We start from the raw sequence: 50,887 nt of genomic DNA on the forward strand, positions 1-50,887 counted from the left end.
AGGCAAAATTAAAAATGAGTCCGGTGCAATACCGAACCCATTTTTACCAAGTTGCTTAATGAAATAACCGTGTCTAACTTTTAGGGGTCACTTCAGGAGTAGAAGATCTTTTTCACATGAATTTCATTGTATATTTGGCATCTTTATATTTTCCCGTTTTGATTAGGTTTGCGTTATTTAGAATTCTGTATGCTTCGTGCGCATTATTAAGATTTAAAAAATGTCGACATTCTTTATTGGAAATGGTGTCTTTATATACAAGAAAGTAATCCTTTATGGTTCTGGTATGTGCATTATCACTGATACTTTTACATCGCGGACAAATCCAGTGGCGAGGAATTTTTTTCATCCCTACAAAGTTACAGGCAGGACATTCTACTCCGTTGATAATGTCATTAGGATGAATTGCAAAGTGACGTGTAAGTGGAAGTGGTTTGTAATTGGTAATTTTGTTTAGGATAAGGTTTTTGAGGTTGTTAAGTCCTTCTATAGAAAGTGGTGGATTTTCGGTCTTTATGTTTCTCAAATAGGATCTTATTTCATTTCTGAAAAGTAGGGTTGTTTCGTTTGGAGGGATTTTGATATAGCTGGTAGTGAAAGGAAAAACAACGGCACCGTATATCGGAATTGAAAATCCAGCACTCTTAAATACTCTATTCAACTGGTATATATATTCTTGTAATTGAATTTCTGGACTGTCGAAGGAGTTTCTTTCTCCTGTTGTTAATGTGCGACTCAACTGAAATGGGTGTGATTTAAATTCTATTTCCCCTTTAATATTCTTAACCTCTAATATTACTGCGTAGTACTGTGATATTAAGAGGATATCCATTTGAAAAAGAGATTCGCCGTATAGTGAAACGTTGTGAAATGCAAAGAATTTGTATGGAAGATGAACTTTTTTCAGGAAATTCATAACTGCTTCTTCCCCTATATCTCCAGCAATATTACGATTCAACTCATCTTGAAGTGAGTTATATTTGGGGTGATTCTTCTTTAGCCGTTTGGTTAACGAGATAAGTGCGTCCATATATAGTGTTTGTGTGTATGGTTTTACAATCATTTGATCACCTCCAGGATAGATTAACATAATCCGTCGGGGCTTGGAAGAGGACTCACAGAAATCGCATTTTGAAGGATATTTTAGGTTGAGAATTGGTTTTTACTTAAGAAAGGTGATCAAGAATTAAATTGTTGCTCCTATTACACAATAATATTCGGAGGTTTTTGTAGAATTATAGTATTCTTTTGATGCTAATTTTAGTTGAGTTAATACAAACGTTAATTATGGAACGATTTTATTTGAAGTTTCAAGGCAGTTGGCTTTTCGTACGAGCGAAAAGCTTCCTTTTTGGATTTTACTCGCGGACGTAGGCTGATTACTGACGGACATGGTGGATTTACTGGTGGAGCCATATGGAATACTCGCTCTCGAGCCAAGTTTACCGACGTAGCAAGGTTCTTTACTGGGGGAACAGGATTTATTGGAACCTTAATGCAATTTGCTTTTTGCCTGAGCGAAAGCCTCCTTTTTGGATGTTACTCGCGGAGGGAGCGTGGTTACTGGCGGACGTGGTGGTTTTACAGGCGGAGCCGTAGGGAATACTCGCTCTCGAGCCAATTTTACCGGCGGAGCAGGTTCGTTTACTGGCGGAACGGGATTTATTGGAAGTTCTCATCGGTGGCAACAGTAAAGGACCTGCCGAATAGGCAGGTCCTTGGTTGTGAATAGCGGTTCTCTGAGCGCTTTAATTCAAGTTTTTATTAAGATAGGATGGTTTTAAGAATGTCGACGGCTTGGTCAATTTCTTCGTTTGTTACAGTTAGTGGCGGTAGGAGACGGATGACGTTTGGTCCTGCCGAAACTAATAGAAGACCTGCTTCGTCGGCTGCTGTTATGTAGGACGCTACTTCTTCTTCGCAGACGATTCCGAGTAATAAGCCAGAGCCGACAACTTTATGACTTGGCAGTGTTTCACTTAATTTTTCTATAAAGTAAGCAGATTTTCTATTCACTTCTCCTATAAAATCAGATACAAATACGTTATCTAATACGGTTTGTGCGACGGCTACTGCTAGAGGGTTTCCTCCAAAGGTAGTGCCGTGTGTGCCCGGACCTAATGAGTCGTGCAGGTCTGCTGTTCCTAGCATTGCCCCGATTGGGAAGCCTCCACCAAGACCTTTTGCCAACGTCATTATGTCAGGTTTTAGGACAGTTTGCTCGTATGCGTAGCGGGTTCCCGTGCGGCTAATGCCTGTTTGGACCTCGTCTATAATGAGTAGAATTCCGTTCGCTAAACATATGTCCGAGATTGCCTGAGCGAATTCGGGCGTTACTTGGTTGACGCCGCCTTCTCCTTGGATAACTTCGAGCATGATTGCGCCTACTTCATCGTCGATTACTGCTTCTAATGCAGATACATCGTTAAATGGGACGGTTTTGAATGTTTCAAGCAATGGACCAAAGCCGTTGCGTATTTTGTCTTGGCCAGTTGCAGACATGGCACCGAATGTGCGTCCGTGAAATGACTTTTCAAAGGTGATGATTGTGTGTTTCCCTGTATGCTTGCGCGCTAGTTTGATCGCTGCTTCGTTCGCCTCTGCTCCACTGTTGCAGAAAAAGGCGTGAGCGAAGTGCGTATCGTTTACAAGGGTTTCGGCTAGTTTCTCTTGTTCTGGGTTTTCGAACAGGTTCGATATATGCCAGAGCTTTTCGCTTTGTTCTTGAATCGCTTGAACTATCGCAGGATGCGTATGCCCTAGACTTAGCACGGCAATACCGCTTGTGAAATCGAGGTAGTCTTTTCCGTTAGCATCTGTCACGATGGTCCCCCTCCCTTTCACAAGATGAATGGGACGGCGCGTATAGTTTTGGAATAATGAGCTCATGCGTATACCTCCTGTTGCAAAATTGTTGTGCCGGAAAGTTGATCTCCGACGATTTCGACGGATGGAATACCCGCTGTTAAGCAGTCAAGAGCCGCGGTAACTTTTGGAATCATTCCTCCGTATATATCTCCTGAACTGATCCAGTGACTAATTTTTTCGGAGGTAACTATTTCTTGTACTTCTCCGCCAATTTTAATGCCTGGTGTATCCGTTACGAGCTGCAGACTTTCAGCTTTAATTGCCAAAGCGACTTTGCTAGCTACAGTGTCCGCATTGATATTCAGCGGATTTCCTTCTATCGTGCAGCCAATACTTGAAATTACGGGAGTGATTCCATGCTGCAGTAATGTTTCAAGCAGGGGCGTATTCACTTGTTGGATTTCTCCTACAAAACCATATGTTGCTTCATCTAATATGGTGCACTCTAATAACTGACTATCGTAGCCACTCAAACCGATTGCTTGGATTCCATTTTTATTTAGCTGATGCACTAGGGCTGGGTTTACTTGACCTATTAAAGTGGACTGGACAATGCCGATTGCTTCAGCAGATGTCACACGTATTCCATTAATAGCAGTGGTCGTAACTCCATTAGCAGCAAGGGCTGCATTGATCGCTGGTCCTCCACCGTGTACAATGACGATTTCGTGGCCAGATGCTTGCAGTTTTTTGAAGTTAGAGAAGAAGTTTTCATTTAAACCCTCGAGCATACTGCCACCAAGCTTGATGACGATGCGTTTAAGAGCGGTAGGTTGCGTTGATTTGGACGTAGTCATATGTCAAATCGCACCCCCATGCAGTTCCTTGACCATTGCCTTGATGAATATCGACGAAGATTTTAACTTCTGGCTGTTTCAAATAAATGATTAAATCATCTTCTGAGAAAGGAACTGGCTCGCCGTTTTCTACTACTTTTGTGGTACCAAGTAGAATCGTAATGGCGTTTGGATCGATTGTTGCACCACTATAGCCGACTGCCGCAATAATTCTTCCCCAGTTTGCATCATTTCCGAAAATCGCTGTTTTAACAAGCGGAGAGCCTACTACTGTTTTAGCGATTTTGCGTGCTTCTATATCCGTAATGGCACCTTTTACTTCCACTTCAATGAGCTTCGTTGCGCCTTCCCCGTCTTTGGCAATCATTTTAGCTAAATCTTGTGACACGGTGTGTAAGGTTTGAAGGAAGTTTTCCCAGTCTGGATGTTCTGGAGTTAACGTATTATTTTGCGCCATTCCGTTCGCCATCACAATTACCATATCATTTGTCGATGTGTCGCCGTCCACTGTAATTGCATTAAAAGTCACATCTGTGATAGCTTTTAGTGCATCTTGAAGATGGTTGGATTCGATATTGGCATCAGTCGTTATAAAACCAAGCATTGTCGCCATATTTGGTTCAATCATGCCAGATCCTTTTGCAGTACCTGCAATGATAACCTCTTTACCATTAATAGTCGTTGAATAAGTTGTGTTTTTCGTTACAGTATCCGTTGTCATAATCGCTAATGAAAAGTCGATCGCACCTTCCAGTTCATCTACTGGTTCTAGGTTTTGAATACCTGTAGTTACTGGCTCCATTTTCATGAGTTCCCCGATTACTCCAGTAGAAGCAACACCGATAAGTGACGGATCAATTCCTAGTTTGTCTGCTGTAAGTTGCTGCATCGTATATGCATCTGCCATCCCTTGTTTACCCGTGCAGGCATTGGCGTTTCCCGCGTTTACAATGATTGCTTGCATTTTACCTGTTTCATATACGACATCTTTTGTGATCAGTAGTGGTGCTGCTTTGATCGCATTCGTTGTAAAAACTCCCGCTACGCTTGCAGGTACGTCGCTAACAAGAAGTGCTAAGTCCTTTTTTTTATGCTTTAAACCGCAATGGATTCCGGTTGCTTGGAAACCTTTTGGCGAGGCAATGTTTTTATAAGAGATGCTTTTCATCGCAATGGTTTTTGTCGTCATCGGTTATTCCTCCTCTGTCTAGATAAATAGTGGGACTTGCTGAAGACCAGTCGTTTGGTCGATATTAAATTGTACATTCATATTTTGAATTGCCTGGCCTGCTGCTCCTTTTACGAGGTTGTCGATAACCGAAACGATAGTGGCACGGTTCGTACGTGGATCGACTTTTACGTGAATATCACAGAAATTAGAGCCGTATACTTGATTGGTTCCAAATTTGTTCGTTTCTTCGATAATGCGGACGAAGGGATCATATGCATAGCGTTCTTTCAACGCGTTTGTCAATTGTCGCTCGGTCACATTCGACTGAAGTGCGGCATAGCTTGTCGCAAGAATTCCTCTAGTCATTGGAACTAAATGCGTCGTAAATGTGATCGGTGATGTCTGACCTGCAAACATATTAATAGCCTGTTCGATTTCCGGTATATGTTGATGCTGATGTATTTTATAAATTGCCGTGTTTTCATTTGTTTCACTGAAGTGCGTCATTTGAGATGGCTTGTTACCCGCTCCTGACACGCCACTCTTTGCATCTATAACTATATTCGTTGAGTCGATTAAGTTTTCCTTTAATAGCGGCAATAAAGATAACAATACCGCTGTCGGATAACATCCTGGGTTTGCGATTAGATCCGCTTGTTGAATGGCAGCTTCATTCCACTCCGTTAAACCATACACACTTTTTTCTAATGCCGTTGGTGGTGCGGGTGCTTTTTGGTACCACTGCTCATAATCTAAAGGATTTTTCAATCGGAAGTCACCAGACAAGTCAATAAGCTTCGGACCGCTTCCTATTAAAGAAGGTAATATCCCAGTAGATACCCCTGAGGGAGTACTCGTAAAAATGACGTCATATTCTGTTAGTCTATTATGTTCGATCGCTAGAAGTTTTTGATCGTAAATATTCATTAAATGTGTATATTTATTCGAAAACTGCATTCCTTCTTCTGAAGAAGTGAATAAATCAATACGCTCGGCTTCGGGATGATTATGCAATAGCCTTATTAACTCCAGTCCACCATAACCCGTAGCACCTATAATTCCTATTTTCATCCTTATCACTCCAAACGTAAGATAATGATTAGTATAATACTGCATAATTATAAAGTCAATTGTATTTTTAATATATTTAGTGAATTTATCAGGTACATCGAAAAACCCTTTGTTTAGTACAAAGGGTTTGTTTGGTTAGTTATTAGCATTTTTATTGTTTCCATTATTCTTATTGGCATTGTTTCCGTTATTTGATTTGTCCTCGTTCTTTTTCTTTTCTTGACCTGGGACTTTGTTGGAATTATTTGTTGGTTTGTTTTCTTTAGGTTGTGCTTTATTTTCATTTGATTTGTCTTTTGTTTCGTTGTTCTTAACTGGTTTTTCAATAGGTGAGTTCTTTGGTTCCGTTTTTGTTGCTGGTATATTTGGGTTTGGTAACTTTTCTTCTTTTTTAATTTGACCTGGAGGCTTTGCGTTTACTTCTTTAGGTTTCGTGTTTTTTGGTTCTGGTTCGATAAAATTCTTTTGTGGCAAAGGTTTTTTATTCACTTCTTGGACTGCTTTTTCAATTTGTTTTTTTAGTTTCGGTTTATCTTCTTTTTCATAAACGGTTGTTACTGCAAGTTCATTCTTATCCGTACTTATTTGTTCTACCGCTTTTGCTAACACCAAGTCCATTGGTTGTCCTTCCCAATCACCCATTGTTTCTGTGGAGGATTGAAGGGAAATAACTTTGCCGTCCTCATCTATGCCAATTTCAATAGTCGAATCACCTTCTACCTGGATATAAGCGTATGCAGGAGTAGCTTTGGGAAACCAGGATGCTACTAAAAATAGAAGGAGTATTGCTGCTATTAAGGCCGGCGCTATGAAAATAGGTTTCATCCGTCTTTTGGATATGGTTGAAGCAATTAAATGAAACGCTGCTTCTTCACCTATTTGAACGTCTGCAATAAGTGGAACTCCACGAAGAAACTCGCCATTTTCTGTAAGAAAAACAGTGTAGCTTGCCTTCTTTTCACAAACAATGCCCCTATATTTTCGCATCATATGATTTCTCCTTTCACGTAGTCTTTTATATAAACGAAGTCACTGTTTAATAGAAGTACGACTGCAATAATGTACTTTCGTTGCCGTTCGAGTGTTTTTCTCGACACTTCTACTAGTGCTTCCATTTCTTTCAAAGGTAGTTTTTTAGTTTTCATTAAAAGTGTGTACAGTTCCTCTGATTCTGCGATAATTTGAGCAATTTGAAAGGCTGTTTTTCTAGCGTCTTTATGTTTCGGGGCTGCTTTTGTTAACTCGTCAAAGGATAGTTTAAAGTTTGATAATAGATCGCTGTATTTCAACAGTTCATCTTGCCTTGATAGTGTAAATTGTTCTTCTGAGTATGTAGTTACTGCATGCTGTTTTAATAAAAAATGGGTATCCTCTGATGCATTGTTATCAGTATCAAACAGTAATTCTTTTTTATTGCGAATTGTTTCTTTCCGGATAAAATCAATAATGCGTCTTTTTATAATTAAATGGGCAAAGGTTTGGAAGGAAGTATTTTCAGAAGGATTGTATGCATTAATCGCTTCGTGACATCCATTTAACGCAATGCTGAATTCTTCATCTTGCTCCTCAATAGGTCGTTTACAAATGAAACTGGCGGTTTTTTTCGCAAATTGGGTATGGGCAAAAAGGAGGTCATTTAGAACCTCCTTGTCCCCTGCTTGCGCTTTTTTAATAAGCTCTTGCATATTCTGTTTTGGTTTTGTTTTGAATAGACCTTGCATTATTGACAAGAGCATACATACCCTCCGTTCCCACATTTCCCTTAGGCAATAAGTATACTTTAGCTAAAGGGAGAATGAAAATCGGTATTAATTTTAGATTACTAGACGAAATTAAAAGTATCTACACGATTTATTTCATCTCTAATAATAGTGTTTTAGTCAAAATGGATTTATTTTTGGTTTTTGTTCTCTTTGTGTTCTTGCTTTTCAGCTTTACGCTCTTCTTTTAACGCGTTCTTTTCTTCTTTATGCTCAGCGTGTAATGCTTTTCGTTCTTCTTTTTGTTCTTGTTGTAGAGCTTTTCTTTCTTCTTTTTCTGCTTGTTTTATTTCTTTTTTAGGTTGTTTTACAGTCTCTTTCACTACTGGTTCCTTTTCAACAGGTTTTACTACAGGTGTTTCCGTTACAGGTATTTCTGTTTTCGGCTGCTCCATCACAGGAGGTTGTACAATAGGATCTTCTTTTTTAGGTTCTGTTTGTTTTGGTTCTTCTTGTTTAATTGGCTCTGGAGTTTCTGCTTGTTTAGCTTCAAATTTTGCAATAGCGCGTTCTGCATTGCGTTTAATCGCAGCTTTAGCAGTTTCATTACCAGCATTTTCATAGGCTTTAGAAAGGGCTACTAAGTTTCCAGCGTTGTATCCTTCTGGAATCTCAATATCCATACCTACTGTATCGCCTGTTGTCACAACCGGTGTCACAGTGTCTGGTGTCGAAGTTTTCGGCACTTCAACTGTTTCCGTTTCTTTTTGATCAAGCACTTTGTTCAAGTCTACCGTATCGAATAAATTTTCGTTTGCCCAAGCATAACTCGCTCCTGTTACCGTCATTGTAGCTACTAATAATGCTGCTCCAGTTTTTTTAAATTTCATCTGCAAAGTTACATCACCTCGTATTAGATTTTGTCTTTTTGTTTCGACACTTAGTTATTCGGTGAGGTTGTCCTTTTTATGGGGGTCGGGTGGAAAGATTTTTTTACTGGCGGTTTGATATAGAATACTGGCGGACGCTGAGTGAATACCCACTCTCGTAAGGCGGTTACTCGCGCTCAACTCACATTTACTGGCGGAGCTACGCCTTTTACTCGCGTAACGGAATATTTATCCAGTTTAAGGCATCAAAAAAACGAACGCAGAGATTGCGTTCGTTTCTTGATGGGTTATGTTTCGTTTTTGTGGAGTACATGCATGCCTTGGAGTAGTGTTTTGGCATCTTCGTTTAGGTATTGTTTAATATCTTCATTGATGAAGAGTTCTGCGTTGTTATTCACTATTAGTTTGAGGCCAGTGAGATCAAATTTTGTAGCGTATTTATTTATAGAATAGATTACGGTCATCTCATGACGGCTTAGTGGTTTTTCACCTGTATCTTTTTTCTGTTTGATGATATCAAACATTGCTCTGGTATTGCCACGTAACAGCTGTCTATTTTTTGTTAGTAAGTCTATGTTTTCTTCAATATACTTTCTGGCTGATACTAAGTCTAGACTATCAATACTTTTGTTTAGTTGTTTTAATAGTTCTGGAAAGTCCATAATATCCCCCATCTCTTTTGTGAAATAGCCTTTATATAAGTATAGGCTAAAGGATACTTGCTGTATATGGACACAATGCACCTAGAAGAATGCCATTTGTAATATTTTCACCAGAGATCGGGGATCTGTTGAGATACTTTTGAATTATGTTGAATTTCTCTAATAGTGTCAAAGAACTATTCTTTTGCAGCTAATTTTCTTTTTTTCCATAAATCTTCTGCAGCCCCTGAGCCTAGCATAACGCCTGCCACGATTAAGATTAGTCCAAGGAAATGGTTGAGGTGCAGCACTTCCCCTAAGAACAGTGCAGAAATTATTAATGCAAATATAGGATTTAAGTTCATGAATATTGCCGCTTTCGTTGCACCCGCTTGACCTATCGCATAGTTGTATATAAGGTGACCAATTGCGGTACTGACAACTGCTGAAGCAAAGAAAACTGCCCAAAAGGTTGGCGTTGTGTTAGCAAATTGTTTAATAGCTCCAGGTTCTTGAATAAAACTAATGACAAATAGGAATGCCGCACCGATTAGAAGCATATAGACTGTCAATAATCGTGGGTCCAATGTTCGTGCAGCCTTACTAACGACCATGAAGCTTAATACTTGCACAAATATTGCTAAAAATACGTAGAAATCTCCTAGGTTTGCTCCCATTGTTTCACTACCAATGAGAATGGAAACCGCAATCCCAGCTAAACCAAGCACTAACCCCAGCCATTGAAATTTTGATGGGTAGTACTTTAAAATGATTGCTGCTGATATCGCTGTAAGCATAGGTCCAGTTCCTAAGATTAAGCCTCCATGAGTTGCACTAGTGATGGATAAGCCCATATTAAGAAAATAATGATGCGCCACCACATTAGTAAGCGTTCCGAGTAAAATGTACTTCCACTCACTGCGCGATGGTTTACGTAGTAATTTCATTTTCCATAAAATCACGACAACGACTAACCCTGCTACTAGTATTCGAAATGCAGTAAGTGTTACGGGTGGGACTGCTTCCACCATGTATTTGAGTAGTGAAACGTTAGCTCCCCAAGCGAACATGACAAATACGAGCATTGCATATATTTTCCATTGTTTCATCTGAGGATCTCCTTACTAATATATATATTTTGTTTTATTGATCAATAAACTGAATGTCACGTAAGCAATGAGTGATAAGACAACCGGGATTACTACTGTATGTAAATCAAATAAGTTTCCATATGCCAGATTGTAAAAATGGAGCGCTATATAGGAGACAATTCCAGTAATCATCGATGCAATAGCCCCATATTTATTGCCATATGACCAGTATAATCCTAGCACAATCGGCCAAATAAAGGCTGCCTCAAGTCCTCCAAAAGCAAATAAGTTTAAGAATATTAATAGTTCTGGTGGATTCAATGCCAATAAAAAGACAATGCTGCCTAAAATTGCGGTTACACCAAAACTTAAAGTTTTAACCTTCTTCTCAGTTGCATTTGGATTGATATAGTTAATATAAACGTCTTTCACAATAGAAGAACTTACAAGAATAAGCAAGGAATCTACTGTTGACATAATTGCAGCAAGTGGCGCAGCTAGCACGATACCAGCGAGCCAAGCAGGAAGAATTTTCAATGCGACAAGCGGAATCACCGTATCTGCTACTTCGATTCCTGGCATTACCGGTCGAGCAAAAATACCGATGAGATGCATATTCAGCATGATGAAACCAGTGACAAGCGTTCCAATTACTAATGCACGGTGCATAGAGCGCGTATTTTTGTACGACATTGCTCGTACTGCCATTTGTGGGAGACCTACGACCCCTACTCCTACAAGGATCCAAAAGGATGACACATAGGCGGCAGATAAATTCCCTTCGTTGCCGTATGGAGTCACTAAATTTGGATTTTCGTTCAAAAGGTCCTGCATGATATTCGGTACTCCGCCACCCGCAATAATGACTGCGATTAGTAGGATGAGCGTTCCAATTACCATAACCCCGCCTTGCACAGCATCTGTCACTGCCACTGCTCGGAAACCACCAATGACTACATAAACTAAAACTGATACAGCAAAAATAAATAATGCCGTCGTATACTTCAGACCAGTTAGCGATTCGATTAAACGACCGCCACCAACCCATTGGGCTGTCATAGCGGAAAACAAAAAGATAATGATACTAGCAGCAGCCAGTAAAACAACTGCTTTACTATCGTTATAGCGTACTTTTAGAAAATCTATTAATGTAATTGCGTTATATTTTCGAGCTAAAATAGCAAATTTTTTCCCGAGAATAAGGAGCACAAAATAGCTCGTCACTACTTGAGTCATCGCAAGTAACACCCAGCCAAATCCCATCGTATAGGCGGTTCCTGGTCCACCTAGGAAACTGGAGGCACTACCATATGTAGCAACCATCGTCATTGCCAATACAAATCCGCCTAGCTCACGACCACCTAAAAAGTACTCCTGTAAAAATCCACCTGTCGATGCTTCTAATTTCTTACTAGACCAAAAGCCAATGAAAAAAATAATGGCAAGAAAAATAACCATCGGGATGATTACTTGTATATTCACTGTTCATCCCCCTCTTCCTCTAACGAAACATCCTTCAACACGAATTTCACCAGTATAATAACTGTAATTGCCACAAGTATAAAACCAACAATACAACTATAAAAAAACCAATCTGGAAATCCTAGAATATATGAATATTCCTCTACTGGTTTCGAGCCAAGCCCATATGCAAAACCAAACCACCATATAAAATGTACAATTGCCAGTGCAACACCAATCAGTGCTTCTCTATGCGCAATCTTAAATCTAGGATCCATTGTCATCCACTCCCGCCGTTCGTAATGTGTCACTCTAGTATAACGAAGTTAAATTCAGTTGTTAATAGGGGTTTTTAAAGAGATTGGAAGTTTGGAGTTTAGCATGTCTCTGATATACGGCCTTCTCTCTCTCGGATGAAGACAAGTCTCTCTCGTATATACTGATTTTGCCCTCTTATTGGCGACACTCTCTCGTATACGCCTACCTCGCTCTCATATAGAAGCTATCCCTCTCGCATGAAGACAAATCTCTCTCGTATATACTAATTTTGCCCTTGTATAGTCGACATTCTCTCGTATAGCTAGAAACCTCTCTCATACAGCCACTTCTCAAAAAAACAACCGAACAGCGCAATGCTTTTCGGTTGTTATCAATGATATTTATTTGTAAGTTAAGTATTTCACGTAGTCTTTCCAACTGACTGATTTGATGCTATTCCAGGTTGGAAGGTCTACTGGGAATGGTAGAAATACTTCGGCATTGTCTGTTTTTTGGTCATCATTGAGGAAGATGCTCCCATTACTTAGTCCTCCTGAAATAATGGCATGTTGTTTCAAGTCGAACGGTACGGTTACAGGTGTACGAATGATTCTGCCCTCACTTGAAAGTGTGTAAACTTCTGCTGCATTTTCGGAGCGGTTGAGTAACCATTTCGAGTTTACCTGCACAGCATTCTCTGCTTGGTTCGTAGTGATTACTGAATTTAGATTTGCGGCAAATGGCAAGACTTCCAATGGTTCTGCTAACTGAATCTGCACTTCGTACAACGGTTCGTCCGTTTTACTTGCAAATTGTTCGTATGCTGTTAGCCATTTAGATGCATTAGCAGGTACTTGCACTTTACTTAAAATACTTCCTTCTACTACTCCATCTCGGTGAGTTGAGTAGTTTTTCACGCTTTGCCCTTCTTCAATATCATGCCATTCGGATTCTTTTACGTAAGTAATGACTGATTTTTCATTTGCAAATAAGTGAATAAAGTATTTCCCATTTCGTTCTTCAATAGTTGAAACAGTGCCACTTATTGGGCTTAATAAAGAAAGTTCCCCTGAATCCTGTGCAAGCTGAGCATCGACAATTTGAAGTTTACGATCTACTTCTGCTAGTTTTTGTTTCGCTTCCGCTATCCCTTGAGCAAAATTACCATCTTGCGATACATTAACGTCCACTTGGACATTTACATCGACAATCTCGTCTGCCGTGCCCCCAGTTGCCTGTCCATTACTCGATGAACTCGGATCGGCTCCATAACGATCGGATTCCAGGTCGCTTATGATTTCATTAAGCTCTGATTGCTCTTGCATATAGGCCTGCTGCTCTGTTTCCCATAGCATGCGTTGGTCTTCAGCAGAATTTGTTTTGAGTGTAGCAAGATCACTACCTTCCTCTACTGAATCTCCTTCTGCTACAATGACATCATTCACAGCTTCTACATCAATCGCTACGGACATCTCATTAGCAGGAATTACAATGGATTCTTTTTCGATTTCCGTAGCATATGTATTTTCATTTGCCCGTTCATAATCACTCACATAAAATGTTCTACTGATTTGACTTTTATCTGAATAGATGAGAACCGCATTAGCTCCTATAAAGGTAGCGACGACTATGGAAATCCCTATAGTTAACCATTTATTCATTTGGTTTGCCCCCCTTCGACCCATGACTCAATTGGGAGTATTTCAAAGCCAGCTGTAATAAAAGCTAAAACTATTTGAATTGCTATTAACAAAAAGAATAATTTACGTGCAGATAGCGTAGTAAAAGCTCGTAAAAAATGATATTGAATAGCAATTATTAATGCAGTAATCAAGGATAATTCATTGAAGAAATGATTGAAATAGGTATGTTCTAGAAACGTAGCTGCTAGTGGTCCAAATGAAAGGACTGAGTAATCGGTTGTGTAGCCAACTACAGCATATAAGAAATAGTTAAGTGCTTTTTCCATTAAAAGAATTGCAACAACGAATAGTTGTAGAATTGCTACTTTGGATAATTCTACTTTAGTAAACTTATGTAAAATATACGAGATTAAAAAGAAATGAAGGGCCATGTATATTAAGGACCAAATAATAGTTCCTATTAAAGATATGATTCTAGCAATCGTAAATGTATCTTCATAGCCATTGACAAATAGAGCTGTTAGTTCTTCTGTGTGTAGTCCCCAAATATCTCTTAGTGCAAATAATAGGACTCCAAAGATTGCGACGAACCATACGCGACTTTGAAAGTCTCTCATCGTGGCTTCTTCCTTTAAAGAGACAATGAGATCATTTCTGTTAAACAGGTATTTCCAAAAACGAAATTCAAAAAACATTCCAGTGTTCCCCCTCTTATGGTTGAACAGTTACTTCCACATAAGCACCATTTCTCATCATAATTCCTGCATTTGTTTGAAATGTCGGATGAATGAGAAGTAGATAGGCTGCTCCTTTTTCTAGTGGTGCTGTTGGTGTGACAACGAACTGTTTTGATGATTTTGCTTTAATAGTAACCGGGACCGTGTTGGTAGATCCTAATTTCACTAGTTCCACTTTTTGCTTTGTATTTTCTACTACAGTGCCGGAAAAAGTAATAGTGAATTGTTTCGTTGTCGGTACATTAAGTAATGCGGACATCTTTTTATAGTTTTTATATGATTCTACTAATGCGTCTTGATGCGCTTGTAATAATTCGTATCCAACTTCTGTTTCGTAGTTGGGCTTCACACCCTTTTTGTGAATAAGCGTTCCCTTAGGGCCAGTAAAGTTTGCAACTGTCAATTTTATAATTGATTCATCTGAAAGACTAAAGAATGATTGCATGGAACCTTTTCCATATGTAGTTTGACCATAGAGAGTTGCCGATTTTTGATCTAGTAATGCGGCTGCAGTCATTTCTGAAGCACTTGCACTATACCCATTCACTAGCACTTTCGTATTGGCAGGAAACAAGGAGGGTTGCTTCATCGATTTAGTTAATGTAGTCTCTTTTGTGGTAATAATTTTAAACGCATCAGGACTGTTTGGAAATAGACCAATAAGTTCTTCTGCTGTATGTACATATCCTCCGCCATTATTACGCAAGTCCAGTATAAATGAAGTTGCACCCTTCTTTTCTAGATCAACTTTTGCTTTTTGTACAAGAACTGCTCCATCATCAGAAAATGAATTCATACTTATATATCCAACACTACCAGCTAAGAGTTCTTTTGTTACTACAGGAATCGTAAACTTCTTTCGCGTTATGTTAAATACTTGTTTGGAATTGTTACTGGTCAATATCTGTAATTGGACGGCGGTTCCTTCTTTACCCGTAATCATCGAAGATGCTTGTTGTATTGACATACCATTAGTTGCTATACCATCAACGGAAAGAATAATATCACCGGGTGATATACCAGCTTGAGCAGCTGCTCCTCCTTCAAACGTGCCGACAATTTGAATTCCCTTCGGATGTTCTTCAATTGTCACCCCAATGCCAGTGGTCGTATTATTGATGGAATTCGTGTATGCCTCAAATTCTTCCCTCGTAAAATAAGTAGAGTAGGGATCTAACTGTTTCATTATCTCATCAATAGAATCTATGTCTACTATATTAGAAGGTATTTCACCTTTGTAGTGCTCACTAACTAAGTTTTTCACTTCATCCAGCGGTGCTGCCAATGAAGAAAACGGTGTTGAGATTAAACCGATAAAGATTACTGCAAGGACAGTAAACCTCTTCATCCCATTTCCCCCTTTTTGTTTTCTATAAACCTATCTTAACTGAAATATTGTTACTTTAGTAGCTGTAGTACACTTTGCGCTTGTTGCATATGCAAGCTTAGGACATATTGGTTGGCTTGCATTAATATACTTGCTTTAGTGAGCGCCATCATTTCCTTTGCAATATCTACATCTCTAATTCTCGATTCGGCCGCAGTCAGGTTTTCTTCCATATTAAGTGCATTATTATATGCATGCTCCATACGATTTGTATATGCCCCCATTTTGGACCGTTCACTTGATACCTTTTGAATAGCTTTATCGAGCTCTTCCATTGCTTTTTCTGCACCGTCTCTAGTAGAAATAGATAGATTCTGTATTCCAATATTAGTAGCACCCATATTGCCAAAAGACAATTCAATAAATTGTCCTGCATTGGCACCTGCCTGAATTTTAATAGAATTTTGGGAGCCATCTAATAAAGGCTTTGTATTAAATTCCGTATCTTTAGAAATTCTAGAGACTTCTTTTTTTAGTTCTTCAAACTCTATCGCCATTTGATCTCGATCTGAATTGGTCAGCGTATCATTAGCTGATTGAACACTAAGTTCTCTCATCCTTTGCAAAATAGAATGAGTTTCATTCAGCGCACCTTCTGCAGTTTGGACAAGGGAAATTCCATCTTGGATATTCCTCGAAGCCTGACCAAGCCCCCGAATTTGGGCACGCATTTTTTCAGATATAGCTAGACCAGCTGGATCATCCCCCGCTCGATTGATACGATATCCAGAAGAAATACGTTCCATGGACTTATTTATCATTGCATATTGAGAGTTCATATTCCTTAAAATAGATAGTCCAGTAGAATTCCATTTCCCAAGCATCCTATCAACTCCCTTTATCGTTATATCGTCATATTTATATTATACTTCACCTTTCTACTCTATGCTTTTCTAACTGTATGTGAATACGAAGAATTAATTCGTTAAAAAGTGACTAACTCCTTCCTTTATTGGACAGGATAAGTGAAACTTTTGAACTTATTTTACGACAAATTAAATAATCGAGTTATTTCCCGGGAAATTGACAGGAAAGGAGCTTATATAAATGAAAATCGACAAGTTTGGATTTAATTGGGGGGATATTTTGTTTGGAGTACTCGGATTCAGTGGTTTTGTGTTGTTCCTCCACTTTTTTACCTCTTACTAAATTAGATAGCACATAAAAACACCTACCGAAATATCTCTACTCGTTAGGTGTTTTCTATTTAATAAAGTTATACAATGTAACAGCCTCCGTTAATTTTCATTATACTGTTGTAGTTTGTTAAATAACTCCTCATCTCTCATCGTCAATGCAAAGTCAAACATGCGCTCTAAATTTTGTTCTTCTAGTAGTTTGATGACTTCTTCTGTTCCTTCAATTGATCCTTCTTGTGTATCAATTTGATTTGCTTCTTCTAAAATGGTTTGTAGATGTGTATGAATATCCGACACAAGCAATAATTGATAAAGTGGAAGTCGAATAAATCTATTCCCTTTTTGAAAAACAAATACTTCCGATAAATTTTCTACCTGTAATGTCTGCGCATTTAAAATAATCTCCTTGCCCTCTACCGGTATAAAATGAAAAAGCTCATCATCTTTCCTTATGGAAAAGTATTGATAGGCAAACACCATCTTTATACTATTGCCTTCATACTTTGTATAAAATGGTTTCATTAACTGTACAAGTATCATATGCTCCTCTCCTTTCGTTAATAGAATTTTCTGATTACTATTAGTTTATCACATTTTCTTTTTTTCGTGTAGTTAATGGCTTAAAATATTTGTCTGTTGAAAATAGGTTACTTTCGCTGATACATTGGCTACTTTCCCTCGAGTATAATATACTCCCAAAACCGGACAATCCTCCGATTACGTATATGCCAAAAAGCGAATGTGGTATCCATTCGCTTTTTATGTTTGTCTTTATTTTCCCGTAGTTTTTGGTTTATTTCTTCCTTTTGCTATCGTAAAAAAACCAAACAATTTTGGATTATATTCAACAATAAACGTGTTAAAGACCTTTTCTATAACTTTTGTTTGGTTAAGTTCTCCTTCATGTTCTAAGTAAAAAGATAATAAGTCGGCTTCATAATCTAATTTTAAATCATAAACCATGAAATCCTCTGCAACTATTTGTTCAATCTGAGTCATCTCGCTTTCACTATATCCACTAAAATACTCTATATACTTTTTCTTCACGCCAATAACTTTTACTTCTCCTTCATTTCTTCTTGCATGATTTCGCAGTAATGTTAAAAAAGACGGTATGTATAATTGTATTTTTTCGACTGCTATCTTCCCCTTTCGCACGGAACTTATCCCTATATTTTCTATTTATGTTACTCGTTGTATATTCCTTATACTATAGATATTCATTCCTTTCATGGTTATCTCCAATTTGGCGATTTTTATTCATCTTCTCTTTAATTTCGCTATTCTTGCATTGTATATGGGAGGGATGAATTTGGCATTTTGGGAGCATTTGCGGGCTTATCGTGAAAAACTAGATATTACACAAACGGAAGCTGCTAAAGTATTAGGAATTGACCATTCCGCATTATCAAAATATGAAAAAGGCAGTCTTGGTATATCAATAGAGTTACTGACTAAAATAAAAGAAAAATATAAAATTCCAGACGAGCAATTTTTATATATGCTTCAAGATAAGCGCTACAAAAGCGAAAACCCTATTTTAGAAGCGAGAGAAAGTAAAGCTAGATACATAGAAACTTTTCAAGATGAGTATGTAGATAAAGTTATTCACATAAAAGAGTATCGTGATCTTACTATGGATATCGTCAATTTTGCGGACAATGACAAAGATCGAAGAAACTACATTTTAAATCGTTGGAAAAAAGATTAGAGCTTTTACTTATATCACTATAAGTAAAGGCTTTTTTGTTTTTACTAAGCCATTTATTCGAATTATTTTAGGTTCGGCTTTTAATAAGTAGGTTTTAAACGTATAATGGAAGGAAAGCCTTTTTTCTTAGGAGAGATCCGTTTGAACCTTACTACTTATCAAAAACTTGCATCCCATTATAATAAGCAAATCCATAAGTCTATGGATACGATTGCGAACAAGTTACATCCTTCTATGTTAGAGGATGAAGAGCTTGTTCGTCGTGCCGCTTTTTTTGTTCGTAATGGTGCGGTTTCTATATCGAATTATTTACCTCAAGAGCATCGAGTCGATTTTACGGTACGCGATGTAACGAATATTGAGGTGAACTATCATATTACAAAAGATAGTTTTCACTGTCCTTGTCCTATACACAAGCCGTGTAGACATATTGTGGCAGCGGTTTTCTACCTTTATCAACAAAATGATTCTTTGTCTACATGGATTTCTGATTGGCGTTCTAAAGCTGATCAAGTCCAATTGACTTTGCTAAAAGATGAACGTAGTCCTAGAAGTTGGGATATTATAGTCGAAAACTTTTTCCGTAAATTTATTTCGAATTACCCACCAACTAGTTTTTATTTACTTGAGTTTGCTATTCATGATTTAAAATCGCAAATTCGAAAGTCACGCCCATTTGAACGTGAATGGCAGCCTATTTTCGACGTATATGTAGAGCTTTCTATCCTCATAAAATCTTGGCCTTATATTGAACCTCTTGCACAGTCAAATATGCAAAATCGAGTTCTTCACTTTTTAAATGAGTATCTAGAAGAGCTTAATGATCATTTAAACCAATTATCTTCGAAGCCGCGAATGTTTGCAGCAGATCCTTTTTATGAAGAAATAATGGTGAGAGTTCAGCATTTTTACTTTGATATGGAAAACCTTGTACATTACCGAAAGCAAGTGTATCTATCCTTTTGGGAGGCACTCGTAACAGACAAAAATAAACGTCTGAAAGAAGTAAAATATTTAGAAGCCTTAGAAACTATAGAAGATGGTGTTCCTTTAAATATGGTACTTCCATACTTTTACTTAACTTTATCCATGACTGATGAACTATTATTAGCTGCGGAGAAAATGGAAGGAAACCAGTTACTTGAGTGGGTGGAAGTATGTGAAAAAGCACTTCAAACGGGTAAAAAACAGTTAGGTACAAACTTGGCACGACAGCTACTGCCTCACGTCTCTTATTATTTAAACGAAGTTATACAAAATCCATCCCGAGTTATACTCATCCGTCGATTAGAACTTTTATTTGATACGGTTCAGTTGCATCCTGCAGAGTTAGAAAAATTATATCAATCATTTGGACTGTATGGTTTGCAGTCTTATTCGAATTTACTCATTAAGGAAAAGCGTTACTATGATTGGATGGCACTTCATCAATCGGCTAATTCTTCATTGGAGTATGCAGAAGCCTGTGGACTTTCGATTATTAAGGAAGAAGCTCCAGATGTATTACTTCCACTTTACCATGACTATGCAATGCGTTTCATCCAGGAGAAAAACCGTTATAGCTACAAACAAGCTGTCCGAATTTGGAAAAAGATGAAACAAGTTGCTAAAAAATCGAATAACATTGACTATTGGAATGATTACGTAGAAAATGTTCGCGAGAAGTATCGTCGCCTTCGTGCTTTGCAACAAGAAATAGAGAAAGGAAACCTGCCACTATGACTCAGCCTTTATCTATTACAAAAGAATTCCCTTTAAATGTTCATCCTTTAGAAAACGGACACTTTCGCTTAGCCTCGATCACTGTACCTGCTGAAAAATGGGTACCGTCCTTATATTTGAATCACCGAGAAAGTTTTTTCGGTCTAAACGCTCAAATAGAAGATAATGCACTAATTGCATCACCAGTTGAATTAGTCGAGCTTTTTTCTAGAAAAATGCATCCGTTCACAGTGTTTGATGGTGTCAATGATGATTCAAATAATTGGCTAGATATCTTTAAAGAAACTGCAAAAGTTTGGGCAACTCCTGACTTATGGAATTTCATAAATATAGAAGAAAACGAACTTAATGTTACTGCTCCAATTACTGACAAAGGGCAAACACTCCTTGTGAACGCTGTGAAACAAAAACTGTTCCAAGCTGGTTTATCCATGGAGGATGTAGAAGCACTCATACCATTTTTCCAACGTGGAGGATGGCCGATAAAGTCTCAGACTACACATCCAAGCTTACTTGTCGCACTGAGATTGTCAGAACCAGAGGCAATGGAGGATACATGGCTTCTAGAAACAGTAGTCCGTGGGAAGAAAAGCAGTGTTTACTGGACACCTGCATATCGGAAAAAATCATTAGCTATTAGCGAAGCACTTCCAGATAAATGGAGTGAATTTAGTGATTATATAGAGGAAACACAGTCGAAGATATTTTCTCTTATCTCTTCGATTGATCGAATTAATACAGAAACATTCTATTCTTCTACATTAACAGATGAAGAAGTGCGGATGTTTCTTCGCGATGATTTAGTAAAACTACAAGCATTAGGATTCGAGGTAGTTCTCCCAGCTTGGCTTAAAGCGGTTAAGGATACAAAAATGCGTGTAAAAACAGTTGCTAAGACAGCCAATTCTTATAAAACCACTGCTGGTTTAAATGAGATACTGCAATTTAACTGGAGTTTTTCTTTGAACGGACAAGAGATTTCAGCTGATGAGTTCCAACAAATGGTCACTGAAAATCGCTCGTTTATACAAGCTGGTAATGAATGGTTCCGTATTGATTCCGCATGGATGCATGAAGTTCGAGAGCTTATAAGAAAATCAGAGGATGAGAATTGGACAGTAAAAGAGTTGCTGTTCCGTGAAATTCCTGAAGAACTTGCTCTTGCACTTGATGACGATGAGGAAACGGATGTGGACCCGTTGTTTGCATTTGAAATGCAAAAGTCCTTGCAAACGATAATGACACAGCTATCAGAGAAAAAAGGATTTCCTGCAGTGGAAATCTCTCCTAACTTATTGACTACTTTACGCCCTTATCAACAGCAAGGGTTAGAGTGGCTTGTCTTCATGCGAAATGAAAAATTCGGAGCCTGCCTTGCCGATGATATGGGTCTTGGAAAAACAGTGCAGTTGATAGCTTACCTTCTGCATGTCCATGAGAATACAGAACAGCCCACACCTTCGCTTATTATTTGTCCAACTTCTGTGTTAGGAAACTGGCAAAAAGAAATTGCGAAGTTTGCACCTTCACTTAAAGTGCAGACACATTATGGTTCTTCTCGAACAAAAGAAATCGATTTAACAAGTGATGTTGTTCTTACTACATTTGGAACTGCCATGCAGGATATTGAATCCCTTACAGAAATCACATGGACCAGTGTTACTTTAGATGAAGCACAGAACATTAAAAATATGCATACAAAACAATCTCGTGCTATCCGCAAGTTAACAGGTGGTCATCATATCGCTTTAACTGGGACACCCGTGGAAAATAGATTATCCGAACTATGGTCGATCTTTGACTTTATCCATAAAGGTTATTTGGGCTCGTTCCGTAAGTTCCAAGAAAATTATATAGCACTTATTGAACGGGATAATTCCGACGCTACGAAACATAAATTGCGTCTTAAAATTCAGCCTTTCTTACTAAGAAGAACGAAACAAGATCCTGAGCTTCTGCTTAACTTACCTGAAAAGTTGGAGCAACGAGAGTACTGTGCGCTCACTACCGAGCAAGCTGCATTGTATGAATCGCTTATACAAGAAACTGTCAGCAAGCTTGACACATTGACTGGATTTGAGAAAAAAGGTCTCATTCTGAAAATGTTAAGTAAGTTGAAACAGCTTTGTAATCATCCTGCCCTTTACTTAAAAGAGCCATTTGATGATGCGGAGGATATGCTTGAGCGTTCCGAAAAATTAGCTCAAATTGTGACACTTGCTGGTGAGATTGCAGCACGTGGAGAGCAATGTCTAATCTTTACTCAGTATATTGGGATGGGTCATTTGCTTCAGCATTGTTTAACGGAGTTATATGAAATTGATGCTCCATTTTTGACTGGTAGTATGCCTAAAAATCAGCGTGATCATTTGGTAGAAGCATTCCAGGCTAAAGAGTTTCCAGTATTCCTATTATCCTTGAAGGCTGGTGGAACTGGCTTAAATCTGACTGCTGCTAGCCATGTACTCCATGCCGATCGTTGGTGGAATCCTGCAGTAGAAAATCAAGCGACAGATCGTGCTTATCGTATTGGACAGACAAACTTTGTACATGTCCATAAGTTCATCACGATTGGTACAATTGAAGAGAAAATTGATAAATTACTCGTCGAGAAACAAGCTTTATCAGAGGAGTTAATCCATTCTAGTCAGTGGATCACTGAAATGTCTGATAATGATATTAAAGAATTACTGACATTGTCTATTTAATCGTTTTTATTAAAACCCTGACCAATAAAATTTTTGGTCAGGGTTTTCCTCTTTTGATAATCATTGACTAAGATTGCGGTCTTATCAATCATTAAACTGGTAGTTGGTTTGGTGTTACTGGAAATTCAAAATCACTCTCACTATTCGTCTTTATTGATTGTCCTGGTTGTTCCCCGTCTCGTTTCTTTGTTGCTAAAAATCGGATGTCCTCCACAACTATTTCTGTAACGAATACCCTTGCTCCAGCTTCCTTCTCATACGACCTTGTATTGAGTCTGCCTGTTATCCCCACCAGCGACCCTTTGCCACAATACTTAACTGTTGTTTCCGCGAGCTTCCCCCAAATTGTACATAATACAAAGTCCGCTTCATCATTTTTATAGCTTTTATTTACCGCGACGATGAAATTCGTTTGCATTCTCCCCTCAGATAAATGCTTTAATTGTGGAGATTTCGTCATACGTCCGATTATTGAAACAGTGTTCAATCTGTCACCTCCTTTACTGTTAGCACTATCATACTGTCAGTGTAAATTGTTGGCAAAAGCTAACAATTCATTTTCCAACCCGTTTTCAGGCTAAAAAAAGCATTCTTAAAAATTCTTTTTTTATAACTCCACCTATAGATGGTTTTGAACTTTTCAATAATGCTATTTTGGTAGTTTGTACAATTATTTTTTTCCACTGAATTACCTATGTTATAATGAGAACTAATTAATGCTTTTCCAAAGGGGATTTGTGCATGAAAACATTCAAAATGATTTCAGTGAGTATTATTTCAGATCATGAAGAAGTTCCAATAGCCATTGAAGATGGTATCGTTATTAACCAAGAAAACTCTAGCCGTTCATGGATTTTAGAACTATTTACGGACCAAAATTACGAAGCATATTTCAATGAATTAAAAATGTCTAACAAGGTATATGTTGTGAAAGTGATAATTTCCTATCCAGAAAATGAGCCTGCTCATTTTGAAGTGGTAACCTATTCTGTGAAACAAATCGGCGATCATCTATCTGTGTTGCTTAGAGGTACGCTAAAACGCGTCAGAAGAAAGTATGCTGAGTCATTGCTAGCAGAACTAATCGAAGACGGCTTAACGGGTGAAGATTTACTTTCTAAGTTTGAAAGCGATATGAAAACACGACCTGCCTTAAAGGATGATTAATAATAACGGAATCTTTTCACATAAAAAAGATGCTGACCCTAATTTTTAGGAGTCAGCATCTTTTTGATCATTCAATTACTATTTATTAGCATCTTTATCATCAATTAACTCGTCATCATCGTGGTCAGTGCTTGGTTCTTTAATCCATTTGCCATCGTTTGGTACATTTCCGTTATCCGTTCCAGTGCCATCAACATTATCATTAATACCTGGTTCGCCGTTCATTGTCCCATTGTCCATTGTTCCATTATTAGTTCCACCATTGATGTTGCCATCGTTTACAGTTCCATTCCCACCGTTATCCATTCCGTTGTTTGTGTTCGGCGATGGAGTATTAATATCGTCTCGAACATCCTCCATTGGAGTTTCGTTGTTGTCAGGAATTACATCATCATCATTGTTGTTACACCCAACTAATAGAAAAGAACATAACGCTACAGTAGGAATGACTTTTTTCCACATAAAAAAATTCCTCCTTTCTTAGATATCATCATCACTAATTTGTGACTTACGATAGGTTATCCAAGAAAAAAGGAACTATCCAATGGCATTTATGCCTGTTTTTGCAAGAAAGCATTCACAGTATAGATTAACGTAAATGTGAAATACTATTACTAGTTATTTTTTACAATTGGTCCTAGTGCAAAAAGTATGTCTGTTTCACAAACTAATTCTCCATCTACTGTTGCGATACCGTGACCTTTTCCCATTGGCCCACGAAGTTTTGTTAATTCAACTTCTAATTTCAGCTGGTCGCCAGGTTTCACTTGGCGCTTAAATCGACAATTATCAATTCCAGTAAAGAACGCAAGTCTTCCTTTATTTTCTGGGATTTGAAGAACTGCGACAGCTCCTACTTGAGCAAGAGCTTCTACGATTAGGACTCCAGGCATTACTGGATATCCTGGGAAATGACCATTGAAGAATTCTTCGTTAATCGTTACATTTTTTAGCCCTACCGCACGTTTACCTTCTTCTAATTCTAGAATTTTATCTATCATAAGAAATGGATAGCGATGCGGTAAAATTGCTTGAACTTGCTCTGTTGTTAACATAGAATCATCCTCCAATAAATCATCATTATTATTTGCCATCTTTAATATCAATCATATGCTGATAGGTTTCCCATTTTAATGCATTTTTCGGTTCGCCTTCGCCTAGAAGACCATATCCTACCATTAACCCTGCCATACCTGCTCCAACTAAGAGTAGAATTACAAATAGTATACGCAACCATATGGGGAACATGCGGATTTGTACCCATTTAGTTGTCCCAGTCTTTTCAGCTTGCTTTATTGTTTTTTGCCCTTTTTCTAATCTACGCTGTTGTCTAGCAGAAATTTTACTTTCTTCTGTCATAAACACAACTCCTTACACGAATAATTATCTAATGCCATTAATAAGTCCCATCATCTGATCCGCTATTGTAATAGAACGAGCATTGAACTGATAAGAACGTTGTGCTGTCATTAGGTCTGTCATCTCTTTAGATGTATCCACATTAGACAACTCTAACATCCCATTTGCGATAGCTATTTCTTCACGATTTGCACCTTGTAAATCTGTCATAATATCCTCTGCGTTTAACCCTAATTCTTCTAGGTTATTTGGCAATGCAATATATGTTCCAGATAATTGCTCCATCGCATTTGGTTTTTGTAGTACAGAAACCGCTAATTCACGTTGCTGTGTAGTTCCGTCTGGATATGTTGCTGTTAGAATTCCTGTTTCATTTATACTAAAATCCGTAACACCATCCGGAATGGTTATTGCTTGTCCCCCAGCATTAGCTACTGGGTAACCATCACCGTTCACTAGCATAAGCTGTCCATTCTCCATTGGCGAAACATAAAAGGCACCTTGACGCGTATAAGCTGTCTGTTGTCCGTTTTCTCCATCCGGCATAAGCACATTAAAGTATTGCTTTGGCTCTTGAAAAGCAAAATCTAAATTGCGGTCGGTAGATTGGAGACTACCTTGCTTCCAGTTCATTTGCGTCTGCGCAAGTGCTGCACCAACACCGTAGCGAATTCCTGTAGGTGAATCTCGTTCGACTTTATCTAATTTATCATTATTGTATTGTTGATATAATAGTTCTTGGAATTTAGCATCTTTTGCTTTGTAGCCATGCGTACCGGTATTGGAAAGGTTATTCCCAATGATATCTATCTGGTTTTGCAGTTGCGACATTGTGTTCGTCGCTGTAATTAACGTGCGTAGCATTTAAGCCTACCTCTTTTCATTGTTAAAGATTGTAATAGCTTTATTAATTCACACGGCCTACTTCATTAACAGCTTTGTCCATACTTCTATCGTAGGCTTGAAGTACTTTTTGGTTTGCTTCAAATGCACGATACGCGGTTAACATATCAGTCATTGTTCTAGCAGTGTCCACATTTGAACCTTCAATATAACCTTGTTGCATCGTAAAAGTAACATTATCTATGTCATAAGCAGATGGGAGATCAGTACCATCAACTGATCGGTATAGTCCATTATCTTGCTTTACAAGTGTATTTGGTTGACTAGAAAAAGATACACCAATTCTGGCTACTGCCACATTATCGACTAAAATCTGACCACTTGAATCTACCTGGAAATCATCATTTTGCAGTTGAATCCGTTGACCTTCTGAATCCAATACATGTAGACCTTGGGGATTCGTTAAGTATCCTGAACCATCTAGAGTGAAATTTGCATTTCGCGTGTATGCCTCTCCTTCAGTAGGATGCTGCAAACGATAAAATACGGCTCCTGTTTGTCCTGTTTCTTCATCCACTGGCAGGGAACCATCGATTAGTGCTATATCTGTATTTAAGTCTGTTTGCAGAAGTTGGCCTTGAGACATCAATGCCATTGTTTCTTGCATATACACACCTGTACTTAAAGCCCCAACCTGAGAATCATATTTACCACTTATAGGATCCTTTGTTGGAATTTGAGTCGGTCCAAGTCTAGACATCAGCATTTCCGGAAATGAGCGTATCGTCGATTGGTCTGCTTTGAACCCTGGTGTATTGGCATTTGCCATATTATTTGTTAATAATTCTGTTCGACGCTGTTGTGCAATCATTCCTGATGCAACTGTAGTAAATCCACGGAACATAAAAAAGCCTCCTCTATCTAATGCAATAAGCATACGGGCTTTTTTCGCTCCGCAGATACTGTGCATTTATCTTCTTGATATTTTGTCAATATTATCTAACATAATCCCAGTTCCTATTGCGACACAATCCATTGGATTTTCAGCTATGAATACCGGTACTTTTAACTCTTCCATCAACAAATGGTCCATTCCGTGTAAAAGAGCTCCGCCTCCTGTAATGATTACTCCACGATCAATAATATCCGCGGATAGCTCAGGTGGTGTTTTTTCTAATACATTTTTAGCTGCTTGAACAATACCCGACACCGATTCTCGTAATGCTTTTTCTATTTCTTCCGAGCCAATAGTTATTGTTCTAGGAAGGCCAGTGACCATATCCCGCCCACGAATATCCATCTCTTCATGGCGACTGTCAGGGAAAACAGTACCTATTTCAATTTTAATATTTTCTGCAGTACGTTCCCCTATTAGAAGCTTGTACTCTTTTTTAATATATTGGAGAATGTCATTATCAAAAACATCTCCCGCAATTTTAATCGATTCACTTGTAACGATATCTCCCATGGAAAGTACTGCAACATCTGTTGTACCTCCACCGATATCAACAACCATATTACCACTCGGTTGGAAAATATCCATTCCCGCTCCAATTGCGGCTACTTTTGGCTCTTCTTCTAAATAGATTTTCTTGCCACCAGACTTCTCAGCTGCTTCACGTATTGCCTTTTGTTCTACACTAGTAATGTTTGTTGGGCAACAGATTAAAATACGAGGTTTAGATAAGAATCCTTTTACATTTAATTTATTGATAAAATGCTTAAGCATTGCTTCTGTCACGTCAAAATCAGCAATTACACCATCTTGTAGTGGTCGAATTGCTATAATATTCCCTGGAGTTCTTCCGACCATTTGTCTTGCTTCTTCACCAACAGCAAGTACTTTTTTTGTGTTTCTATCTATAGCAACGACTGAGGGCTCGTTTAAAACAATCCCTTTTCCTTTTACATGTATTAAAACATTTGCTGTACCTAAATCTATTCCTATATCCTTTGCAAACATTACTGATGTTTCTCCTTCCTTGCTAAAACCATTATGTATATTAGTCGATCTGTTTCTAACTTTAAATTTTATCATAGTTCTATTAGAAATACACGTTATTTAACAATAAAATCTGTGAAAAAATGGCATGAAACTAGTGTCTAAATAACTATTATGATGTGCAACTATAGATTTATTTCCAGATGAGGTACTTTTATAAGAACTTGGACAGAATTGAGTTAAAGAATCTACTTTAAGGAGAGGAGTGGACGAGCACTGAGGCTGCAGCAGAATGATTGAAACAGATGAAATCTCACATTGCTCCACCTGCGGATAGCACGCAACTAGAACGGAATCCAACTTTTTTATTTTGTTATTTAGCAAGCTTTAATTAATTGAATCTATTAAGAAATAATAAGAAAAAGCCGTGATCAGTTACTAATCACGACATCTTCTATCTTCTTTTCTAGTTTTCCACTTTCTTTTCGTCGCTTCTCCACCTCGTAAATGCCTGACAGATTTATGATACGCTAAAATTTCTTTTACTTCTTTTGCCAATTGCGGATCTACTAAGTGGAGTCTTTCCGTCAAATCCTTGTGCACAGTGCTTTTGGAATGACCGGTTGTGCTTGCGATTGCACGGACAGTTTTTTTAGTCTCAATGACCATCTCACCTAAACGTATGCATCTATGACGAATCGTTTCGTGCACTAACTCTTCCTTTCGTTAGTAAAGGAACACTTTCCATCAATTTATGCATACGCTTTAGTTATTATGAATTAAAATGCTAGCAAGGTCTCTGGATTTACTAAAACACCATCTTGCAGTACTTCAAATTGTAAATGAACTCCAGCTGTTGGGTTCCATTCATTCTCTGTAGCCGTTGCAAGTGAGTCTCCTTGTTCTACCACGTCTCCAACTTTTACTAGAATACCAGTGACTGAGCGATATTTGGTTACCATACCATTTGCATGTGACAAGACGATTTCATCCCCAACAAATGGATCTAAATTGACTGCTTCTACTTTTCCACTCATTGCTGCAACTACTTCAAACGGTTCACTATTCATAGTTAGAGATACGCCTGTATTCATTACATAACTATGATCGAATACGAGTATCGACTTTTCTCGAGTCGACTCATCCGCTTCCATATCGTAAAAATGCTGTACGATTTCCACGTTATCTAGCAGAGTCTCTTTAAAAGGGTATTTCATCGATTCTGCTTGGGCATTTGTTTCAATCGTTACTGAGTTAGGGTCCTTACTTGCATCTGTCCATTCTGAGTCTTTTACAGAATCATCGCTGACGTACACATTATAGCCCCAAATCATACCTACAAAAGCTACCGAAAAACCTGCATAAATCAGTGGCCAAAACCATGGCTTTTTCGGGGTATTATTGTTCTTCTTCTGAGAAGTATTGTTCTTTTGTTCTTCTCTCATTTTCATCACCTCTATTTGCATTGTTTGCAAATCAAGGAGATTTTAAACATGGTGAGAATTTTTTTATTTCTGTACCTTTGTAATAATGGAGTAAAATGTCGGCTGCCAATACAGAATCGTTAGCAAGCACTTCCGCACCGTACTGACTCATCCCCACGCCGTGTCCATATCCAACCGTGTCAACTATTACTTTATCAGACTGAAAAGTTACAGTGAAGTCAGTAGAGGGTAGTCCTAAAAGTGTTCGAACTTCACGGCCTGTCCATGTCTTACCATTCATCTGAACAGATTCTACCCGGTCCGTATCCGTTTTTGTTATTTTAAAAGTTTTAGGTATATTTGCCGTCCATTTCATATTAAAAGCTTTTGACCATTCTCCATGGGTAAATTCAAATTGCTTTGTTCTATTTAGAGCATATAGTTCCTCCGATTCACTTGGAACAGAGACTAAGTAAGGAATAGAATTACCACTATAATTTTCTGCACTTTCTGTTTGACCGTTGCTAGAAGAGAAGAACATCGCAGTAATTAGTTGGTCTTTATAGACAATAATTTCGCCCTCTGTGGCAGCGATGACCTTTTTAAGTTTGTCCTCATATTGTTGGAAGGACTCCCCCCACTTTTTCTTCCGATCTTCCTCACTAACGTACACTTGCTTTAATACAGTTTTGTCTATTGGTTTTTGACCATATTTCGTATCTCTTAATACATATGTCCTTGCTGCTATAGATTGTGCTTTTAATGCCTCTTCATGAAACGTAACAGGCATTTCAGCAGCCACTACTCCAAGAACATAAGTTTCTAAAGGAATCTTCTCCTTAACCCCTTTCACTTCGATTAGTATTGGACAAGCAATTTCGAGTTCCGATGTTGGCGGTGGTACCGTTTCTTCTTGTGGTTTTTCTTTTATTAATAAAAACGGCAAAAACAGGAGGGCTATGCATAGGATTATAAAGAGTATGTTTTGTTTCATAGAGTTACTATATGCACATATTAAGAGACTGATGATTAGATTAGAAGATAATCTATATAAGAGGATGTTAAGTACTATAAATATATACTTGCTCTGAGGGGTCATTACTTGTGAAACGATCATTCTTCCATTTAGTAAAACTGGATTTATCAATGCGGAGATTAGTTTTAATCTCTCTGTCCTTTGGATAGGAGATTTATTATCTTACTCGCGGACATTGGTGGGACTCATCCACGCTGTTTTTTCACTAAAAAAGCACTTTACATGTATAGATGTAAAGTGCTTTTCATATAGTATTATACTAATTGTACGGCTTTCTCTGACGATTCGCTACCGATACGTTCGATATCTGCACCTAATGCCGCTAATTTTTTATCAAAATCGACATATCCTCTATCGAGGTGATACAGCTCTGTAACGCGTGTAATTCCTTCAGCCACTAATCCTGCAATAATAAGTGCCGCTGCCGCTCTAAGGTCGGTTGCTGCAACTTCTGCGCCTTGTAGGTCAGATGGGGACTCCATTATGACAGAACGGCCTTCGATCTTCATGTTACCATTCATTCTGCGGAACTCTTCCACATGCATGAAACGATTTTCGAATACGGTTTCTGTAATGATGCCAGTTCCGTGAGCAGTCATCATTAATGCCATCATTTGAGATTGCATATCTGTTGGGAAACCAGGATGTGGCATCGTTTTGATGTCAACTGACTTAAGATCTCCTCCAGAACTTACACGAAGACCATGGTCCTCTTCGGTAATTTCAATGCCCATTTCTTGCATTTTAGATATAAGTGCTGTCATATGTTCAGGTACTGCATTTTCAATAAGGACATTGCCTTTTGTAATAGCTGCAGCTACCATAAATGTTCCAGCTTCAATTCGATCCGGAATAATATGGTGCTCAGTGCCGTGTAATTCTTCTACTCCTTCAATTCGAATAGTGTCGGTTCCTGCACCTTTTACCGAACCGCCCATCTCATTGATGAAGTTAGCTAAATCGACAATTTCCGGTTCTTTAGCAGCATTTTCGATAATTGTTGTACCTTCTGCTAATGCTGCAGCGGTCATAATATTTTCAGTAGCTCCTACGCTTGGAACATCTAAATAAATTTTAGCACCTTGTAGGCGTCCCTTAGTAGTTGCTTCAACAAAACCATGTCCAAAGGAAATTACCGCACCCATTGCTTCGAAACCTTTTAAATGCTGATCAATCGGACGTGATCCAATTGCACAACCTCCTGGAAGAGCTACACGAGCAAAACCATTTCGCGCTAAAATTGGACCCATAACAAGTATAGATGCTCGCATTTTACGTACATACTCGAATTGGGCTTCACTAGATAACTTTTCTTGAGAATCAATTATTACTTCATTTTTTTCAGGATTATAAATTACTTCTGTATTTAAACTTTTCAGTACTTCATTAATAGTCAAAACATCTGCAAGTGTCGGTACATCTTTAATAACATTTTTGCCTTTAGTAGCTAGTAGAGCTGCAGCTAGTACTGGTAGTACAGCATTCTTTGCACCTTCTACACGTACCTTCCCGTTTAACGTTTGGCCGCCTTTAACAACAATTTTGTCCACTACTTTCCCTCCGCGTTCATTATCCATTTGCTTTATATAAAAGAATACGTATGATGTCATTTTTTAGGTATTCAAAACAATATTCATCATACAACGTAATTCGACTACATACAAGCATCTAAAACACTATTTTTGAGCTTTTCGATTATTTTTCTTGTTCTATTATACGTATTACCCAGCCATTTCGTGTAGATAATTTTAAAATACCCCTAGGGTAAGCTAGTAAACCTATCTCAACAAAAAATTTCCCAGGAAATACGTGCAGATTCTACATGCTCATACAAACTTTCCCATAATTTGCATGAGCATATAGGATCTGTTTAGTCAAACAAAAATGGAAGCTGGTTTGACCAATTTGTCAGATTCAAGAAAAAATTTGCGACGATGGAGCCAATCACAATACTTGCTAAAATATAAAATAATTGGGCTTGAAACACCCGATTTTTCTTTATTATCTTGTCCATCATTAATGCCTGTAACGCATAGAAAGATATTCCAATAAAAAAGACATTAGCAAGTATTGCGATTAGTGCTTGTTCACTACTTAATAATCCCATTTATATTCCTCCTATTTGAGGCAATAGTAAAAAAAAAGCAGACAGAAAGAATTCTGCCCGCTTTATTTTAAATCAAATACGCCTAGGCTATTAGATCACAATTATATAGAGTTGTTAGCCTACAAGTGTAAGCTAACAATCTTTCATCGAGCTACTTTAGCAAGATAAATATAATCTGTGGCTACCGCCAGAGACTTTAAAGTTATTCCATAAAGAATTAAACTTAAAAATTACCCTCATGAACGTTGATACGATTCATCGCACGTTTCAATGCAAGCTCAGCACGGCTATGATCGACCGAGTCTTGTTTACTTTGAATACGTTCTTCTGCACGTTTCATCGCTTCTTTAGCACGAGCTAAATCGATACTTGAAGCAACCTCAGCAGATGTTGCTAAGATCGATACCTTTTCAGGTCGAACTTCTACAAATCCACTGCTTACTGCTACGTACTCTGTTTTTGCCTCTTTTTTCAATTTTATTGCACCTACTACAAGTGGTGCAACCATTGGAATATGGCCAGGTAAAATACCGATTTCACCAGATGCTGTTTTTGCGATAATCATGTCTACTTCAGAATCGTATACCGGGCCGTCGGGAGTGACAATATTGACTGTAAGTGTCTTCATATTTTTACCTCCTGGTCCGATTTATTATACTTCTACGCCCATGCTTTTCGCTTTTTCTATAACTTCTTCAATGCGTCCAACTAAACGGAATGCATCTTCTGGTAAATGATCATATTTTCCTTCAAGAATTTGTTTGAATCCTTCAACAGTTTCTTTAACTGGAACGTATGAACCTTTTTGACCTGTAAATTGTTCTGCAACATGGAAGTTTTGAGATAGGTAGAACTGAATACGACGAGCACGGTTAACTACTTGCTTGTCTTCATCACCTAATTCATCCATACCTAAGATTGCGATAATGTCTTGAAGCTCTCTATAGCGTTGTAAAGTATATTGCACTTGACGTGCTACTTCATAATGCTCTGGACCTACGACTTCCGGAGAAAGCGCACGTGAAGAAGAAGCTAAAGGATCTACCGCTGGGTAAATACCCATCTCAGATAATTTACGTTCTAAGTTTGTAGTCGCATCTAAGTGAGCGAAAGTTGTTGCAGGAGCTGGATCCGTATAGTCATCGGCTGGTACATAAATCGCTTGGATAGATGTAACTGAACCAGTATTTGTTGACGTGATACGCTCTTGTAATTGACCCATTTCAGTTGCAAGTGTTGGTTGGTAACCAGCAGCAGAAGGCATACGACCTAATAGTGCTGAAACCTCAGAACCTGCTTGAGTGAAACGGAAGATATTATCGATGAAAAGAAGTACGTCTGCACCTTGTTCATCACGGAAGTATTCTGCCATTGTAAGACCAGTTAAAGCAACACGCATACGTGCGCCAGGTGGCTCATTCATTTGACCGAATACCATTGCTGTTTTCTTAATAACGCCTGAATCGCTCATCTCGTGGAATAAGTCATTTCCTTCACGCGTACGCTCTCCAACACCAGCGAATACAGAAATACCGCCATGCTCTTGAGCAATATTATTAATAAGTTCTTGAATAAGAACAGTTTTACCTACTCCGGCACCACCGAATAGACCGATTTTACCACCTTTAATATAAGGAGCTAGTAGATCTACTACTTTGATACCTGTTTCAAGAATCTCAACTTCTGTTGAAAGGTTTTCAAATGTTGGCGCTTGACGGTGGATTGGATCACGACGATCTTCCACTGGAATTTCTTCTCCTAAGTCAATAACCTCACCAAGCACGTTGAATACACGTCCTAATGTTATATTACCAACTGGAACAGAAATTGCTGCACCAGCATCGAATACCTCTGTACCACGCTTAAGGCCGTCCGTAGATGACATTGCAATAGTACGAACAGAGTCATCTCCTAAGTGTAACGCTACTTCTAATGTTAAAGTTGTAGGCGCTTGGTTTGGACGTTCAATCGCTACAGTTAGTGCATTATAGATAGCTGGTAAATGGCCATTGTCAAACTTAACGTCGACAACTGGACCCATTACTTGTAGTACTTGTCCTTTGTTCACTACTGTTCCCTCCTGTCTTACTTTCTATCTTAAACTATTCTAAAGCCGAAGCTCCGCCGACGATTTCCGTAATTTCTTGCGTAATCGCTGCTTGACGTGCACGGTTATATACTAATGTTAAACTGCTGATCATATCAGCTGCATTGTCTGTCGCGGATTTCATCGCAGACATACGAGAAGCATGCTCACTGGCTTTACCATCGAGTAATGCACCGAAAATCAGGCTTTCCGCATATTGTGGAAGTAATACTTCAAGAATTGCTTCAGGTGAAGGCTCAAATTCATAAGAAGCAGTTGCGCCTGTTTCTACTGCAATATCCGTAAGTGGCAGTACCTTTTTCTCTGTTACTTCACTAGAGATGGCACTGACAAAGTGGTTATAGTACATATAAAGTTCATCATATGTACCATCCGTGAACATACCAACAGCTTTGCGAGCAACTTCTTTAATATCAGCAAAAGCAGGTTGGTCTGGTAAGCCGACTACTTCCCCAATTACGTTTGAACCACGTTTTAGGAAGAAGTCACGTCCCATACGACCAATTGCAAAGATTACATACTCTTCACTCGAAGAATGTCTTTCTGCTATGGCATTAGCTACAGCACGAATAACATTACTGTTATATGCTCCGGCCAATCCACGATCAGCAGTTATGACAAGATATGCAGTCTTTTTTACAGGGCGGGAAGTTAACATTGGATGTCCACTATCACTAGTACCTGATGCAATTGCTCCAACTACTTCTTGAATTTTCGACATGTAAGGAACATATGCTTTCGCATTTTCCTCCGCACGGTTCAATTTAGAAGCAGAAACCATTTGCATAGCTTTTGTTATCTGACTTGTTTTCTTTGTAGATGTAATTTTACTTTTTATGTCGCGTAATGATGCCACTGGTATTTCACCACCTTTTTGTTTTTTTCACTTAGACAAAGAAATTATTCAGATTTAGCGAAAGTTTTTTTGAATGCAGAAATTGCATTGTTCATATCTTCATCTGATGGAAGGTCTTTTGTCGTGCGAATATGATCTAAAACGTTTGTGTGGTTTGAATCTAACCAAGTTCCAAGTTCCGCTTCAAAACGAGTAATATCTTTTACTGGAATATCATCTAAATGGCCACGTGTTAGAGCATATAAAATCATAACTTGTTTTTCCACTTTAATCGGGCTATTCAAGTCTTGTTTTAATACTTCTACTGTACGCACACCACGGTTAAGTTTTGCTTGAGTTGCAGAGTCAAGATCTGATCCAAATTGAGAGAATGCTTCTAGCTCACGGAATGCTGCTAAGTCAAGACGTAGAGTTCCCGCAACTTTTTTCATTGCCTTAATTTGTGCTGATCCACCTACACGAGATACAGATAATCCGGCATTAATCGCTGGACGTACACCCGAGAAGAATAAATCAGATTGTAAGAAGATTTGACCATCTGTAATAGAAATTACGTTTGTTGGAATATAAGCAGAGATATCTCCAGCTTGTGTTTCAACGAATGGTAATGCAGTAATTGAACCTGAACCAAGTGTTTCATTTAACTTCGCAGCACGCTCTAAAAGACGGCTGTGTAAGTAGAATACATCCCCTGGATACGCTTCACGGCCTGGAGGACGACGAAGAAGTAATGAAAGTTCACGGTATGCAGCAGCTTGTTTAGATAAATCATCATAAACGATTAATACGTGCTTACCATCGAACATAAATTCTTCTGCCATAGTTACACCAGCATAAGGAGCTAAGTATAGTAATGGTGAAGGTTGTGATGCAGATGCAGTTACAACGATAGTGTATTCTAAAGCACCGTTTTTGCGAAGTGTTTCTACTACGTTACGTACAGTCGATTCCTTTTGTCCAATAGCCACATAGATACAAATCATATCTTGGTCTGCTTGGTTTAGGATTGCATCGATTGCAACAGATGTTTTACCTGTTTGACGGTCACCAATGATTAACTCACGTTGTCCACGTCCGATTGGTACAAGTGCATCAATCGCTTTGATACCTGTTTGAAGTGGCTCATGTACAGACTTACGTGCCATAACCCCTTGTGCAGGACTTTCAATTGGACGAGATTTTGTAGTTGCGATAGGACCTAGTCCATCAACTGGTTGGCCAAGTGGATTTACAACGCGACCAATCAATTCTTTACCAACTGGAACTTCCATAATACGGCCTGTTCGACGTACTTCATCGCCTTCTTTGATGTCAGTGTATGGTCCAAGGATAACGATACCAACATTGTTGGCTTCCAAGTTTTGTGCCATACCTAAAACACCAGTTGAGAACTCTAAAAGTTCTCCAGCCATGACATTGTCGAGGCCATGAGCACGAGCGATACCGTCACCAATCGTGATAACCGTACCGACGTCGCTAACTTTCATCTCAGATTCGTAATTCTCAATCTGCTGCTTAATCAAGACACTGATTTCTTCAGCTTTGATGCTCATGTATGTCACCTCTCATAATTCATAATATTAACCGATCAAGTTACGTTTTAAGCGATCTAATTTTGTGCTTAGAGTGCTATCGTAAATGCGGTTTCCGATTTGAACACGTATACCACCAATAATAGATGGATCTACGATGTTTTGAATATTTAAAGATTGTTTACCAACGTTTTTAGCAAATGCAGTAGATACGTTTGCACGTTCTTCTTCTGTAAGTGCACGTGTAGTATATACTTTCGCTTCCGCAACACCTTGTGCTTCATTCGAAAGAATCATAAATTCAGAAATAATGTCGGATACTTCTGCTAATCTCTTCTTATCAATTAACACTAAAAGTGTATTAATAACAATTGGGTTCGCATTTGTAAAGATTTGACGAATTAACTCTTTTTTCTTGTCTAGAGATAACTTTGGAGACGTAAATAAAGTTTTCACATCTTTGTTGCCATTCCAAACAACTTTAAGTTCACGTAAATCATTTTCGACTGCTTGTACTACATTTTTTTGTGTTGCTAGCTCGAACAAAGAGATTGCATAACGCTTAGCTACAGTTGAATTACTCACTTAACTTCGCCTGCCTTCGCAATCGTTGCCTCGATTAGCGCACGATTATCTTCTTCCGAAACTTCTTTTTCAAGAACTTTCGACGCTGCAAGTACTGAAAGTGAAACTACTTCTTCTCGTACCGCTGCAATCGCTCTTTCTTTTTCTGTATCAATTTCACGGATAGCAGATTCTTTCAAACGGATAGCTTCAGAACGAGCAGTTGTGATAATTTCCTCACGAGATGCATCGCCTTGCTTTTTCGCATTTTCTACAATCGCTAATGCTTCCGTACGTGCTTCTTTAAGTAAGTCACGTTGTTCTTCAAGTAAACGCTGAGATTCCCCGCGGCTATTTTCAGCTGCTGCGATTTCACTTGCGATTAACTCTTCACGTTGAGTCATAATCCCCATAAGTGGACCCCAAGCTACTTTCTTCAATAGAGCCATAAGTAAGATGAAGAAGAATAATGTAGCTAAAATATCCCAAATATTCAACCCATCATGGCCACTAGCACCAAGTACAAGGTAATCAAAAGACACGATTGTTTCACTCCTTTCAAACGCTATTAAGAGATCTTGCTTCTATTATTTAATAGTAATCATTGATTTCTAGTTCATATGTTGTGTTATTCATAAAGAGAATGGCGGATGTAAAACCCGCCATCATAGATTTTTTAAGTTAATACTATTGGTTTAATACAATGAAAGCGATAACTGCTGCGATAATTGGAATCGCCTCAACTAATGCTACCCCGATGAACATAACTGTTTGTAAAGCTCCACGTGCTTCTGGTTGACGAGCGATACCTTCTACTGTTTTTGAAACGATTAATCCGTTACCAATACCTGCACCAAGTGCACCTAAACCGATTGCTATAGCTGCTGCTAATAATCCTACTGAACCTGTCATTGTTTATTTCCTCCTTGGAATGTTGTTTTTATTTTTTCTGTTTAAGAATCTAAACAGTTATATTAATGGTCTGCTGACACTTTATGTGACATATAAACCATTGTTAACATAACGAAAATGAATGCTTGGATACCGCCTATAAATAGGGAGAATCCTTGCCATGCCATTGCTGGAATAATTGCTCCAACAAAGCCAAATACTGAGGACGTTGCTAAACCTGCGATTAGTCCTAAAAGAACCTCACCTGCATAGATATTACCGTAAAGACGTAGACCAAGTGTCAACGTATTTGCGAATTCCTCGATAATTTTTAATGGGAATAAGAACGGCATTGGCTTTAAGTATGTATCTACTGCATAGCCCTTCATACCTTTTGCCTTTATTCCGTAATAGTGCGTTAAAATGATAACCATCACTGCAAGTGTCATGGTAATTGTCGGATCCGCAGTTGGGGATTTCCACCAAAGAACTCCATCATATGATATCGAGAATGGAAGACCTAGTACGTTAGCTACTGCGATAAACATAAGAAAAGTTATTCCAAGAACATGGAATCGTCCGCCTGTTTGCCAGTCGAAGTTACTTTTAATGATCCCTTTCACAAAGTCCATTATCCACTCCATGAAGTTTTGCATACCTGTTGGCTTCATCTTTAGATTTCTTGTCGCAATAAATGCGATTAAAAATACGATGAGTGTTGTAACCGCAAGCATTAAAATGTTTGACCAGTTACCGTACATCCCAAAAAGTTCAAATGTGGGATTTGCATGTTCCACGATTAATTCACCTCTCTTTCACATTCTCATTGCTGATTTTTTACATGAAACATAATACGTTCTACTACTAGCAGAACATAGGGAATCATTAATCCGATAACTGTACCGATAAGATGGAAGTACTCTGGAAGAGCAATTGCAATTGCTACAGCTGCAACACCGGACGCAAATCTGAATGTTGTACCTAAACCTGCTCGTCCTTTTCCACTTTCAAGCACACGATCAAATTTCTCCATTCTACGGACTAGAATCCAGAAATTATACAGACCAAATAAAGAACCAAGTGCCAAGCCTGCAAAAATTGTCGAATAAGGTGTAAAACCCCAACCTAGCGCACAAGCTGCGAGCAAAAAATATATGTACTTTTTTTGCCGCGTAAATATACGTTGCATTTCTAGCATTGATCTTTAATCTCCTGAATCATATTTTCGAATGGTCGTAATTACCCCAAACATGCTACTGTAGAGTAAACAAAAGGGTAAGTACTGATAATACTGGAGTGGTTCTAATATTTCGTCCATTCATATCCCTATGAAGGAGTTGAACCGTTAAGCTGTGAGAGAATCGCAAAAATATAACGCTTCCCCTTTAAAAGGACGTCAGTTACGACGTAAAAAGAATCCTCACATTTTTTCCTTATTAAGTAAAAACTGTGAATCTAGTAGAAAGTTAACCTTACAAGTGTTTCAAGCATGAAACCCCTATCATGATTATCCTTTGTAAGCATACAATAGGGGCAAAATGATGTCAATTGCTTATAGTGAAAAACTTAAGACAGTGATACTTTCCGACATTTTATTGACAAATTTAGAATCTACAATAAACTTTTATTGTTATTAATTATGAAATTATTATTTTGTGCCAAACAACCGGTCTCCAGCATCACCTAATCCAGGAACAATATATCCATGATCATTTAACTTTTCATCCAAAGCGGCAATATAAATGTCTACGTCCGGATGTGCCTGTTGAAGAGCCTCTACTCCTTCAGGTGCTGCGATTAAACACATGAACTTAATGCTTGTCGCTCCACGTGATTTCAGTGAGTTTACCGCTTCAATCGCTGAACCACCTGTAGCTAGCATAGGATCTACTAATATAAAATCACGTTCTGCAACATCTGCAGGTAATTTTACGTAATATTCAACCGGCTTCAATGTTTGTGGGTCGCGGTAAAGTCCGATATGCCCTACTTTTGCAGCAGGTATTAACTTTAGAATTCCATCAACCATTCCAATTCCAGCACGTAAAATAGGAACTATTCCTAATTTTTTTCCTGCAAGAATTTTAGATTTTGTTAGTTGAACTGGAGTTTCTACTTCTGTTTCCTCCAATGGCATTTCACGTGTAATTTCAAACGCCATAAGTGTAGCTACTTCATCCACTAATTCACGAAACTCTTTTGTGCCTGTTTTTACATCGCGAATATATGTAAGTTTGTGTTGAATAAGAGGGTGGTCAAATACAAATACTTTCGGCATACTAGCAGCATCTCCTTTTATTTTATTTAAATTCTACTAATTATAACAAAAAACACGGGATACAAACAGTAATCCTACGTTTTTAATATTGCGTCTATTTGATTTAAGGACATAGGTATGAAAAAATAGAATCCTTGGCCAACCGGACAATTTTAATCATTCAGTATTTCCACCTGTTCTATAGTCTCTATTCCTTCTGCACCACGATTAAGTTTAGGTTTTTAGCGAGTAGTTTAGCGTTTGGACAATTGCTTTAGAAACAGAATTATGAATCTCTTGGATAAAGCTTCTGTCCATTTTCATTTCGCTATCAATAACTTATGTAAATAATTTATTGAGAGAGATTAAAACTGTGGATTAGTAAATAAAATTGGATTTTTGCTTCACAAGGATTCGTGATGATAAAACGAAGTACATGTTAGAGTTTTTGTGTTCAAAATTAAAGCCAGCTACTAATAATTACGTAGCTGGCTTTAATGCTTATTAGGTTATTCGTATAATGGGAAGTTACTCGTTAAAGTTGCAACTCTTTCTTTTGCTTCTTTTAATACTTCTGCATCCTCATTATTTTTTAATAGTTTAGCAATGATAGATGCAATTTCTTTCATCTCTGCTTCTTTAAATCCACGCGATGTCACAGCTGGTGTACCAATGCGGACACCGGATGTGATGAACGGACTTGCCGTATCAAATGGAATTGTGTTTTTGTTTACTGTAATTCCAACTTCATCAAGGACATGTTCCGCTACTTTACCCGTTAGGCCAAGAGCAGATACATCTAATAACATGACGTGATTATCGGAACCACCAGAAACAATACGGATTCCTTCTTCTGTTAAACTTTCTGCCAATGCTTTTGAATTGGCAATGACTTGTGCTTGATACTCTTTAAATTCAGGTTTTTGCGCTTCGCCAAATGCAACAGCTTTTGCTGCGATTACGTGCATTAATGGGCCACCTTGAATTCCTGGGAAAATTGTTTTATCAATTTTCTTTGCAAACTCTTCTGTCGTTAAGATTAAGCCACCACGTGGTCCACGTAATGTTTTATGTGTTGTAGATGTTACGAAATGTGCATGGGGTACTGGGTTCGGATGAAGACCAGCAGCTACTAAACCTGCAATATGTGCCATATCTACAAATAAGTATGCGCCCACTTCATCTGCAATTTCACGGAATTTAGCGAAGTCAATAGTACGTGAATACGCACTTGCTCCAGCAACTATCATTTTCGGCTTGTGCTCTAGTGCAATTCCACGAACTTCTTCATAATCGATTAGTTCCGTTTCTTTGTTAACACCGTACTCGATGAAATTATATTGAATACCACTAAAATTGACAGGAGAACCATGCGTTAAATGCCCACCATGGGATAAATTCATCCCTAAGATCTTGTCACCTGGTTGCAATGCAGTCATGTACACTGCCATATTTGCTTGAGAACCTGAATGTGGTTGTACATTGGCATGTTCTGCACCAAAAATTTCTTTCAAACGATCACGTGCAATATTTTCTACTACATCTACATGCTCACAGCCACCATAGTAACGTTTACCAGGGTAACCTTCTGCATATTTATTGGTTAGGACAGAGCCTTGTGCTTCCATAACCGCCTCTGATACAAAGTTCTCTGATGCGATTAACTCAATATTCGATTGTTGACGCTTTTTCTCTGCTAACATTGCCTCATATACTGCTGGATCTTGTGATAAAATTTTCTCCACTATTCGTTCCTCCTCCAAATTCATCCGTAAAATGCACGTTCTCCACCTATTAGCTTAGGACGTGTTTTCGCAATCAAAACGATTGCTTCCCCAATTTTCTTAATGGACAAGCGAATTGGTACTGCAACAGGTTTAAGTTGCATACCAATCAAGGTTTGTCCTATATCAATGCCTGCATGTGCTTGAACATGCTCGACTACAACAGGGTCACTAAAATGTGTGTACGCATATGCAGACATAGAACCACCTGCACGTACTACTGGAATTACCGATACTTCTGGCAATCTATAATGTAATTGTGTTGCTCTTTCCATTGTAATGGCACGATTAATGTGTTCGCACCCTTGGAAAGCCAAATGTATATTGTTGCGATTTGCAAATGCTCGTAAAGGGGTGAATAAAACCTCAGCTACTTCTAATCCGCCTGCAGTTCCAATTTTCTCACCAATAATTTCTGAGGTCGAACATCCAACGACAAATAAATCATTTTCATGAAACTCAATTTGTTGCTCCACTTCTAAAAGTAGCTGTTCGATTTGTTCTACCCACAAATTCTTTGCTTCCATCAGGAATCCCTTCTTCTATGCATTTTCTATTTCTGTAATTTTTTCTACACGACGTAAATGACGGCCGCCTTCAAAATCTTGTGCAAGCCAAGTCGAAACTATTTCTCTTGCAAGTCCGGCTCCAATAACACGTTCCCCCATTGCGATAATGTTGGAATCATTGTGGTTTCTAGTAGCCTTCGCAGAAAAAACATCATGAACTAATGCACAGCGAATACCTTTTACCTTGTTTGCAGCAATTGACATACCTATACCAGTACCACAGATTAAAATACCACGATCGAAATTACCACTTGCCACACCCTCTGCTACTGGCATAGCAAAGTCCGGAAAGTCAACAGAATCGTTACTTTTCGGCCCAAAATCTTCATAAGATAATCCTAATTCTTCAAGTAGCTGTATTATTTCCTGACGTAGATTATTTCCGCCATGATCGGAAGAAATTGCAATTTTCAACTCGTTCCCTCTTTTCTGTTTTTACTCCATATCATCATACCATTTTTCTATATAAAAAAACACAACTCACGCATAATGAGTTGTGTTTTTTATGCTTAATTTTATTAATTTCTGAAATTTATATAATTAATCAATCTTTTTTTATTAATTTTTTCTAAAATAACGAACTTTTTTTAAATTTTAACGTCATAATGTTCGTGTTTTATAATCTTGACGATATCAGAATTAGATAGTTTTTCGATCAAATTGTGAGATCACTTTAAATAGCTCTTCTGATTGTTCTTTTAGCCCGTATGAAACTGCTTCTATTTGTTCTATAGAACGAGCTTGTTCATCCGTAGCACTGCGCACCTCTTCTGCTCCTGCAGATGTTTCTTCAGCAATGGCAGCTACTTCTTGTGACTGACGAGCCGTACTTTCTATATTTGTTAACTGTTTTTCCACTAATGATGAAATCTCCACTACCGATTCGGCCATCTCATGAATTTTCGTAGACATTCCTTCAATTGCTTCATTTGTTTCAGAAACTCGTTTAGCCTCTCCAACCGCAAAGCTGACTTGGTTCGTCATCTGGTGGACAACTGTTTGCACATCTGTTTGTATTGCTAAAATTAGTTTAGAAATACCTTGGACGGCTTTAGCACTTTCATCCGCTAGTTTCCGAACTTCTTCTGCTACAACAGCAAATCCTTTACCATGCTCCCCAGCACGTGCTGCTTCAATAGATGCATTTAACGCAAGTAAATTCGTTTGTGCCGCAATGTCTCCTACCAATTGAATGATGCTTTCCACTTTCCCCGCATTCTCTTCTAATTGATGAACATTTCCAAGTGCTGCTTCACTACCTGTAGCAATTTTTTGGATCCCGTTTACTAACGATTGAATTACCTCTCTAGTTTGAGATAAACCTATAATCATTTCATTTGACTGTTCGGAAGATTTTTCTGCACGTAAATTAACTTCTGATGCTAGCACTCGTACATCCTCTACTGATTCTGCTGTTTCTTGTACCGCTATGGCAGAGTGCTCAGCACCTTGTGAGATTTGTGCTATTGTATGAGCGATTGCTTCTGCTTGTTCTGAAGCAGCAGATGATTCTACCGACAGCTGTTGAACCGTTCTATTTGTTTTATCAAAGTTGTCTTCAATACTTTGTACCATTTCTCTTAAGTTTACTAGCATGGACTGAAATGCGATCGCTACCGACTGGATCTCATCTTTCGATTTCGGCACTTCTACATTTATCCCAATTTTTCCCTCTGAAGCTAAAATTGCTACCTTTTCCAAATTGAATAAAGGCTTGATAATTAAACCACTGAAAAAATAGGCTAAAACACCGGACCAGAATATTCCTAGTGCATAGGTGGCAACCTCAAACCCCCAAGAATTTGTTGCTCCATCAAACAATATTGGTTGTACGAAGCGAATAAACAGAGCACTTGTTGTATATGTAATCAGCGCTAAAATTGTAACAAATAACACAATCTTTTTTTGTAGTCCAAAACTGTGCTTTTTCTTTTTTTCTTTCATCTCATTTCCCCCTGTAGTTTGTTCACTAGTCCATCTGTTAATACTTGTAATTCGTGAAAAGTACTTTCATATGTAAACAAATCTCCCCCGTACGGATCTGATACATCTTTGATATCATCAGGGGTCACAAACTCTTTGTACATATATATTTTAGATATTGCATGAGGGAAACCTAAAATAATTGCATGTTTATGAGAGGCCGTCATTGTTAGGATTAAATCAGCCCAATCGATTAGAGTCTCATCTACAGAAGTAGATGAGTGCGCAAATGGAATCATTTGTTGTTCTAATACTAATTGACTATTTCTAGATATAGGTCCACCCTCCGAAGCATAGATGCCGGCTGATCGAACCTGCAACCCATCAATGTTTCGTGATTTTAATAATGCCTCGGCAATTGGACTCCGACAAGTGTTACCCGTACAAACAAACAGAATATTCATAGATCTATTTCCTCATCTCTAGTATATATTAATTAGTCCTATAATTGTGTTGTAAATTGTTAAATATTTCGTAACGTGAGAATACCCATTAACAAAATTAGTACTCCGGCAAATCTTAAAATAAGTGCTCGGTTCATAAAAGTATGTTTGAATATAACCTTTTGCGCTATAAATACAGCAATATACGAAAAGAGGCCAGCACTTAATATAAATACAAACTTTTCTAATTTAAGCATACCAAATGAAACACTAACTGAAAAGGTATCTAGGCTAGCAAAAACTGCGAGTAAATATGGGGACAACAGTGGAACTTGTTTTGGAGATTGAGCTAAAATCATCTGTAATCCTACTAATGATAAAAGAATACCCGATAAATAAGGACTTGCATAAGCCAAATAATTTTGTACAACGACACCTGCATAATAACCGATTAACGGAAAAAGCATATGTAAAGAAGCTACCCATGCAGCAAGTGTAAAAATTTGCTTACGATATACAACTAACGAAAATAAAATAAGTACGTCTACAGACATCAAGGCGCCTGCTAAAATTTCACGCCACAAAAAAATCTCCCCCGTCTATTTGCATACTTAAATGTATGCAAATAGACGAGCGAGAATACAATATTAGCTATAAAACCATCTACCATCCGCCGCTTTTTCTAACCGATTCATAATTGCTGTTCCAACACCTGCTTTTGAGAGAACGGGAACGAGGATTATATCCGCATCTGTTTCATCACAATCTCTTAATGCCTGATACAGTAAATGCGCTGCATCACTAAGCTGATCTTCTTTTCCTAATGAAAAAAAGTAATCTACGTTTATGTGCCTAAATGATTCACTTGCTATTATTGCCACCTTTTTCTGTTCATTATGTATTTTTTCTACTGCTTCTTTAAGCTTTACTAAAGATGCTTCTATTAAATATACAGGAGAATCTGGAGCGTAATGGGCATATTTCATGCCTGGTGCTCGTGGAGCTTCTTTTTCATCGGTCGGTTGAGCTTCCCCGACTTGCCCAATCACTTTTTCTAGCATTTCCTTCGTTACTCCACCTGGACGAAGAATAGTAGGTAAATCATTTACAAATTCTATTACAGTAGATTCTAAACCTATTCCAGTAGTTCCACCATCTAAAATAAGGGGTATTTTCCCTTCTAAATCATGATGTACATGCACTGCTTTTGTAGGACTTGGTTTCCCACTTTTATTGGCACTTGGAGCAGCAACAGGTTGTTTTAATTGTTTTAATAATTCTAGCGCTACCTTATGCTCTGGCATTCTGACTCCAACCGTTTGCAATCCAGCTGTTACATTTTTTGCCAAGGTATTCGGTCTTAGCGGCAAGATAAGCGTTAGGGGGCCGGGCCAAAATGCATCCATACATACTTCCGCAAGTTTAGGTATATCTTGAGTAAATGCCATCATCTCTTCTTTAGAACCAATATGGACAATAAGCGGATTGTCTTGTGGTCTTCCCTTTGCTTCGAATATTTTAGCTACTGCTTCTTCGTTCGTGGCAATCGCACCTAATCCGTATACTGTTTCTGTTGGAAAAGCTACCACTTCCCCTTTTGTTAATAAATCCACAGCCTGTGTATAACTATCGTTATTTGTTAATAAGTTATCCACATTCTTAATTATCGTTTTCATGTTGTATTTTCTCCTTTCTTGCTTACTTATCCACAAATTGTTGATAACTATCATTTTATTGTTAGTAACTATGTGGAAAACTTCTTTTTCAACCATTCCCATACCCAAAATTTAGGTTTTTCTTCTTTCACTTCTTCTTTATAGCATACCTTTGGGAAAAGTGCGCACCACCAGTTATCCCCTCTTGCGTTACCAATGGAAATAACAATAGATTCTGTCATCACTTGTGAAGAAATACCTGCCTCCCAAACTTTCGGTGGAAAGCTTGCCTGGCCTTTCGTAATGTTAATATTTGTATCTAAAGAGTTCGATAACTTCTCGACTGCTTTTTCTAATTCGCTATACGTTGTTTCTGGATTACTTACGTAGTTTAGCAATATTGGTTCTATATGATGTTTCACGTCATTTTTCATTTGTTGGTCTTCCATTGTATTACTATTTGCTATTAGTCGAAAACGCATACCTTCTACTTCTTCGTTTTGTTGAAACAATAAAAATAAACAAAACTGAATTAGTAACAACATCCAAACAAAGAATATCAATGCATCTACTTGTTTCCCGATACTTGGTGCTTTTTTAATCTCGTAATCTGGTAACATATAACATTCCCCCTTAGGAACATTGTTACCAGTAGATTCATATTTTATTCAGTGCTTAAGTAAATTTATTAATTATTATGAAATTCTGTATCAACTTGTTTGGTGTCCATGCAACAACAAAACGCTTTCCATATGCACGTTTGTATTAATCTTAATATCAAAGGAAAGCAAATGAATACTCGCTTTATTCCTTGATTGTGCAAAAAACAAAACGATTTTTTTGGTTAATATCTTGAACGATTTCTACCAGTGCTTCTGGAAAAAAATTTTGAAGCATTTTTTGAACAGCTGGGCCTTGTTCGTAGCCAATCTCAAAACCTATGAAACTCGGAGCATTCATCACACTAGGAAGCTTTTCTGCCATTTTTCTATAAAGCTGTAAGCCATCCTCATCTGCAAATAGAGCAAGATGTGGTTCATAATCTATTACTGTATCCGAAAGGCTTGCCGCTTCATGTGATCCTATATATGGAGGGTTCGATAATATAATATCCCATTTTTGATCGGCGATTGGGGCTAGTAAATCACCTTTTTTGAAATCTATCAGCGCTTCTAAGCGCTCGGCATTCTTTTTAGCTACACTTAAAGCCTCCGGCGATATGTCTGTCGCAGTGACAGTTGCATGTGGTATTTCCTTTTTAATAGTTATTGCTATTGCGCCACTTCCAGTTCCAATATCAGCAATTTTTATAGGTTTGTTTAACTCAAATAGACTTGCAGCTCTTTTTTGAACTTCTACAATTAATTCTTCTGTTTCTGGTCTCGGTATTAAAACATGTTCATTCACTAAAAAATCACGACCGTAAAAACTCTCTTGTCCTATAATATATTGGAAAGGCCTACCAGTGGCATGTTCTTCTATATAACCCCAAAATGTTTGAAATGCTTCTATAGTTATTTCATCATATATAGCAATCATCAACTCGGAGTAGTTTTTCTGTAAGACATGCTGTAATAAGTAGCGAGCAACTTCTTTTTCACGATTATTCTCCTCTAAAAAAGAAGAAGCCCGTTTTAGGGCCTCAAAATTTGTTTTACACATTCGTATCATTCATTCTCTCTAATTTTTCTGCTTGATCTTCCATTATTAATGCATCAATCACTTCATCCATTTTACCTTCTAGGACCTGATCAAGTTTTTGCAAAGTCAATCCGATTCGGTGATCTGTTACACGATTTTGTGGATAGTTATACGTACGAATCCGTTCCGAACGGTCACCTGTTCCTACTGCCGATTTACGCACAGCATCATATTCTGCTTGTGCTTCTTGAAGGAATTTATCCGCTACGCGGGCACGAAGAATTTTCATCGCTTTTTCTCTGTTTTTAATCTGTGATTTTTCATCTTGCATAGAAACAGTAATTCCCGTTGGTAAATGTGTCATTCGAACCGCGGACATAGTTGTATTTACAGACTGTCCTCCCGCACCCGATGAAGCAAATGTATCCACACGAACTTCCTTCTCGTGGATCTCCACGTCCACTTCTTCCGCTTCCGGAAGTACAGCAACAGTGGCCGTAGAAGTATGAATACGTCCGCCAGATTCTGTTTCTGGAACACGTTGTACTCGGTGTGCACCGTTTTCATATTTCATTTTGGAATAAGCACTTTTTCCGTTAATCATGAAAATAATTTCTTTGAAGCCGCCAAGTCCAGTTGGATTGGATTCCATAATATCTATTTTCCAACCTTGGGTTTCCGCAAATCTGCTATACATACGGAACAAATTCCCTGCAAATAACGCAGCTTCGTCTCCACCAGCAGCCCCGCGAATTTCCATAATAACGTTTTTATCATCATTTGGATCCTTCGGAATTAACAATAGTCTTAATCGTTCTTCTAACACTTCGATTTGATCCTCTAAATCACTGACCTCTTCTTTCACCATTTCACGCATATCTGCGTCCAACTTTTCCTCTAGCATTTGCTTCGAGTCTTTATACTGACTTTTAACTTCTTTGTATTCACGATAGGCATCTACAGTTCCTTGTAGATCCGATTGTTCTTTTGAATATTCTCTTAGCTTATTTAGATCATTGACCACTTCTGGGTCACTAAGCAGTTCATTTAAATTATTGTAACGATCTTCTACCGATTGTAATCGATCAAACATCGAGCTCACCTCGTTCATTTAAGTATATATCTTTCCTATTATAAAGAAAAACTAACATTCCCGCTACTTTTTCTGTAAAGGTTTTGATCGGACTAGTAAAAAATAACAAAAATCTGGAAAAAGATTCCCGGTCTTCTAAAAAAACAAGTAGATATTCCAGTGATTTCCGCTCCAAGCGGACGCTTTCCGTGGGCACGGCTTCAGCCGCTTCCCTCGCTTACGCTCAGTCCAGGGTCTTCAGCTCGTGCTGTTCCCACTGGAGTCGCCGCTCTGCGCTCCAATCAATTAGATCTACTTTATATGATCCGATAATCGGCTATAAAACCACCTAAATATACTTGTTCTATCTTAAAGTAAGTAAGGATGACAGTGACTCAGAAAAAAGAGAATTCACTTTCTACATTCTTTGTTACATTATAATGCCCAATTCAACAGACAGTTTTATCCCTACACTATCTTATAGTTAAGTACTACTCACTTAAATGATTGGAGTGAAATGTGGCGACTCCAGCGGGATAAGTGATGTGCACCCAAAATGTTGGACCTTAAAACTAACTTGGGGGTGCACGTTATGAACATAAAAAAAGCAGAAGTAATTGATGCCTTTTTGAGAAAGGAATGTCATTAAGAAAAATCGCACGCGACCTGGGTGTCGATAAGATGGTTATTAGTAGTTGGATAGAAATCTATCGATTTCAT

General features: G+C 38.2%; 55 protein-coding genes. 5 read left to right on the plus strand and 50 right to left on the minus strand.

What is annotated here, in order from left to right; translation table 11 throughout:
- Positions 1-112 precede the first annotated feature (112 nt).
- A complete protein-coding gene (locus BM260_RS17725; protein WP_175496344.1) occupies positions 113-1,063 on the minus strand; it encodes a nuclease-related domain-containing protein in 951 nt (316 codons plus the stop codon).
- A 469-nt stretch (positions 1,064-1,532) separates the two neighbouring features.
- Here BM260_RS17725 and BM260_RS18550 point away from each other — a divergent pair, with 469 nt between their 5' ends.
- Complete coding sequence (locus tag BM260_RS18550; RefSeq protein WP_175496345.1) at positions 1,533-1,694, plus strand: hypothetical protein; 162 nt, start codon at positions 1,533-1,535, stop codon at positions 1,692-1,694.
- Positions 1,695-1,764: 70 nt separating this feature from the next.
- Here BM260_RS18550 and BM260_RS17730 read toward each other — a convergent pair whose 3' ends face one another.
- From BM260_RS17730 to BM260_RS17810, 17 genes are all read right to left on the minus strand, one after another.
- Positions 1,765-2,889 carry an acetylornithine transaminase gene (locus BM260_RS17730; RefSeq protein ID WP_093538676.1) on the minus strand — a complete coding sequence of 375 codons (1,125 nt, stop codon included), beginning with the start codon at positions 2,887-2,889 and terminating at the stop codon, positions 1,765-1,767.
- Complete coding sequence (gene argB / locus BM260_RS17735; RefSeq protein WP_093538677.1) at positions 2,886-3,665, minus strand: acetylglutamate kinase; 780 nt, start codon at positions 3,663-3,665, stop codon at positions 2,886-2,888. The genes BM260_RS17730 and argB overlap by 4 nt, the downstream gene beginning before the upstream one ends.
- Positions 3,628-4,854 (minus strand): bifunctional ornithine acetyltransferase/N-acetylglutamate synthase, encoded by a 1,227-nt coding sequence (gene argJ, locus BM260_RS17740; RefSeq protein WP_093538678.1) that lies wholly within the window; start codon positions 4,852-4,854, stop codon positions 3,628-3,630. The genes argB and argJ overlap by 38 nt, the downstream gene beginning before the upstream one ends.
- An 18-nt stretch (positions 4,855-4,872) precedes the next feature.
- Positions 4,873-5,907, minus strand: coding sequence for an N-acetyl-gamma-glutamyl-phosphate reductase (gene argC, locus BM260_RS17745; protein WP_093538679.1), 1,035 nt, complete (start codon positions 5,905-5,907; stop codon positions 4,873-4,875).
- 135 nt (positions 5,908-6,042) lie between these two features.
- Positions 6,043-6,897, minus strand: a complete 855-nt coding sequence (locus BM260_RS17750) for an anti-sigma factor domain-containing protein (protein WP_093538680.1) — start codon at positions 6,895-6,897, stop codon at positions 6,043-6,045.
- On the minus strand, positions 6,894-7,643 hold the full coding sequence (gene sigI / locus BM260_RS17755) for an RNA polymerase sigma-I factor (protein ID WP_093538681.1): 750 nt from the start codon (positions 7,641-7,643) through the stop codon (positions 6,894-6,896). The genes BM260_RS17750 and sigI overlap by 4 nt, the downstream gene beginning before the upstream one ends.
- A 155-nt stretch (positions 7,644-7,798) precedes the next feature.
- Positions 7,799-8,497 (minus strand): hypothetical protein, encoded by a 699-nt coding sequence (locus BM260_RS17760; protein WP_139219942.1) that lies wholly within the window; start codon positions 8,495-8,497, stop codon positions 7,799-7,801.
- Positions 8,498-8,784: 287 nt separating this feature from the next.
- Entirely contained in the window at positions 8,785-9,159 is a 375-nt protein-coding gene (locus tag BM260_RS17765; protein ID WP_093538683.1) for a hypothetical protein, read from the minus strand.
- Between the two features lie 176 nt (positions 9,160-9,335).
- Positions 9,336-10,247 (minus strand): DMT family transporter, encoded by a 912-nt coding sequence (locus tag BM260_RS17770; RefSeq protein ID WP_093538684.1) that lies wholly within the window; start codon positions 10,245-10,247, stop codon positions 9,336-9,338.
- Positions 10,248-10,262: 15 nt separating this feature from the next.
- Positions 10,263-11,711 (minus strand): sodium/pantothenate symporter, encoded by a 1,449-nt coding sequence (gene panF, locus BM260_RS17775; RefSeq protein ID WP_093538685.1) that lies wholly within the window; start codon positions 11,709-11,711, stop codon positions 10,263-10,265.
- Positions 11,708-11,974 (minus strand): YhdT family protein, encoded by a 267-nt coding sequence (locus BM260_RS17780; protein WP_093538686.1) that lies wholly within the window; start codon positions 11,972-11,974, stop codon positions 11,708-11,710. Before BM260_RS17780 ends, panF begins: the two co-directional genes overlap by 4 nt.
- A 375-nt stretch (positions 11,975-12,349) precedes the next feature.
- Positions 12,350-13,609, minus strand: a complete 1,260-nt coding sequence (locus BM260_RS17785; RefSeq protein WP_093538687.1) for an efflux RND transporter periplasmic adaptor subunit — start codon at positions 13,607-13,609, stop codon at positions 12,350-12,352.
- Complete coding sequence (locus BM260_RS17790; protein ID WP_093538688.1) at positions 13,606-14,286, minus strand: hypothetical protein; 681 nt, start codon at positions 14,284-14,286, stop codon at positions 13,606-13,608. The genes BM260_RS17785 and BM260_RS17790 overlap by 4 nt, the downstream gene beginning before the upstream one ends.
- A gap of 16 nt (positions 14,287-14,302) precedes the next feature.
- Positions 14,303-15,676: a S41 family peptidase gene (locus BM260_RS17795; protein ID WP_093538689.1), complete on the minus strand. Its 1,374-nt coding sequence runs from the start codon at positions 15,674-15,676 to the stop codon at positions 14,303-14,305.
- A gap of 50 nt (positions 15,677-15,726) precedes the next feature.
- Positions 15,727-16,539 carry a flagellin N-terminal helical domain-containing protein gene (locus BM260_RS17800; protein ID WP_093538690.1) on the minus strand — a complete coding sequence of 271 codons (813 nt, stop codon included), beginning with the start codon at positions 16,537-16,539 and terminating at the stop codon, positions 15,727-15,729.
- Positions 16,540-16,953: 414 nt separating this feature from the next.
- On the minus strand, positions 16,954-17,394 hold the full coding sequence (locus tag BM260_RS17805; RefSeq protein ID WP_093538691.1) for a transcriptional regulator: 441 nt from the start codon (positions 17,392-17,394) through the stop codon (positions 16,954-16,956).
- Between the two features lie 231 nt (positions 17,395-17,625).
- The gene (locus tag BM260_RS17810; RefSeq protein WP_093538692.1) at positions 17,626-18,012 is read right to left on the minus strand and encodes a hypothetical protein; all 387 of its coding nucleotides are present in this window, start codon (positions 18,010-18,012) and stop codon (positions 17,626-17,628) included.
- Positions 18,013-18,166: 154 nt separating this feature from the next.
- On the opposite strand from BM260_RS17810, the gene BM260_RS17815 reads away from it, so the two are divergent.
- The 3 genes from BM260_RS17815 to BM260_RS17825 all read left to right on the plus strand — a co-directional run bounded on the left by BM260_RS17815 (position 18,167) and on the right by BM260_RS17825 (position 22,995).
- Entirely contained in the window at positions 18,167-18,565 is a 399-nt protein-coding gene (locus BM260_RS17815; RefSeq protein WP_175496346.1) for a helix-turn-helix domain-containing protein, read from the plus strand.
- A 141-nt stretch (positions 18,566-18,706) separates the two neighbouring features.
- Positions 18,707-20,287, plus strand: coding sequence for a hypothetical protein (locus tag BM260_RS17820; RefSeq protein WP_093538694.1), 1,581 nt, complete (start codon positions 18,707-18,709; stop codon positions 20,285-20,287).
- Positions 20,284-22,995 carry a DEAD/DEAH box helicase gene (locus tag BM260_RS17825; protein ID WP_093538695.1) on the plus strand — a complete coding sequence of 904 codons (2,712 nt, stop codon included), beginning with the start codon at positions 20,284-20,286 and terminating at the stop codon, positions 22,993-22,995. Before BM260_RS17820 ends, BM260_RS17825 begins: the two co-directional genes overlap by 4 nt.
- A gap of 91 nt (positions 22,996-23,086) precedes the next feature.
- On the opposite strand, the gene BM260_RS17830 is transcribed toward BM260_RS17825, so the two are convergent.
- A complete protein-coding gene (locus BM260_RS17830; RefSeq protein ID WP_093538696.1) occupies positions 23,087-23,482 on the minus strand; it encodes a single-stranded DNA-binding protein in 396 nt (131 codons plus the stop codon).
- A gap of 254 nt (positions 23,483-23,736) precedes the next feature.
- On the opposite strand from BM260_RS17830, the gene BM260_RS17835 reads away from it, so the two are divergent.
- Positions 23,737-24,162 (plus strand): YwpF family protein, encoded by a 426-nt coding sequence (locus tag BM260_RS17835; RefSeq protein WP_093538697.1) that lies wholly within the window; start codon positions 23,737-23,739, stop codon positions 24,160-24,162.
- Between the two features lie 78 nt (positions 24,163-24,240).
- On the opposite strand, the gene BM260_RS17840 is transcribed toward BM260_RS17835, so the two are convergent.
- From BM260_RS17840 to prfA, 31 genes are all read right to left on the minus strand, one after another.
- Positions 24,241-24,624 (minus strand): hypothetical protein, encoded by a 384-nt coding sequence (locus BM260_RS17840; RefSeq protein ID WP_093538698.1) that lies wholly within the window; start codon positions 24,622-24,624, stop codon positions 24,241-24,243.
- Between the two features lie 152 nt (positions 24,625-24,776).
- Entirely contained in the window at positions 24,777-25,217 is a 441-nt protein-coding gene (gene fabZ / locus BM260_RS17845; RefSeq protein WP_093538699.1) for a 3-hydroxyacyl-ACP dehydratase FabZ, read from the minus strand.
- Positions 25,218-25,245: 28 nt separating this feature from the next.
- Complete coding sequence (locus BM260_RS17850; protein ID WP_093538700.1) at positions 25,246-25,521, minus strand: DNA-directed RNA polymerase subunit beta; 276 nt, start codon at positions 25,519-25,521, stop codon at positions 25,246-25,248.
- A 24-nt stretch (positions 25,522-25,545) separates the two neighbouring features.
- On the minus strand, positions 25,546-26,385 hold the full coding sequence (locus BM260_RS17855) for a flagellar hook-basal body protein (RefSeq protein WP_093538701.1): 840 nt from the start codon (positions 26,383-26,385) through the stop codon (positions 25,546-25,548).
- Between the two features lie 43 nt (positions 26,386-26,428).
- Positions 26,429-27,268 (minus strand): flagellar hook-basal body protein, encoded by an 840-nt coding sequence (locus tag BM260_RS17860; protein ID WP_093538702.1) that lies wholly within the window; start codon positions 27,266-27,268, stop codon positions 26,429-26,431.
- Positions 27,269-27,334: 66 nt separating this feature from the next.
- The gene (gene mreB, locus BM260_RS17865) at positions 27,335-28,327 is read right to left on the minus strand and encodes a rod shape-determining protein (protein WP_093538703.1); all 993 of its coding nucleotides are present in this window, start codon (positions 28,325-28,327) and stop codon (positions 27,335-27,337) included.
- 417 nt (positions 28,328-28,744) lie between these two features.
- Complete coding sequence (locus tag BM260_RS17870; protein ID WP_093538704.1) at positions 28,745-29,017, minus strand: sporulation transcriptional regulator SpoIIID; 273 nt, start codon at positions 29,015-29,017, stop codon at positions 28,745-28,747.
- A gap of 68 nt (positions 29,018-29,085) precedes the next feature.
- Entirely contained in the window at positions 29,086-29,751 is a 666-nt protein-coding gene (locus BM260_RS17875; protein WP_093538705.1) for a M23 family metallopeptidase, read from the minus strand.
- Between the two features lie 31 nt (positions 29,752-29,782).
- A complete protein-coding gene (spoIID, locus tag BM260_RS17880; RefSeq protein WP_245762774.1) occupies positions 29,783-30,676 on the minus strand; it encodes a stage II sporulation protein D in 894 nt (297 codons plus the stop codon).
- A gap of 344 nt (positions 30,677-31,020) precedes the next feature.
- Positions 31,021-32,316: a UDP-N-acetylglucosamine 1-carboxyvinyltransferase gene (gene murA, locus BM260_RS17885; protein ID WP_093538706.1), complete on the minus strand. Its 1,296-nt coding sequence runs from the start codon at positions 32,314-32,316 to the stop codon at positions 31,021-31,023.
- A 320-nt stretch (positions 32,317-32,636) separates the two neighbouring features.
- On the minus strand, positions 32,637-32,873 hold the full coding sequence (locus BM260_RS17890) for a DUF1146 family protein (protein ID WP_093538707.1): 237 nt from the start codon (positions 32,871-32,873) through the stop codon (positions 32,637-32,639).
- A 223-nt stretch (positions 32,874-33,096) separates the two neighbouring features.
- Positions 33,097-33,501 carry a F0F1 ATP synthase subunit epsilon gene (locus tag BM260_RS17895; RefSeq protein ID WP_093538708.1) on the minus strand — a complete coding sequence of 135 codons (405 nt, stop codon included), beginning with the start codon at positions 33,499-33,501 and terminating at the stop codon, positions 33,097-33,099.
- A 24-nt stretch (positions 33,502-33,525) separates the two neighbouring features.
- A complete protein-coding gene (atpD, locus tag BM260_RS17900; RefSeq protein WP_093538709.1) occupies positions 33,526-34,941 on the minus strand; it encodes a F0F1 ATP synthase subunit beta in 1,416 nt (471 codons plus the stop codon).
- Between the two features lie 34 nt (positions 34,942-34,975).
- Entirely contained in the window at positions 34,976-35,836 is an 861-nt protein-coding gene (locus tag BM260_RS17905) for a F0F1 ATP synthase subunit gamma (protein ID WP_093538710.1), read from the minus strand.
- Positions 35,837-35,880: 44 nt separating this feature from the next.
- The gene (atpA, locus tag BM260_RS17910) at positions 35,881-37,389 is read right to left on the minus strand and encodes a F0F1 ATP synthase subunit alpha (protein ID WP_093538711.1); all 1,509 of its coding nucleotides are present in this window, start codon (positions 37,387-37,389) and stop codon (positions 35,881-35,883) included.
- Positions 37,390-37,416: 27 nt separating this feature from the next.
- Entirely contained in the window at positions 37,417-37,953 is a 537-nt protein-coding gene (locus BM260_RS17915) for a F0F1 ATP synthase subunit delta (RefSeq protein ID WP_093538712.1), read from the minus strand.
- Positions 37,950-38,474 (minus strand): F0F1 ATP synthase subunit B, encoded by a 525-nt coding sequence (gene atpF, locus BM260_RS17920; RefSeq protein WP_093538713.1) that lies wholly within the window; start codon positions 38,472-38,474, stop codon positions 37,950-37,952. The genes BM260_RS17915 and atpF overlap by 4 nt, the downstream gene beginning before the upstream one ends.
- Before the next feature lie 145 nt (positions 38,475-38,619).
- The gene (gene atpE, locus BM260_RS17925; RefSeq protein ID WP_093538714.1) at positions 38,620-38,844 is read right to left on the minus strand and encodes a F0F1 ATP synthase subunit C; all 225 of its coding nucleotides are present in this window, start codon (positions 38,842-38,844) and stop codon (positions 38,620-38,622) included.
- Positions 38,845-38,906: 62 nt separating this feature from the next.
- Positions 38,907-39,620 carry a F0F1 ATP synthase subunit A gene (gene atpB, locus BM260_RS17930; protein WP_093538715.1) on the minus strand — a complete coding sequence of 238 codons (714 nt, stop codon included), beginning with the start codon at positions 39,618-39,620 and terminating at the stop codon, positions 38,907-38,909.
- A 26-nt stretch (positions 39,621-39,646) separates the two neighbouring features.
- Positions 39,647-40,021: an ATP synthase subunit I gene (locus BM260_RS17935; RefSeq protein ID WP_093538716.1), complete on the minus strand. Its 375-nt coding sequence runs from the start codon at positions 40,019-40,021 to the stop codon at positions 39,647-39,649.
- 450 nt (positions 40,022-40,471) lie between these two features.
- Positions 40,472-41,101: a uracil phosphoribosyltransferase gene (gene upp, locus BM260_RS17940; RefSeq protein ID WP_093538717.1), complete on the minus strand. Its 630-nt coding sequence runs from the start codon at positions 41,099-41,101 to the stop codon at positions 40,472-40,474.
- 488 nt (positions 41,102-41,589) lie between these two features.
- A complete protein-coding gene (locus tag BM260_RS17945; protein ID WP_281249768.1) occupies positions 41,590-42,849 on the minus strand; it encodes a serine hydroxymethyltransferase in 1,260 nt (419 codons plus the stop codon).
- On the minus strand, positions 42,846-43,391 hold the full coding sequence (locus tag BM260_RS17950) for a TIGR01440 family protein (protein ID WP_093538719.1): 546 nt from the start codon (positions 43,389-43,391) through the stop codon (positions 42,846-42,848). Before BM260_RS17950 ends, BM260_RS17945 begins: the two co-directional genes overlap by 4 nt.
- Positions 43,392-43,406: 15 nt before the next feature.
- Positions 43,407-43,847, minus strand: a complete 441-nt coding sequence (rpiB, locus tag BM260_RS17955) for a ribose 5-phosphate isomerase B (RefSeq protein ID WP_093538720.1) — start codon at positions 43,845-43,847, stop codon at positions 43,407-43,409.
- Positions 43,848-44,072: 225 nt separating this feature from the next.
- Positions 44,073-45,377 (minus strand): methyl-accepting chemotaxis protein, encoded by a 1,305-nt coding sequence (locus tag BM260_RS17960; protein ID WP_093538721.1) that lies wholly within the window; start codon positions 45,375-45,377, stop codon positions 44,073-44,075.
- A complete protein-coding gene (locus BM260_RS17965; protein ID WP_093538722.1) occupies positions 45,374-45,820 on the minus strand; it encodes a low molecular weight protein arginine phosphatase in 447 nt (148 codons plus the stop codon). Before BM260_RS17965 ends, BM260_RS17960 begins: the two co-directional genes overlap by 4 nt.
- A 59-nt stretch (positions 45,821-45,879) precedes the next feature.
- A complete protein-coding gene (locus tag BM260_RS17970; protein ID WP_093538723.1) occupies positions 45,880-46,383 on the minus strand; it encodes a manganese efflux pump in 504 nt (167 codons plus the stop codon).
- A gap of 63 nt (positions 46,384-46,446) precedes the next feature.
- A complete protein-coding gene (locus BM260_RS17975) occupies positions 46,447-47,475 on the minus strand; it encodes an L-threonylcarbamoyladenylate synthase (protein WP_093538724.1) in 1,029 nt (342 codons plus the stop codon).
- 68 nt (positions 47,476-47,543) lie between these two features.
- Positions 47,544-48,074, minus strand: coding sequence for a stage II sporulation protein R (locus BM260_RS17980; protein WP_093538725.1), 531 nt, complete (start codon positions 48,072-48,074; stop codon positions 47,544-47,546).
- Positions 48,075-48,258: 184 nt separating this feature from the next.
- A complete protein-coding gene (prmC, locus tag BM260_RS17985; RefSeq protein WP_322788103.1) occupies positions 48,259-49,116 on the minus strand; it encodes a peptide chain release factor N(5)-glutamine methyltransferase in 858 nt (285 codons plus the stop codon).
- The gene (gene prfA, locus BM260_RS17990) at positions 49,109-50,188 is read right to left on the minus strand and encodes a peptide chain release factor 1 (RefSeq protein WP_093538727.1); all 1,080 of its coding nucleotides are present in this window, start codon (positions 50,186-50,188) and stop codon (positions 49,109-49,111) included. Before prfA ends, prmC begins: the two co-directional genes overlap by 8 nt.
- Positions 50,189-50,887 lie beyond the last annotated feature (699 nt).

Origin of the sequence: Psychrobacillus psychrotolerans (assembly GCF_900115805.1) — a bacterium.
Classification (GTDB): Bacteria; Bacillota; Bacilli; order Bacillales_A; family Planococcaceae; genus Psychrobacillus; species Psychrobacillus psychrotolerans.

Bases quoted from the DNA above. Each gene is read 5' to 3' on its own strand.
- BM260_RS17725 (WP_175496344.1), bottom strand. From the start codon at position 1,063: ATGATTGTAAAACCATACACACAAACACTATATATGGACGCACTTATC.
- BM260_RS17730 (WP_093538676.1), bottom strand. From the start codon at position 2,889: ATGAGCTCATTATTCCAAAACTATACGCGCCGTCCCATTCATCTTGTG.
- argB (WP_093538677.1), bottom strand. From the start codon at position 3,665: ATGACTACGTCCAAATCAACGCAACCTACCGCTCTTAAACGCATCGTC.
- argJ (WP_093538678.1), bottom strand. From the start codon at position 4,854: ATGACGACAAAAACCATTGCGATGAAAAGCATCTCTTATAAAAACATT.
- argC (WP_093538679.1), bottom strand. From the start codon at position 5,907: ATGAAAATAGGAATTATAGGTGCTACGGGTTATGGTGGACTGGAGTTA.
- BM260_RS17750 (WP_093538680.1), bottom strand. From the start codon at position 6,897: ATGATGCGAAAATATAGGGGCATTGTTTGTGAAAAGAAGGCAAGCTAC.
- sigI (WP_093538681.1), bottom strand. From the start codon at position 7,643: ATGCTCTTGTCAATAATGCAAGGTCTATTCAAAACAAAACCAAAACAG.
- BM260_RS17760 (WP_139219942.1), bottom strand. From the start codon at position 8,497: ATGAAATTTAAAAAAACTGGAGCAGCATTATTAGTAGCTACAATGACG.
- BM260_RS17765 (WP_093538683.1), bottom strand. From the start codon at position 9,159: ATGGACTTTCCAGAACTATTAAAACAACTAAACAAAAGTATTGATAGT.
- BM260_RS17770 (WP_093538684.1), bottom strand. From the start codon at position 10,247: ATGAAACAATGGAAAATATATGCAATGCTCGTATTTGTCATGTTCGCT.
- BM260_RS17780 (WP_093538686.1), bottom strand. From the start codon at position 11,974: ATGACAATGGATCCTAGATTTAAGATTGCGCATAGAGAAGCACTGATT.
- BM260_RS17785 (WP_093538687.1), bottom strand. From the start codon at position 13,609: ATGAATAAATGGTTAACTATAGGGATTTCCATAGTCGTCGCTACCTTT.
- BM260_RS17790 (WP_093538688.1), bottom strand. From the start codon at position 14,286: ATGTTTTTTGAATTTCGTTTTTGGAAATACCTGTTTAACAGAAATGAT.
- BM260_RS17795 (WP_093538689.1), bottom strand. From the start codon at position 15,676: ATGAAGAGGTTTACTGTCCTTGCAGTAATCTTTATCGGTTTAATCTCA.
- BM260_RS17800 (WP_093538690.1), bottom strand. From the start codon at position 16,539: ATGCTTGGGAAATGGAATTCTACTGGACTATCTATTTTAAGGAATATG.
- BM260_RS17805 (WP_093538691.1), bottom strand. From the start codon at position 17,394: ATGATACTTGTACAGTTAATGAAACCATTTTATACAAAGTATGAAGGC.
- BM260_RS17825 (WP_093538695.1), top strand. From the start codon at position 20,284: ATGACTCAGCCTTTATCTATTACAAAAGAATTCCCTTTAAATGTTCAT.
- BM260_RS17835 (WP_093538697.1), top strand. From the start codon at position 23,737: ATGAAAACATTCAAAATGATTTCAGTGAGTATTATTTCAGATCATGAA.
- BM260_RS17840 (WP_093538698.1), bottom strand. From the start codon at position 24,624: ATGTGGAAAAAAGTCATTCCTACTGTAGCGTTATGTTCTTTTCTATTA.
- fabZ (WP_093538699.1), bottom strand. From the start codon at position 25,217: ATGTTAACAACAGAGCAAGTTCAAGCAATTTTACCGCATCGCTATCCA.
- BM260_RS17850 (WP_093538700.1), bottom strand. From the start codon at position 25,521: ATGACAGAAGAAAGTAAAATTTCTGCTAGACAACAGCGTAGATTAGAA.
- BM260_RS17855 (WP_093538701.1), bottom strand. From the start codon at position 26,385: ATGCTACGCACGTTAATTACAGCGACGAACACAATGTCGCAACTGCAA.
- BM260_RS17860 (WP_093538702.1), bottom strand. From the start codon at position 27,268: ATGTTCCGTGGATTTACTACAGTTGCATCAGGAATGATTGCACAACAG.
- mreB (WP_093538703.1), bottom strand. From the start codon at position 28,327: ATGTTTGCAAAGGATATAGGAATAGATTTAGGTACAGCAAATGTTTTA.
- BM260_RS17875 (WP_093538705.1), bottom strand. From the start codon at position 29,751: ATGAGAGAAGAACAAAAGAACAATACTTCTCAGAAGAAGAACAATAAT.
- BM260_RS17890 (WP_093538707.1), bottom strand. From the start codon at position 32,873: ATGGGATTATTAAGTAGTGAACAAGCACTAATCGCAATACTTGCTAAT.
- BM260_RS17895 (WP_093538708.1), bottom strand. From the start codon at position 33,501: ATGAAGACACTTACAGTCAATATTGTCACTCCCGACGGCCCGGTATAC.
- atpA (WP_093538711.1), bottom strand. From the start codon at position 37,389: ATGAGCATCAAAGCTGAAGAAATCAGTGTCTTGATTAAGCAGCAGATT.
- atpE (WP_093538714.1), bottom strand. From the start codon at position 38,844: ATGACAGGTTCAGTAGGATTATTAGCAGCAGCTATAGCAATCGGTTTA.
- BM260_RS17935 (WP_093538716.1), bottom strand. From the start codon at position 40,021: ATGCTAGAAATGCAACGTATATTTACGCGGCAAAAAAAGTACATATAT.
- upp (WP_093538717.1), bottom strand. From the start codon at position 41,101: ATGCCGAAAGTATTTGTATTTGACCACCCTCTTATTCAACACAAACTT.
- BM260_RS17945 (WP_281249768.1), bottom strand. From the start codon at position 42,849: ATGAATTTGGAGGAGGAACGAATAGTGGAGAAAATTTTATCACAAGAT.
- BM260_RS17950 (WP_093538719.1), bottom strand. From the start codon at position 43,391: ATGGAAGCAAAGAATTTGTGGGTAGAACAAATCGAACAGCTACTTTTA.
- BM260_RS17960 (WP_093538721.1), bottom strand. From the start codon at position 45,377: ATGAAAGAAAAAAAGAAAAAGCACAGTTTTGGACTACAAAAAAAGATT.
- BM260_RS17965 (WP_093538722.1), bottom strand. From the start codon at position 45,820: ATGAATATTCTGTTTGTTTGTACGGGTAACACTTGTCGGAGTCCAATT.
- BM260_RS17975 (WP_093538724.1), bottom strand. From the start codon at position 47,475: ATGAAAACGATAATTAAGAATGTGGATAACTTATTAACAAATAACGAT.
- BM260_RS17980 (WP_093538725.1), bottom strand. From the start codon at position 48,074: ATGTTACCAGATTACGAGATTAAAAAAGCACCAAGTATCGGGAAACAA.
- prmC (WP_322788103.1), bottom strand. From the start codon at position 49,116: ATGTGTAAAACAAATTTTGAGGCCCTAAAACGGGCTTCTTCTTTTTTA.
- prfA (WP_093538727.1), bottom strand. From the start codon at position 50,188: ATGTTTGATCGATTACAATCGGTAGAAGATCGTTACAATAATTTAAAT.